Raw genomic sequence first — 57,671 nt, 5'->3', positions numbered from 1 at the left:
TGTGGCTGGAGAACAGGATGGTTTTGTGTTCTCTTTTCAGCTGCTGAATAAATTCACGGAAGATGTTGCTTGACGTAATATCTAGTCCTGTCGTCGGCTCGTCAAATAAAATGATATCCGGATCGTGAATCAGCGCCCTGGCAATGGCGACCTTCTGCCTCATTCCTTTTGAAAACCCGCCCACTCTTCGGTCCATATAATCACGCATGCCGAACCGTTTTGATAAATCCTCAATTCTCGCTTTGATTTCATGGCGGTTCAGCCCGTACAGCCGGCCAAAGTACTGTAAATTTTCTTTTGCCGTCATCCGGTCATAGAGTCCTGTTTCTCCTCCGAATAAGACACCGATTCGTTTCTTGACCTCGGCCGGCTGCTTGGCCGTGTCAAAGCCGTCCACTGTGATCGTGCCCTGTGTCGGTTCAAGCAGGGTCGCGACCATTCTCAGCAACGTTGTTTTGCCGGCTCCGTTTTCTCCGAGAATGCCGACGACTTCTCCTTTTTGAATTGTTAAGCTTACATCACGCACAGCTTTGACTACTTTTTTCTTATCTGTAAACCTGCGGCTGCAATCCGTCAGTGTAATCATGTCACAATCTCCCTTTTTGTTATTTCTAGTAATGACTATATACGAAAAGGTTGATTTGTTGGATAAAGTTGTCGCGAAGAGTTCTTTTTATGTCGCGAAATGGGATAAAATAAAGATGATTCTATCTAACTAGGGGAATGATAATGGTAAAAGTCGGACTAGTCGATGATTATCGAGTAGATTTAGAGAAGCTGGAAGCAATCGTGTCCAGAATGCAGGATGTCGAAATTGTCTTTGCCACCGATTCGGCTGAGGAAGCTTACAGCCGGGTGAAGAACGAGGACATCGATCTTCTGCTTGCCGATATTGAGATGCCTCACATGTCAGGCTACGAGCTGGCGGATTTAATCAGATCTCATTCGCTGGATGTGGATGTGATTTTCGTCACCGGCAATAGCGGCTATGCGGTTCACGCTTTTGATCTGAACGTCCACGACTATATTATGAAGCCGTACCACGCCGATCGTCTCAGCTCCTCCTTCGAACGTTATTTCAAAAAGAAAACGGAAACGAGCTTGAACGGGCGGATTTTGATTAAACAAAAATCTAAAATGCATGTGCTGCAAAAGAAGGATATTATTTTCGCCGAACGCACAGGACGGTCAACGACGATTGTGACAACATCTGAAGAAGTGCAAACATATCAAACATTGAACGATATTAAAGGCGATTTGTCGGAGAAGGATTTTCTTCGTTCGCACCGCTCCTTTATTATCAACATTCATTACATTAAACACTTTTCCGCTTATACGAAGCATTCGTTTACGGTTTCGTTTGAGGGAACATCTAAAAAAGCGATGATCACCAAGCAGCAGCTTGATTATTTTCAAAACTATTATTTTTGAGGAGCGCAGGTTGTGATGACTCTGTTTCAATGTCTTTATTTGTTTTTATTCAGTTTCATATTTTATAAGTCGGCGTCCATTCTTTCACACAGCACATCCGTTTCTTGGCTCGCCGCTGCTTTAGGGGCGGCGGCAGCGGTTTTATACATATGGAAAACGAAGCCTATGCAGGATCGCTGTCCCCTTCAGCTCTATTTATGTATCGCCGTGATTCACATTCTGTCGGCGGTGTTTTTGCTGATCGTCGCTTCTGGATTGGCGGTGCTGCTTGTAATGATGATATTCGCGGCAGGTGAATGGCTCCGCATCGGGCTGTGCCGCTCGCTGACAAAGCTTTATGAACAAATCGATCGGCTGACTCAGGCTGAACAGCACGCCAATCGAATGCTGATGGATGTCAGGAGCCGGAATCACGATACAATGAAGCATATCACAGCGCTCAGCTCGGCGCAGTCAGAGCCGGACACACAAACATACATAAACCATTGGGAAGACCAGTACAGTCAATATGACCGTTTTTTAAAAGGAGAGAATGCGTACCTTGCAGGAGTGCTGTATGACTTTCTGGAAAAAGCAAAAGCTTCGAATGTGAACGTTTCACTGCATTTGCATACGCCGCTTTCTTCCCTCCCTTTCTCTCCCGCTGATCAGGTCAGCCTGGCCGGCAACCTATTAGAAAATGCGCTCGACAGCGCCGCAGAGGCCCCTGAGAAAGCGGAGATCAAGCTGGAGACATCACTGCGAAGCGGGCTTTATGTGCTGATTTGTGAAAATACAACACCCGGCATGGAACCGAAAGTGCTCGATACACTGTTTCAGTCATTCGGCCATACGACGAAGAGCGGCACTCATGAAGGAATGGGCACTTATGTGATCCAAAAGCTGGTGAATCAAGCTTTTGGCAAGCTTGATTTTACATATCGCCATCCTGTCTTCCGATTAGAAATCAAAATTCCGTTCCAAAAATAAAAAACCTTGAAAAGCTTGGCTTTTCAAGGTTTTTTGTTTCGTCATTACGATGTTAATGATTGTGCAAAGCGATCGGCTTCATCCTGGAGCGTGCTTTCAATTTCTTTGTAGCGGCTTGAAATTGTTGATGCGCTTACGCCGTATTTTTTCGCTAGTTTAGCTTGGGAAACGGTAGCCCCGTTAAGAGAGATTGCATTCACATAATATTCAACTGCCGCCGCAAAAGCTTCCGGCTTTCTGATGACAGGTGACTTTTTCTCGCAAAACGATTTCCAAATGTCAATGACTGCCGGAATCAGTTCATGCGGATATTCATCTCCGCTCATGCCTTTTTCAATCGCCGCGGCTGTTTCTTTCTCCATGTCGTTTGCCCACTCAACGTTGCTTTCTTGAACAGCCTCCGCTTGCTGCGGCTGTTCATCTTTTTCAGCTAACAGCGCGAAAAGTACGTTGTTGAACTCCTGCTTCATGAAGTCCTCCGGCGTTTTGCCGTTTTTCACTGCAGCATCCGCATATGTCTTCACCTTGCTGATCAGCTCTTCCGTTCTCTTCACTGGGAAGATTGTGAACTGCATAAAGAATTCCGCTTTTTCGGCTGCATGGATCGGATAGCCGAGAATCAAGCTTCCTACTGGCGGGAGGTCTTGATTCGTGACGTCCATTTCCACATCGAATTGCTTTTTCGTAATGACATCTTCAAAATGAATGACTGCTTCTTTCATATCCTTCAGCAGCAATAAAGCAGGCGTCATGCTCTTCCAGGATTCAACGATCTCACGTGTTTTCGGGCGGGTGATCGAATCGCCTTTTCTCTGAAGGTACTCTTCAAAGATCGTTTTGTCACCAGCGAGCGGGTGGAAGAAGATTCCCCAGATTCCCAAATTAAATACACTGATGTCCTTTGTCTGCCTGTCCATAGTAGAAAGAAAATCATGCTGGTTGATAAAACCCGAAATGCTTTCTCTATGTACTGTGAAGGCATACTCCACTAAGTCTTCCTGAATTTGTTTTGCTTCTTTTGCCGCTAATTCTGTCGGGAAGTCGACAACTTTATTTCCGCAGCATTTTTTATATTTCTTACCGCTGCCGCATGGGCAAGGGGCATTTCTTTTCACTTTTCCCACAATAAACCCTCCGAATTCTGTTGTAACTTTTCTATTTTAACAAAAATAACTTCTGAGGGCTTGGTTTCGGGCTAAAAAAGAATTTGGTAATGTGACAGCCTGGTTCATGATGTAAATTTACCTATGACTTTTCCATCAACTTTTGTGATTTAAGACTTATAACCTATTCCCGCTTTAGGCCCTTCTTTTTTACAATCATTAGGTGTTTATCTAAAATTTTTAAGGAAGTGTTTATGTTGGAACTAGCTGGTTTTATGCTGCGCGCCTGCGCTCTTGTGCTTGACGTGATCATTGCGGCCGCAGTGATTTTAGCATCCGGATTTATGTTTGGCGACGGGTCCGCTGGCGTCATCGCTGCCGCCATATTGATGCTGCTTGTGTATCCTTTGCTGATGCCGCTGACAAATTGGAAGGGTACGCTGGGCAAAAAAATCATCGGGCTGCAAATTGTAAGAGACGAAACACACGAGAAAATCTCCCTCCCTCAGGCTATTGTCCGTTACATGATAGCGTGGGTGCATGTGTTTTCCCGCCTGATCTATTTAACAGCCGCATTTACGAAGAAAAAACAAGCCGTTCATGATATGGCTGCGAAAACAATTGTGCTGAAAGCAGAATAACCTTGAAGAATAGGATTCTTCAAGGTTATGTTTCTCATTAGTTCGTATTTTGTCCGCCGCCGTTCAGCCCTTCTTTAATCAGGCTGTTGACTTGGCTGCTGTACAGAAGGCCGATATGTCCGACACCATGAATTTGAACATTTTTAGCCCCGTCTAATTTTGATAAGTAATTCATAACAATCATATCAGCACTACTGTAAACGGATGTGTACAAGATCTTTTGGTTGGGATCTGTACCTGGAAGCGCCTTGCCTGTCACAAGACGATTCGCGCCGCCAAGTGTTACGACGTTTTCAATTTTATTACCGCCATCCAAATTTTTTATGTAGTAAAGCGTGTTAGCGCCGCCCATGCTGTGAGCGACAATATCCACTTTTTTCGCACCGGTTTCATCTAATACCTTTTGCACAAAACGCGATAATACTGGACCGTTGTTTAAGTTATTTCCTGTCTTGTCCCAAAAATCTACAGCATAAAGCTTGTCCCGTGACCAGCCCTGTGATACCAAATAAGTTTTAATACCGGCAAAGTTAAAAGAAGCTCCGCCAATTCCATGAACCATTACCACCGGATTATGTTCAGCGGCTTTCGCTGACGGCTGCATCGCAAACATGGATGTAACTGACAGCACAACAATTGTTACAAGTGCAATGATCTTACCTCTTAAAAGTTTCATAATTTCCTCCTTTTTTTGTAACAAATTCTTAAATTATAATACTTTGCCAAATTAATTAAGTAAAGGGTAAATTTGACTTATTTTTAAAGAAATTTTAAGGTTGAGAGAACATTTCAGGCTATTTTGATCCCGAAAACGCACGAAAAGAAGGCTTTTCCGCCTTCTTTTCTTTAATATTCATTAAAATAGTCTTGGATTTTCCTAGGATCATCTGTTTTGGTGAGCGCGAGCATTAACAATATCCGGGCTTTTTGCGGATTTAAGGAGTTTGATGCCAAAAGGTCGTTTTTCACATAGTCGCCGTTCGATGTGACGACACCATTTCCCGTACGGGTTGAGCGAACCACTGTGACGCCTTTTTTAACCGCTCTGACTGCCCCCTTTTCGGCTGCGTTAGATAAAGATCCGTTGCCTGATCCCGCGAAGACTATACCTTTTGCGCCAGCCTTTACAGCCGCATCAAACAGATAGCTTCCGTCATTTTGGTAGCCGTACAGAATGTCTACTTGCGGCAGTTTATCAAGGCTGGAAATGGAGAACTCCGAATCCTTTGTATGCTTGCGTGTGATTTCATTATGAAAATAAATGTCATCGGCAATCGTTCCGATGTATCCCATTTCTTCTGATTTAAAGGTATCTGTTGCGGTTGTGTTGGTTTTTGTAACATACCGTGCTGAAGCAATGCGGTCATTGAGAACGACGAGCGTCCCTTTCCCTTTTGCCTCTTGTGCGCCGGCCACTTTAACTGCGTTGTACAAGTTGGACGAGCCATCAGCACTGATGGCTGTGGACGGCCTCATCGAACCGACAACAACAATCGGTTTATCACTTTTTACAGTGAGATTCAGAAAATAAGCCGTTTCTTCTAATGTATCTGTTCCGTGGGTCACAACAATACCGTCGACATCTTTTGAAGAAAGCAGTTTGCTGACTCTTTTTCCGAGCTTCAGCAATGTTTTGTTATCAATGTTTGTGCTTCCGACATTAACCACTTGCTCGCCGCTGACATTCGCGATGTCCTTCATCTCTGGCACCGCTTCGATCAGAGACTCAACGCCAACGACACCTGCTTTATATTCAGTTGTAGAGGTTTTTGATTTATTGGCTCCGGCAATCGTACCTCCTGTCGCCAGTATTTTAATAGTTGGAAGGTCATTCTTTTTGGAAGCAGAAGCTGAAGAAACTTTTTGTGTCTGCGTTTTTTCTTTTGGAGATTCTTTTGCTTCAGGAGATTGTGAGCATCCGGTAAAAACAAGCAATAGTGCGGTAAAAAGGATCAGTAAGAGGAATCGTTGTGTTTTCATGTTTTTCTCTCCTTTGGAAGGTAACGTCTCTACGCCTTTTAATAATTGAATATTTCATTTATTCAGTCAAAATGTGCGTCAGGTTATCTCTCAGCTTTTTTATATACTTATTTTATTTTCTTATTCGAGTTTCTTTATCTTGACATTCGATGGGTGAATCATGATAATAGACCAGTCACTATATTTTATGATAGCAATTCAGTAAGGTGGGAATGTTATGAGCTATGGAGATGCTCGTGAGAAAATCCTTTCTGCAGCTACCCGGCTTTTTCAGCTGCAGGGGTATTACGGAACGGGACTGAACCAGATTATTAAAGAAAGCGGTGCACCTAAAGGCTCTCTTTACTACCACTTTCCCGGCGGTAAAGAACAGCTGGCAATTGAAGCCGTGAATGAAATGAAGGAATACATCCGCCAAAAAATCACAGACTGCCTGGACGTGAGCCCTGATCCCGCGGAAGGCATTCAAGCCTTTTTGAAGGAGCTCTCCTGTCAATTCTCATGCACAGAGGACATTGAAGGCCTGCCCGTCGGCTTGCTTGCAGCAGAGACATCATTGAAAAGCGAGTCTTTGCGAAAAGCCTGTGATGAAGCCTACAAAGCGTGGTCCCTTGTGTTTGAGGAAAAATTGCAGCTATCAGGTTACAGCGAGAACCATGCCAAGGAAGCAGGCATCGTCATTAACGCCATGATTGAAGGCGGCATTCTTTTATCATTAACAGCAAAAGACAGCACACCGCTTCTTCATATCTCCAGCCGCATTCCAGCTCTGTTGAAGAAATAAATAAAGAGACATACTACTACAAGCTGAATGAATACATTCAGATGAATGAGAGGAGAAATACATTTGGAAACAGCAGCTAAAGCATCTCAGCAATATAAAGTGATGCCCATTATGATATCTTTGCTGACGGCCGGTTTTATCGGCATGTTCAGTGAAACAGCGCTGAATATTGCGTTAACTGACCTTATGAAGGAGTTACACATTACAGCGGCAACCGTTCAATGGTTAACAACAGGCTATTTGCTTGTCCTCGGTATTCTTGTTCCTGTTTCAGGTCTGCTATTGCAGTGGTTTACAACAAGACAGCTTTTTACTGTGTCACTGATCTTTTCAATCATAGGCACCCTGATTGCGGCGCTTGCGCCTAGCTTTTCATTTTTATTAGCGGCGAGAATCGTTCAGGCACTTGGAACGGGACTCCTATTACCGCTCATGTTTAATACGATTTTGGTGATTTTTCCGCCTCATAAACGGGGAGCGGCTATGGGAACAATCGGACTTGTCATTATGTTTGCGCCGGCAATCGGCCCTACATTTTCCGGGTTGGTTCTTGAGCACCTTAACTGGCACTGGATTTTCTGGATCTCTCTCCCGTTCCTTGTGCTTGCGCTCATTTTCGGTATCCTGTACATGCAAAATGTGTCTGACATCACAAAACCGAAAATTGATGTCCTGTCTATTATTCTGTCGACGATCGGTTTCGGCGGCATTGTGTTTGGATTCAGCAACGCGGGTGAAGGTTCTGGCGGATGGTCCAGCCCGACTGTGATCGTTTCACTTATTGTCGGTGTTATCGCCCTTATTCTATTTTCAATCCGTCAGCTTACGATGAAGCAGCCGATGATGAACCTGCGTGCGTTCAGATACCCGATGTTTATTTTGGGTGTCATTATGGTCTTTATTTGCATGATGGTCATCCTGTCATCCATGCTGCTTCTGCCGATGTACTTACAAGGCGGCTTAGTCCTAACAGCATTTGCCTCAGGACTTATTCTCTTGCCGGGCGGTATTTTAAACGGATTTATGTCACCTGTCACAGGCCGTCTGTTTGATAAATACGGACCTAAGTGGCTTGTTATTCCGGGATTTTTGATTGTCACTATTGTTCTGTGGCTCTTCTCAAATCTCACGACAGCTTCCACAGCAGTGCTGATTATCGTGCTGCATACCTGCTTGATGATCGGGATCTCCATGATTATGATGCCTGCTCAGACAAACGGTTTAAACCAGCTTCCGCGTGAGTTTTATCCCGACGGCACTGCCATTATGAACACACTTCAGCAAATGGCGGGCGCGATCGGGACAGCGGTTGCGGTCAGCATCATGGCTGCCGGTCAGCATGACTACATGAGCAGCGTAAAAAATCCAGCCGATCCAGCAGTCATTCCGCAGGCGTTGACAGCAGGCGTTCAGCATGCGTTTGTCTTTGCGATGATTGTTGCGATTATCGGATTAATTGCCGCTTTCTTTTTGAAGCGAGTAAAGGTTGATCAATAAGAAAACCCCCTGATCTTGAGGTCAGGGGGTTTTTTATGCCTATATCGGACAACACACTCAAGCAAGACGCGAGCGGCGCCGAAGGAGGTGAACAACTATTTTTAGGTGATCGCTTTTAACGCGCGGATAAAATCGCAGCCAATTCATCAATCGCATAACGCAGTTCGCCCTTCGTATTGTAAAAGTGAGGAGCGAGACGGATGACATTGTCCCGCGGAGCGCAAATCACGTTTTTCTTTTTTAGTAACGCCGCCGTTTCCGATGCCCGTTCATCCCGAATGGAAACCATGCCCGGCTGCTGTCCTGATGGTGCCCCCTCAAGCTTCAGCCCTTTTTCAGCAGCATATTGACACGCATCGGCAATCACGGCTTTTATATGATCGCGGATACGGGACATTCCGATCTGATTCAACAGCGATAAAGCCGCAGCTGCTGCATACACGCTAATAAAAGCAGGGGTTCCTGTTTGAAAACGCCTCGCGCCTTCTGCATAAGACGACACCCCAAACCCGTTTTCCCGCCCGAACCAAGCAGATGCTTTTGGCTTCAGCTCATTCGCCAGCTCTTTCCTCACATAAAGAAACGCCATGCCCGGTATGCCGAGCATATACTTTCTGGTGCCTGCCGCCAGCATATCAATGCCCCATTCCTTCACATCAATGGGAATATGCCCTGCAGATTGATAAGCATCCACAAATAACATCGATCCCTTTCTCTTGGTGATGGCAGCGATGGCTTTTATATCCTGAATGCAGCCGTCACGGTAATGAACGTGCGGAACACAGGTCAGCACCGTCTCTTCCGTGATATATGTTTCATATTGTTCGAGCGGCAGCTCTCCGTCTATTGAAGGGATCACAGATACATTATAATCAGATTGCGCCTGCCAAATATGAGACACCGCCGGAAAATCCATCTCCGTATATACAACATGTTTCTTTTTAACAGCAGACAAGGATGATGCCACGGAAATCAGCGCATCAGAAACTGAAGGCACAATCGCAATCTCATCCGGCTCAGCACCTATCAGCCTCGCAAACTCGTTTCTGGCGCTCTCTGTCTTGTCAATCGCTTCATTCCAGTTCGTCCCCCTATGCAGCAAGCTGTCATGATAATCTTGTATCGCCTTTGACACCGGCTCTGCCAACGCGCTCTGTGAGCAGCTGGCAAGCATGATGCGGCTCTGCACGGTTGGGAACAGATGTCGGTACTGCTGCGGCAAAAGTTCCATTCTGATTCACTCCTTTTTATTATTTTGATGAAAAATCCAGAAATAAACAATAGAATAATAGAAAAGGAGATGGTAACCATGAGAAAAAAAGTGCTTTTCACAGGTTTTGATCCTTTTGATCAGGAAACTGTCAATCCATCGTGGGAAGCGGTGAAACAGCTGAATGGCTTTGAAACGGATCAGGTGATCATCGCTTCGGAACAAATTCCAACTGTGTTCAGAACCGCTCTCGACACTTTGCGGCAATCAATTCATAAGCATCAGCCGGACATCGTGATCTGCGTCGGGCAAGCCGGAGGCCGGATGCAGGTAACACCGGAACGGGTCGCGATCAATCTTGCAGACGCGCGTATCCCGGATAATGAAGGAAGCCAGCCGATTGATGAGGAGATTGTTCCCGGCGGGCCTGCTGCTTACTGGACAGGACTTCCGATTAAACGCATCACATCTCAAATGAAGGAAAACGGCATTCCGGCAGCTGTTTCCTATACGGCCGGCACATTTGTATGCAACTATCTGTTCTACGGGTTAATGGATCACATTCACCGTATGTCTCCGCACATTCACGGCGGGTTTATCCACATTCCGTACATTCCGGAGCAAACAATCGACAAAACAGCGCCGAGCCTCAGCCTGGACATGATCGTCAAAGCATTGAGGATCGCCGCTGTTACGGCCGCACAATATGATCAGGATACGAAGTCACCCGGCGGCGCGCTGCACTAAGCGGCGGCCGCTTCACTGGTCAGTCTCTTTTTGTATACAAACGCTGATAGTGTGACGCTCACTTCAAACAGGACAAGCAGCGGAATCATGACGAGAAAATCAGAGATAAAGTCTGGCGGGGTAATCAATATGGACACCACGATCAGCAGAAAATAGGACAGCTTTCTCGCTTTGGCCAGCCGGTATGGATTTAAGATGCCTAACCTCGTCAAAAACATCACCACGAGCGGCATTTCAAACAGAAAACCAAACGGCAGGCTCAAATTCACCATAAACCTGAAATAGCGGTCAGCGGTAAACATCGTTTCAAAGTGTCCGGCAGACAAATGGGTCAAAAAGCCGAGAACGATCGGAAACAACACAAAATACCCGAACGAGATGCCGGCCAGAAACAGGGCGAATAATCCCGGTATGTACATCAGTGTCACTTTTCGCTCCGTGTTTGTCAGCGCCGGCGCTACAAAACGCCAAAGCTGATAGGCGGCAACGGGGATGGAGGCGGCAATCGCACAAATGCCGGCAAGCATCATATATACCCAGAGAATTTCACTCGGTCCGAGAACAGCTAATTTTCCGTCAAAATCTCTGATCAGCCAATCATAAATGTCCTCCACAAACAAAAAAGCCGTAATTAAAAACAGAAGAAAAGCCGCAAGTGTGAAAATAATCCGACGGCGAAGCTCTTCTAAATGTCCGATCAGATGAGTTTCTTTTTTATCCATATAAAAAAGCCCTCCCTTTCATGAGAAAAAGAGGCAGACCATGCGTCTGCCTCATCAGCACTCAGCCTGCGTTTTTGTCCTGCTTGACCGCTGACAGCTCAGCTGATTTTTCTTCTTTTTCATCACCAGACACAAGTGATTTTGTGGCGCTTTTGAATTCCAGCAGAGTCCGACCGGCGGCTCGCCCGATTTCAGGAAGCTTTGAAGGGCCAAAGATAATGAGGGCGATGACAAAGATCAGAATCAAGCCGGGTATTCCAATATTTGAAAACATCATGTATCACTCCTTAATGCGTAATTTTTGCCCGCTTTTTGATCATTTGTTTTTCATGGGCTTTGTTGTGCTCAAAGAAACGATCCTCTTCGACTTCATTGGATTGTTTCACTCCGCCTTGAACCATTGTCGAGGATACCTTTCTCAATCCGGTTTGGTCTTTTTGATAGACGAATGAAGCCCGTGTGGAAATGGCTGCTCCCGGCTCTGTCACAAATGGCATTACCCGATAATCAGCTTTCCACTGGGAAGGCGTCACTGTACAGCGGACATATCCGCGGTAATCGTTAAAGAACTTGATATGTGGATTTTCCTTTAAAATTTGATCGGTATCCGCCCGCTTATCCGCTCCGTTTCCTCCGGATGTGATGGAGGTGCCGACAAATTCAGCCCCGAAAATTTTCGAGCTTGTTTTATTAAAATCGACATGCAGATTCGATGCCCAGCTTGCGTGTACATCTCCTGTCAGCACGACAACATTATTTAAATTTTTGCTTTTAATGTAATTGACGACCCGTTCGCGCTGAGCCGGATAACCGTCCCATGAATCCATGCTGTAGATCGGGCTTGAGCTTGTCCCGAAATTCCACTTTGCAAAGAAGATTTGCTGTGCCAGCACATTCCAATATGCAGTCGAGCTGTTCAAATTGTTGAAAAGCCACTGCTCCTGTTCTTTTCCTAACAGGGTCCGATTCGGATTGAGCGATTCATCAGATGGCGGCTTATTGCCATCGTTATTGGCTTGGTCATCTCTGTATTGGCGTGTATCCAGCACATTAAATGATGCCAGATTTCCGTACGTAAAGTGGCGGTACAGCTGCATATCCGGACCATTTGGCAGAGAGGAGATGCGGAGCGGCATATGCTCATAATAAGCCTGATACGCCGCCGCACGGCGCAGTACAAACGCATCAACCGACTGCCCTTTTTCCGGGATTTTATTGGCATAGTTATTTTCAACTTCATGGTCGTCCCACGTGACAACCCACGGAAACGCCGCATGCGCCGCTTTTAAATTAGCGTCTGAACGGTATTGGGCATGGCGGTTTCGATAGTCCTGCAGCGTAATGATTTCTGCGCTGTTGTGTGTACGGACATTGCCTGTTTTCGATACATATTCATTTGGCCCGTACTCATATATGTAATCACCAAGATGGAAGACAAGGTCCAGCTTTTCCTTCGCCATATGCTTGTAGGCTGTATAATAGCCATGCTCATATTGCTGGCAGGAAGCGAAGGCAAAGGTCATTTTCGGCACATTGGCACCAGGGGCGGGCAGTGTTTTTGTTTTTCCGACAGGACTTAGCTCATGTCCGGTTTTGAATCGGTAATAGTACACTTTGTTCGGCTCAAGCCCGTCCGCTTCCACGTGAACAGAATGAGCGAGGCTCGGTTTGGCCATTTCAGTGCCCTTTCTTACGATCTTGCGGAAGTGCTCATCCTTTGCCACTTCCCATTTGACAGGCACAGCCTGGTTCGGCATCCCCCCGCCGTTCAGCGGATCTGGCGCCAAACGCGTCCAGAGCACAACGCTGTCAGAAAGCGGATCTCCTGAAGCAACGCCGAGCGTAAACGGATAACTAGAGAACTTAGGTGCAGCATTTACTTCAAATGCTCCGACTGACTGAGCAATGGTTAACCCAAGAGAAAGCCCCGCAATTTTTCCAGCCCCCTGAATAAATTTGCGGCGGTCAAACGTATTGTTCTGAAAGCTTTCGTCTTTCAATTTCTTTACCCATTCGTCAAAACGACTGTCATATGCCATTCCAGATCCCCTCTCTTCTCATTGATCGCTTTCATTATAGGAAACTATTGTTAATTAGCTGTGAAGAAGTGTGAACGGTTTGTAAGCACTGAACATGGGAAACAGGACTTCCTTCACAGCCCTTTCGCCGAAACATGCCGATAGCTGGCAAAACGGCGTATTTTCTGCAAATCCTGTCGTTTGCAAGCCGCCCTTTTTACCTATTTTTCTTCACATGATCTTAAAAAAACAAAAACACCGAGCGATTTTGCATAATCACTCAGTGTTCGGGAAGGCTGTCTGTTATTTAGAAAACAATCTGCTGAAAAAGCCCTTTCTTTCCGGTTTTACAGCAGCAGGCTCTTGTTCTATTAAAATTCCTTTTTCCTTCACTTCTTTCAGCCAAAATGGAAATTCAGTAAGCAATGCATCATAAAGCTCATCATCAGAGATGCGTTCAATGTCTTCGATATGCAGGAAGTTTGCGTTATCAACAACACGTCCTTCTAGCGTATCCAGTTTATTAAGAAAATCGAAGTTGCCGTTACCGATGCCGACAAACTGCCAAAACACCGGTTTATCAGAGGCCGCTTCAATAATGGGTTTGATCGTTTTTTTACACCCGCCATCATTAATAAAAACGATAAAAGCGGGATATGAACTCGGTTCTTCCACAACATATTTATGTAACACATCCTTCATGACCGGCGGCTCATCATTTCTCCCGAATTTATGCAAGAGCTCATTATTTAAAATTTCGCGATCAACATAGCCTGAAAAATCGATTTCAGAGACTGGCTTTAACCGTGAGAATTCATTATCATAAACCCATACATCCAGCAGGCCGTTATCATCAAATTGATCAGCCACAGCCAAAATCCGCTCCACCACTTTTTGAACCGTCCCGTTTTTGTACAGCGTTCTCATTGAACCGGTAATATCCAGCACCAGTCCGACACGAGCCGTCACCTTGGTTAACTGCTTTTTCTCCAGTACGATTTTTATGCTCTTCTTTTGCAGGTCAATTGTCGCCATTTTGTCATCTCCTGTAGTTCTTTTCTACGATTATCTCACAGGAATATTTTCCAATAAAGAAAAAACACCGTTCAAATGCGAACGGCGTCCTGCCCCTAAAAAGTGTTATATACGTTTTCACATGTTTCGGCCGTCGGCTGATAAAAACAATGTGACTTGTATCTGGCTACAAACGGCTGGTTATACCAGGTTGACGGGCAGTTTCCTCCCGGCTTGAAATACCACAGGCTGAATTTTGCCGGCCAGAACCTCTCCCCGTTTATCGTCCGGCGCGCCAAGGCCCGCTCGCTTTCCCGAGGTCTTTGATAAAAGTATCCATGGGTCACCGCTTCAAACGCATGCGGCTGAAAAATCATCTGCCTGATGGTGCGGAGGCCTTTAAAATCAGAGCAATTGGCCCTCAGCCGATTAATCCCAACATTGCCGACAAGCAGCATCCCCTGCTTACCTTCACCTTCCGCTTCCGCTCTGAGCAGCCGTGCCATCAAGTTGACATCAGCACTTGTTGCTCTCACAACCGCCATCACGTCACCTCCCCTTTTCTCCTTTCATCATATTGCAATACCCAAAGAGTGATGACGGAGGGACAGGAGAAGTTTTAAAATTTATTCTCGGAATTGCTACAGAGGCCAAATATCAGTGCGATAAAAAACGGGCGGGTGAGCGTTAGGGAACTTGCGATAAAAGCCCTGGTTTCACGGACCGGCCAGTCCCCTGTTTGCAACCGCCGCCAATATGCTTTATGAAAAACACAAAATAATGTTTAACTTTCCGTATTTGAGGAATCATACATAACAAATCAGACAATAGAAGGAGGAACCTTATCATGACACATGTGAAAGCGCTCGCGATTAAAGGTATTATGACGATTATTGTTTTGTATTTGGTGCTGGGTCTTGGCTTTGGTTTCACGTTTGGTGATACGCTGCTGATGACAGTTGTGTTAGGGGTTATTTCTTATTTGCTTGGAGACCTTTATGTCTTGCCCCGGTGGAACAATATGATCGCCACTTTGGCTGATTTCGGTTTGGCATTTCTCGTGATTTGGCTGATGGGCATGCCGCTTTCTATGGGAATGACTGGCGGAGAAATTGCGCTGGCGGCTCTATTTGGAGCAATCGCCATGGCCATCGGGGAATATTGCTTCCATTTCTATATGATGAGCAAAGAAATTGGCAAAAAGCATTATCTTGAAACAAGAACAGATTCATAACAAAAGGCCGGTGCTGACAGCATCGGCCTTTTATAAAACGTCTTCCCGGTCTATGTTTCGGACAGACCAAATCGCTATCAAGATGCCGATCGCACCTAAAGAAAGCGGAATATAGATAATCGTTGCCAACGAAAACTCGGGGCTTTGCTGACTGATCAGAATCGTCAATATAACCGAAGAAATGATGGCAGCCGGAACAGAGCGTTTCCTCATCCCAAACCATAAAGGAATGAAACTCAAGCACGCAGCCGAAGCAGCATATATCGCCATACTGACGATTTCTTGTCCGATAGTCTGGACTGTTAACATCGCAGGTGTAAGTTGATAATATTGATTGATTTGCGCAAAGATGAATGCAAGCACAATTTCAGACACCATAATGGTGATAAACGTCAGTCCGCCTGTAATCAGCAGCTTGGCAGCAATCAGTTTTTTCCGGCTGATGGGATATGTAAACATGACAGTAATGGTTTTATTTTTGTACTCGCTGATAATCAATTTGGCAATCAGCACACTGGCAAAAACAACAAATACAGACCTTACAAACGTTCCAAGCAGAAATAACGTGGATACCGCATCAGTCATCACCTCTGGCTGCGTAAGTTTTTTTTCTTCTGAAGCAATTAAACACATAAATCCGAGGATGCATAGATTTGCAATAACGGCGCCTCTGTAATACCAGCCTAATTTTATTTTTTTCAATTCAAGTTTCATTACATTCAACATGTTGTCTCAACTCCGTATTCAGGCATCTTGTTTGTCTGCTTTCCTGACCGCCATGTATGAAAAAAACAAACCGACAGCCGCAAAAGATAATGGAAGATATACAATGGAAGAAAGGGACAGGCCCGGGCTTGTTGAACTCATCAGCATGACAATCACGACAGATGAAATGATGGTTGCCGGGACAGAGTGCTTACGCATCCCAAAAAAGATGGGAACTAAACTGGTTCCAGCGGCGCCAAAAGCGAAAACCGCCATTTTTACCGAATGCTGAGACATGACATCGGCGCTCAATTCTCCCGGAATGACATGGTAGATCGAGTTCAGCATATAGTAAGCGGTTGCTACGAACGCATTTGAGACCAAAATGGTGATAAACGTCAGCCCGCCTGAGATGCTAAGCTTGGCAGCGAGCAGTTCTTTCCGGCTGATCGGGTACGTGAACATCACTTGAATCGTTTTGTTTTTATATTCCGATATGACTAATTTGGCGATCAGCACGGCGCCAAAAACGATAAACACCGCTCTGACAAAAGTGCCAATGACGAGAAATGCATCATCCATGCTTTGGAACGATTCAGCGCCCTCCGCTTTTTCTGTGTAACTGACCAACCACATAAAGCCAAGGATAATCAGGTTGGCAATGATTACTCCTCTTACATACCATCCCATCTTCATCTTTCTTAATTCGATTCTGATCAATTTGAGCAACGATCCCGTCTCCTTTACGCACTGATGTGATTGCCATTGATCAGGCTGATGAAGTAGTCCTCCAGTGACGTATACTTTTTATTCATTGATTCGATGTCTATATCATTTAAAATCAGCGCTTTTGATATAGTACCCTGTGTTAATTGAGCGTCATAAATTCGGATGGTTTTGTCATTTAAGATTTTAAAGTTGGCAATGTGAAGTTCTTTCTCAAGCACAAAGCAGGCTTTTGTCTGATTCGTCGTAACGAGTTCAATGTATTCTGTGTTTTGTCCTCTGACATCTTCCATCGACACCTCTTCCAGCAGCCTGCCGTCACGAATGACGCCGATTGTGTCCGCAATTTGTTCGATTTCACTCAGCATATGGCTGGAGATTAGCAGTGTCATTCCATACTCCTTGCTTAATACTTGAAATAAGTTTCTGATCTTTTTAATGCCGACAGGATCAAGGCCGTTTACCGGCTCATCCAATATAAGCAGTTCAGGTTTGGTGAGGATGGCCCGCGCTATGCCGAGCCGCTGCTTCATTCCAAGCGAAAATGTTTTGACGGGTTTCTTGTTGATCTGTTTTAAATTCACCATATCGAGCACTTCTTGAATGGCTTTTTTATTGTGATATCCCATATATGCACAATGCAGCTCTAAATTTTCGATAGCCGTCAGATTTTCATAGAAAATCGGATATTCAATCATGCTGCCGATCTTGCCGAGCACCTCATATGACGTATGGGTAAAATGGTTTCCGAGGATATTGATTTCACCGCTTGTCGGTTTAACAAGACTTGTCAGCATTTTCATGATGGTTGTTTTCCCCGCTCCGTTCGGGCCAAGAAAGCCGTAAATTTCACCTTTTTTGATATGCATGCTGACATCTGATACGACTTCTTTGCCTTGAAACGTTTTGGTCAGTCCGGTTGTTTGCACAATGTAAGTCAACGTTGTTGCTCCTTTCCCCTTGTTCCTGTTTCCTATTGTAACGGCAGGCCCTGTCTTTTTTATTTCTTCATTCTTAAGAAATTCTTACGATTGTTAATAGGTCATTCGTTTTAATGTAATCGTAAACGCTGTCCGTTCATACGGGTTGCTATGAAGAGAGATGGAGCCCCCCATTTTTTCCACAAGCCTTTTCGTGATCGTTAAACCGAGACCGCTCCCTTGGAATGCTTTGTTTCTTGATTCTTCAAGTGTGTACAGCCTCTCAAATACCCGCTGCTGGTCTGTTTCACTGATTCCTTTTCCGCGGTCCCATACGGAGATGGCGATGCTTGTCTCATCATAAGAAAGTGATAATCCGATAACCTTGCCATCCGCGCCATATTGAATCGCGTTGGATAATACATTTTGCAGGATACGGTCCAGCGCCTCTTCATTTGCATGCGCGTATACCGGCGTATCCGGTATATCAATCTCCGTGTTAAAACCTTTTGCCTGAACGGCATCATAGTAATGCAGGATATTTCGTTTGCATACTTCGTTGATATGTATTTTTGAGATCGGGATTTGTTTATCCTCAGATTCCAATTTGGCTAAATCAAAAAAAGAGTGGATCATTTGGATGAGTTCATTTGTTTTTTGGTGGAGCTTCTCAAGCAGCCTTTCCCGCTCTTTGTCCGGCATATCCCGGTCACTTTGGATGGCTTCGATATAACCGAGAATGACCGTCAGAGGTGTTTTGAGATCGTGCGACATATTGGTCAGCATCCGTCTCATGGAATGCTCTGTTTTTGCAAACCGGGCGTTGATATGCTGATGACCCTCGGCAAGCAGATTGATGTTGACGAGCAGGTCCCTGAGCGCACGGTCATCTGTATGCAGTAAAACCTGATCGGCCGATTCATTGTCAAGCATGGCGCCAAGCTTTTCTGCCGTATACGTCAAATTCCTGTCCCGGTTCTTTTTCATCATATATTGAATGACATTTAGACACGCCAAAGCGATGACAGCGGAAATCGTTAATACTGTCATTCTAAAACTCTCCCCATTTATAGCCGATGCCCCATAATGTTTTGATATATTGAGGAGACGATGGATCATCTTCAATCTTTTCTCTCAGCCTTCTCATATGTACATTAATGATATTTTGGTCGCCAAAGTACTCCTCATTCCATACGGAACGATAGATTTGTTCTTTCGTAAATACCTTCTTAGGATTTGATGCAAATAGTGTCAGCAGCTGCCATTCAGTTGACGTCAGCTGAAGCGGTTCGCCGTTTTTCAGAACGGACACATTGTCTATATCGATCGTCAGCTGGTGAACACGAATCACCTGATGTTCAGCCGGTTCATTCGACGAATATTGCGTCGCCCTCCGTATCGCTGCTTTGACTCTGGCTGTCAATTCAATCATCGAAAACGGTTTGGCGATATAATCATCCGCCCCGAATCCCAACCCCAGTGCTTTATCAACATCTCCGTCTTTTGCTGAAATCATTAAAACAGGAACGTTGCTTTTTTCCCGGATGATTTTCAGAAAATCCATGCCGTTCAGCTTCGGGAGCATGATATCAAGCAGAATCAAATCGTATGAATCCTGCTGAAACAGCCGGATGCCTTCTTCACCGTCGAAGGCATGTACCATCTCAAAGCCTTCTTTTGTTAAATAATGATCCACCATTTCACTGATTGAATGGTCGTCCTCCACAAGCAATATGCGCTGCATCCTCTCACCTAACCTTTTTCATAGTCAAAAAAACACACATGTCATTACGCTTATTGTAATTGAAAAACATGTGTGTTTTACAAAATTTATTTTTTTTCCTGTTTTCAGCTTTTACCTGCAGCCGCTCAGCTCAGCTTTTCTCCTTTACTTGTTGATATGTTTTTGGATAAAATCCAAAAGCGTATTCCCTTGTGCAGTGAGAATGACCCCCTTCCCGCTGCATGCCGGACAAGGTTTGCCTTCTATTTCACCGGCTCTTTCACAATGCGGACAAGCAATCTCCAGATCATCAGTTGCGATTACCATTTGAATTCCTCCTTTCCCATTGATCAAACATGGACCACCAGCCTTCTTCCATCGGCCGTCACCTCCTTTAAGAAACACAAAAACCCCCATCCTATCAAAGGACGAGGGTCTCGCGGTACCACCTTTATTAACAGCTAAAAAGCCATTCGCTCATCAGTACAGAAAACGTCAGTTTCGATACTCCTCTCTTGGTAACGGGGAGAGAATCCCGGCATTGCCTACTATCTATTCAGCAAAGCAATTCAGAAGCCCATTCGGCATCAGGGGAGGATCGGTTCACACCTGCCACCGACTCTCTGAACCCCGCTCACTGATGCTTACTTGCTCTTCCTCACAATTGTTAATCCGTTCTTTCTTTTTTAAAATTTATAATACTCCGTCAATTCAAGGAAGTCAATTCTTAATCCAATTTAGATTGGCCAAGTGCTTCCAGAGCCATATTTATGTGCTCCTCCTGCTGTGTCTGAAGAGCGAACTTGGCAATTTCCAGCGGATACGCCGCCTGCATCTCTGAGATGTGATCCTGCATTTTTGACCATACACGGCCGCCTGCCTGATCATAGCATTCAAGCAAACGGGCTGTTTCTTTTTCTCCAAAAATCATGTGGTAAAAGACAAAATCCTTAGCTGGATCGGCGACTTTCGCTTCTGTCCAATCCAGAAGGCCTGTGATGTGTTCGGCTTGATCAATAAGGATATGCGCCGGATGGAGATCGCCGTGTATCAGCGCGGAAAAACCGGGCCAGTATGCATCATCATTGATCCACGTTTGCCATCTTTCCCAAAGCTGCTTAGATACGCCAAGCTTATTCTTTACATCATCCATAGATTGAGCTGTCATTTGCCTAAAATCTTCTGGCTTCACCACTTCTATTCCGGATAGGCCGGCAGATGTTTGATTCATGCCATGTAATTCTGCCAGTATTTCGGCAAGTGTATGAATAAAACCGTCTGGCGGCGGCTGATGATTCATATTCCATACATACTGTTTCTGTTCCAAATCGATCCAAGCAGCAGGCGTTCCGCTAAGCTTCGGGTAAGCGATCAATTCCGGCGTATGAATTTTCCAATCAGGCACATCAGCTGTAAGATTCGCGCGGAGAAAGGCAAGCGTTCTGCCTTCTGAAGCTGCTCTTCCAACTACATCGCTTCTCCGCGGTTTTCGCAGCACCCATGGCATACCTGAATCATCCTCAGCAAATACAACATGAAAATCCATTCCCGTTTCATTCAGTTGAGCGTTATCAGAGTGAACCGTCAAACCATGATTGCGCGCAAGTGCGACAATTTCAGTGATAAGCTGCCTTTCGATAGGGTTTGTCATCTCTTTTCCCCTTTCTCATATTCCGCCTGTCGTTAGAGAGAAGGGATGTTTTTAAGGAACAAAAAAAGAGGGCAGCATCGCCACCCTCTTTTCATGACCATATAAGGGTACATACATAGGCAGATTCATCCCGATTCCCCGCGTCCAGGCGAGAGTCGTTCATTATTGAATTCGTGTCAATCGGAATATAATGAATGCCATGTCAGAACCCCTCCGTTCATTGTACGTTGATTTTCATTTTACATCATATTCCAGTGTTAATCTACTATAAAAAATGAATCAAGTCACAGGCGCGGGATTAAACAAACACAAATCATTATGAAGGCCCCAATGGTCCGCCCATGTTTGTTTCCTGCCGCTCGCTACATCTAAGATCATCCGAAAAATCTCCCAGCCGACTTCTTCGATACTGGCCTCTCCGGTAGCGATTCGCCCGGCATTGATATCGATTAAATCCGCCCAATGCTCTGTTAATGAATGGCGTGTAGATACTTTCAGCACCGGCGCAGCAGCCAATCCATATGGTGTTCCTCTGCCTGTCGTAAAGACCTGCAGATTCATGCCTGCCGCCAGCTGAAGGGTTCCGCACACAAAGTCGCTTGCCGGCGTCGCTGCAAACAGCAACCCCTTTTTCTCTGCCTTTTCTCCAGGCCCGAGCACACCGGAAATGGGACTTGTGCCTGACTTTGCTACCGATCCTAACGCTTTTTCCACCACATTGGATAAACCGCCTTTTTTATTGCCAGGTGACGGATTGGCGCTTCTGTCTGCTTCCCCCCGCCGCAGATAGCTGTCATACCACTTCATCTCATCAATCAGCGAACGTCCGACCTCTTCGCTGACAGCCCGCGGCGTTAATAAGTGAATCGCATCCCGCACCTCTGTCACTTCAGAAAACAAGACCGTTGCGCCTGCCCGAACCAACAAATCAGACGCATATCCCACTGCCGGATTCGCCGTCACGCCGGAAAAGGCATCACTGCCGCCGCATTGCAAGCCAATTACCAGGTCAGAAACAGGGCAGGTTACACGGACTCTGCTGTTGAGTCTGATCAACCGCTCCTCCGCCATTTCCATGATCGAATGAATCATATTCGCAAAGCCTCGATGATCTTGAAGTGAAATGATATGATCTTTTTCCTCAGGTGCAATCCGTGCCGGGAGGAGCTTTTCACATCCTAATCCGACCACCATCACTTCCCCGCCGAAGTTCGGATGCTTTGCCAGATTTTGAATCGTGCGGATGGGAATAACAGCGTCTGGGGCATTGATGGCCACGCCGCATCCATATTGATGATGAAGCGGCACGACATCATCGACATTAGGATATTTAGGGAGAAGCTCTTCTTTTATCCGTTTTACCGCATAATCCAGCACACCGACGACACACTGAACACTTGTGGTGATACCGAGAATGTTTTTCGTCCCCACACTGCCGTCAGCATTTCGATATCCTTCAAACGTATAACCTTCAAGAGGCGACAGCGGTTCGGGCACTTTGTTTGCGAGAGGGAGATCATGGAGTTCCGGAGGGGCGGGCATTCTCACCAAGGCTTCCCTCACCCAGCTTCCGCGTTTGATCGGCTGATCTGCAAATCCGATCACTTCTCCATAACGCACAATGGCATCCCCCTGATTCAAATCGGTTAAGGCCACTTTATGGCCTTGAGGAACATCTTCTTCAAGCATCAGCCCGCATGGAAAAACAGTGCCCTTTGGCAGTCCTCCGTCATTGACGATAATCGCCGTGTTATCTGTAACATTCACTTTGATGTAAAGGGGAGCTTGGTTTTGCCTAAGGTTCATTGCCATAAGAAAATCACTCCTCATAACTTAGTAAGCGTTTTCTAAATCGGTTCAAGAACAGCCGCAGATCTTACGTTTCAACTGCGGCTGTTTCAACAATTATTGATCATCCATACCCTTCAAAATTTTGTCACGGACAAATTTCAAATGCTCATACATGTGGTAATGAGCCTGGTAAGGGTCTCTTTTGGCAAGAGCGTCATAGATTTTTTTGTGGTATTCGACCGTTACATCCCTCTCCCTATACGGAATCTGGCTGTCGATTTTCGCATGGGTGATCAGCAGGGATTGAATCATGCCTTCGACAACGGGATTATTGGCACTTAACGCTATAATTCGATGGAATTCTTTATCGGCTTCTCCATAATTGTTGTCAGTGCTGCTGGCGATGTCGTCGATTGTTTTCTGTAAACGCTCGAGCTCATCTTCATTTATTTTTTCTGCGGCGATCGTCACCAGCCCGAGCTCTAACGCCATCCGCGCTTCAATAATAGCCGGAAGATTATCTGTCGCCAAAGCAAGCATGACGGAAAAAGGCTGCATCCCAATTTTGTCGTTGAAATACGTGCCGCCGCGGGTTTTTCTCGTGATAACACCCAGCGTCTCTAGTGAGCTAAGCGCCTCGCGAAGCACCGGTCTGCTGACATGTAAGATATCCATTAGCTCCATTTCTGTGGGCAATTTGTCTCCGGCCTTTAATTGTCCGCTTGACAGTAAATGGACAATCCGTTCAATGACTTGCTTAGCTAATGTTTTCCGATTGACTGTATCCACCTTCAGATCTTCTAAACCTTCGTACACGAACAACTCTCCCTTCAGTTGTTCAATTGTAAGACAAAATATTCGTTATGACAATATTTAGAATAAAACTTATCGCACGAGACACGGGCGCTTGCGGTCAAACTCCCAATTGCTGATCAGAAACTGCATAGGGATTGCATCATTCCGTGCGCCTAACTTCATTTTTCGATAGAGATCATGCGCTTTTTCGACTTGTTCCATATCAATATTGATGCCAAGCCCAGGCTTATCAGGCACCTTCACACAGCCATCAACAATTTCTAAAGGCTGTTTGGTTAAACGCTGTCCGTCCTGCCAGATCCAATGGGTATCAATCGCCGTGATGCGTCCCGGAGCTGCGGCCGCGACATGGGTAAACATGGCAAGGGAGATATCAAAATGATTATTGGAGTGCGAGCCCCACGTCAGCCCCCAATCATGGCACATCTGCGCAACCCGCACCGACCCCTGCATCGTCCAGAAATGAGGATCAGCCAGCGGAATATCGACCGCGTGCAGCTGAAGCGCGTGCCCCATTTCCCGCCAGTCAGTCGCTATCATATTTGTCGCGGTCCGCAGGCCTGTCGCGCGGCGGAACTCAGCCATCACTTCACGTGCGGAATAACCATATTCCGCCCCGCACGGATCTTCTGCATATGCGAGCACATCATGCTTTCCTTTGCATAATGCAATGGCTTCCTCTAATGACCACGCCCCGTTCGGATCAAGGGTGATTCTTGCCTCTGGAAAACGTTTTGATAATGCAGTGACAGCTTCGATTTCATCCTCTCCTGACAGCACCCCGCCTTTCAGCTTGAAATCCTGAAAGCCGTAGCGCTCCTGTGCGGATTCGGCAAGACGTACAATGGCCTCAGGCGTCAGCGCTTCCTCATGGCGGAGGCGGAACCAATCGCAATCTGACTGCTGATTGCTTTGATACGGCAATGTCGTCCGCCTTCGGTCACCGATGTAAAATAGGTAACCGAGCATCTTGACCTCATCCCGCTGCTGTCCTTCGCCCAACAAGGCCGCGACTGGTTCCTGAAGAAACTTTCCAAGCAAATCTAACAAAGCCGCTTCCAGCGCCGTAACGGCATGGACTGTAGTGCGCAAATCAAACGTCTGGATTCCGCGGCCTCCCCTGTCCTGGTCCGCAAACTGCTTTCTGACTGTTTGCAAAATCGACTGGTACGCCCCGATCGATTTACCGACAACAAGCGGCTCTGCAAGCTCCAGCGTGCGGCGAATAGCTTCTCCGCCCGGCACCTCGCCCACACCCTGATTCCCGCTGCTGTTTGTTAAGACGACAAGATTCCGGGTAAAAAACGGGCTGTGGGCGCCACTTAAATTCAGCAGCATACTGTCATGCCCCGCGACTGGAATTACTCTCATTTCAGTAATTGATGGAATATTCGATCTTTTTTCTTTTTGAACCTGTTCTTGTATGGATGAACTCATGTTTTCTCCTCCTTATAAAGCGCTTTCATAAATATTAGACAGGCAATGATTGATCGGGGTCTTGCTGTTGTTTCTTTAATACGACCCGTTTGATCGGCCCGACCAGCAGCAAATAGCTGAGAACTGCTGCAATCGCATTAGCGCCGACAAAAACGAGCGCGCCATTAAAAGATCCTGTGGCATTCACGATGTAGCCGATAATAATCGGAGTCGTAATCGAGGCGATGTTTCCAAATGTATTGAACAAACCGCCGCTTAATCCCGCACACTCTTTTGGCGACGTGTCCGACACGACAGCCCAGCCCAATGCGCCAAAGCCTTTTCCGAAGAACGCGAGTGACATGATCACAACGACGAGCCATGCTGAATCTGTATAGTTGCAGATAATCATGCTGCAAGACAGCAGCATGCCGACAATGATCGGTCCTTTTCTCGCAAAGGTGAGAGAACGGCCTTTTTTCAGTAAAAAATCAGACACGATGCCTCCAAGCACGCCGCCCGCAAATCCGCACAGCGCCGGGAGGGAAGCCACAAACCCCGCTTCAAGAATGGACATTCCGCGGGCCTGAACCAAATATACCGGAAACCATGTGAGAAAAAAATAGGTGAGAGTTGTAATGCAGTATTGTGCGATGTACACGCCAATCAGCATGCGGTTGGTTAATAACTGTTTGATATACGGCCATTTTGATTCTTTTTCGTGCTTGCTTTGACTGTCATCCATTGAAATCAGCCCGCCGCCTTCTTCAATGTACGCAAGCTCGGCTTTGTTAACCTTCGGATGTTTTTTCGGTTCATATACCGTTTTTAACCAGATAAAAGCCAGAAGAATTCCCGCGGCCCCCATCACTACGAAGACGGAATGCCAGCCAAAAGAGTGGGTGAGCCAGCCCATTAAAGGAGAAAAAATGACAATTGCGAAGTATTGAGCTGAGTTAAAAAAGGCTGAAGCTGTACCGCGTTCGGAGCTTGGGAACCAGGAAGCAACCACTCTGCCGTTTCCGGGAAATGAAGGCGCCTCAGATAGCCCGACTAAAAAGCGCAGCGCAAACAGCAGGATAATTGCTGTGCCAGCGGAAAAAAAGCCAATCGCCCCTTGCAGCAGCGTGAAAAATGACCAGAAAAAGATGCTTAACGCAATAACCGTCTTTGAGCCAAACCGATCCAGCAGCCAGCCTCCGGGAAGCTGCCCGATGACATAAGCCCAGCCGAAAGCAGAAAACACATACCCCATAGCGACCGAGTCCAGTCCAAGGTCATGCTGGACGGAATCTCCCGTAATCGAAAGCGTCGCACGATCTGCGTAGTTAATAGACGTCACAAGAAACAGCATAAACACGATGAACCAGCGTACAGAGGTTTTTTTGCCCGCCGGCGAAACATTCGCATGGTCTTTTTTCATAATATCTTCTCCTTTGTCAAAGTAGAGAATCATATGCTGGCTGGTGATAAGGCTTGGAAAGAGACAAGCGCCTCTTTCCAGCACCTTTATTGCTTCACAAACACGGTTTTGATCGCCGTGAAAAAGTCCTTCGCAGCCTCACCCTGTTCGCGGGAGTGAGAGCTTGATTGCTTCATGCCGCCAAATGGTGCCTGAAGCTCAACCCCGGCGCTTTCTGCATTGACCCGAACAAGCCCGGCTTCAATCTCATCAACGAATGAAAGCATACGGCCGATGTTTTGCGTAAAAATAGATGCACTTAATCCGAACTTCACATCATTGGCGAGGTCTAAAGCCTCCCCCATCGTATCCACCTTTAACAGAGCGATGACCGGCCCGAAAATTTCCTCCTGGGCAATCGCCATGTCAGATGTCACGTTGTCAAAAATGGCAGGCTGCACATAATATCCGTTTTGATACTTTCCATCCTCCAGCTTTTCTCCTCCAATCAAAAGGGAAGCGCCTTCTTGTTTGCCTTTTTCAATATACGATAGGCAATTATCAAGCTGATTTTTACTTGCGATCGGTCCCATCCAGACGTTTTCGTTCAAGCTGTCTCCAATCGTAATCTCCTTTGTGCGCTGCACCAATTTTTCTTTAAAGCGGTCATAAATTCCGCTTTGGACAATGACACGGCTCGTTGCGGTGCACTTCTGGCCCGTTGAACGGAAAGCGCCTGTCACCACGGCTTCCGCTGCCGCTTCAAGATCAGCATCATCCGCTATGATCACCGGGTTTTTCCCGCCCATTTCAAGCTGATATTTGGCGCCTCTCGCTAAAGCGGCTTGCCCGATGATTTTCCCAACCTGATTCGATCCCGTGAACGTAATGGCATTGACCCCGTCATGTTCGGCAATGCCTTGGCCGACAACTGACCCTTGGCCAGTCACCAAATTGATGACTCCCGCCGGAAGCCCCGCTTCTTCAAAACAAGCGATGATCTTCGCACATGTAACGGCAGTTTCTGTTGCCGGTTTGATGACAACAGTATTGCCGTACACCAATGCCGGCGCCATTTTCCAAATCGGGATCGCGACCGGGAAGTTCCACGGCGAAATCACACCGACGACACCGAGCGGGACACGGGTTGTAAACATCAGTGCGTCTTTGTCAGTAGACGGGATGACATCGCCTGTTTTGCGCATGCCCTCGCCGGCGTAATAGCGAAGAATCGCAATGCCGCGAGCGGTTTCTCCTTTTGCTTCCGGCAGGGTTTTTCCCATTTCACGCGTCGCACATGCGGCGATGTCCTCTAAGCGCTGTTCCATAATATCGGCAGTTTTGTACAGCAATTGGCCCCGTTCTGCACCCGTCAGCTTTCTCCATCCCGTTTTTGCCTCATGGGCGGCGGCGACGGCCCGGTCCACATCATCAGCCGTTGAATTCTGCACATAGCCGACGATGTCGTTCACATCGGCAGGATTTTCCGACTTGATCATATCGCCTGATTGAGATTTGACCCACTCTCCATTAATAAAATTGAGATATGTGTTTTTTTCCGTGATTACAGTCATGCCCATTGCCCCTTTCAGGTTTTTATGTTCGTCAAACCGTCGCGGCCTTCTTCGGGAAACGATCCGCCGCTTGCTTTAAAATGGCTTCTAATTGCTGATAATGTTCTTTTTCAACCGGCCCGACAGGCGGTCTGGCTGTATTTCTCACATTCATCCCCATAATCTCCATGCCGGCTTTGATTAAGGATACCGCGTACCCTTTCCGCTGCTTCCGAATATCGTTGATCGGCAGAATGACATGCTGATAGAGTTCCTTCACTGCATCGTTGTTTCCGTTTTTCAAAGCTTCATAGAACATGCGGGAAATATGCGGAATATAATTCGAAATGGCTGAAGAATAAGAGTGGAAACCGATTGGCAGGTAGGACGGCATCGTCACTTCAGCCATCGGCATTCCGTTAAGCCATCCCAAGCGGTCACCGATTGTATAGGCGAGGTTGATATTCAAATCCATGTTCCCCACTCCGTCTTTCACACCAACAAGCTGTTCAAGCTCCGTCAGCCGCTTGATCTGTTCAAGAGAAAATACGGCGTTGTCGCGCTGATACAGAATGGCATTCAAGTCAGTGCTTTCAATAATCGTTTTGGCGTACTGATACAGCCCCTCCTGTTCGCCATGCACCAAATACGGAGGAAGGATCAAATAGCCGTCAGCGCCTTTTTTCTCCGATATGCGCGCCCAATCAAGCGCGGTGCTGAGATTGCCGCCCACGCCCGTATAGACCGGGACCTTTCCTCCCGCAGCCGAAACCGCGACTTCAACCATGTTTTCGTATTCTTTCTGGCTAAGGGATTGAAACTCCCCTGACCCACAGGCGATAAAAATCGCTTCCAGGCCTTCTTCCAGCAAAAACTCGATATTTTGAAACAGAGCTTCTTCCTCCAGCTTTCCTTGTGTATTAAAAGGCGCAACCGGAAAACCTAAAATCCCTTCAGGTGCTTTTCTTATACGGCTCATGTACAAAACCTCCTGTCATTTGTGTAAACAGCTCATATGAAAGCGCTTTAAAATTGTGTGGCTGCATATCCTCTCCTTCCCGTATATCCTTTTGTTTTATTGTAAGACAAATAAACAATAAGTCAATAACTTTATTTTCTGACTCTTCACAAAAAAGTCAGAAAGCCGCGTTTTCCGCATAAAAAAACAGCCGTTGGTATCCGGCTGTTTTTTCACATACTTCTTTCTTTCATCGTTTCGTTCAAAAGCTTCGCTTCTAAAAAAAATACGTGGATAAATTTTTTCATATTCACTCTGGCAGGGGCGAGGGGTTTCGCATCTTTGGATTGAATTTCTTTCATTTTTTGGCTGACGACCGGGAAATCAAAGAATTTTGATGCGTAGGTTTCGAATTTAGGGTTCGAAAAATCAGTTGTGCCCAATGAGGCAAAATGGTCCAGCGAATGAATGATGGCTCTGCGGATTCGCTGTTCCGAGGCTTTCATTTCACGATTGATTTCCGTTTGTGATGCCGCAGCTCCAAGCTTTCGTTCCGCTACTTGTGTGAAAATTTGTTTTAAAGAAGGGATATTTTTTTCGTAAGGCTCAGATTGTTCATGCTCAGCTAAATACTGAAGGACCGCCATCATATCATGAGCGCCGCCTTCACCCATCATGCCGAGCTCGGATAGCAAGAATGTTCCCGCTTCTTTTAAGCTGTTGTCATTTTTATACTGAGACCGTGCTTTTCGTTCGGTTCGGTTGACCAGCCGGCTTAAAGAGTTTTGGATATCTCCGATCGAGTTTTCAAGCTGGATCCGTTCCTTCACCTTTTGCAGAACAGTTACAATTTCAATACGGTTTATCGGTTTATGAATAAAATATTCAATGCCGAGAGAATACGCTTCTCCGACCATTTCTTTAGCTTCCACTTGTGAGATCATCACGATTTTCCCAGAATAATAGTCCTTGATTCGGCGTATGGTCTCAATTCCGTCCCGCCCGGGCATTAATAAATCGATTAACAAAATATCAATCTGCTTAAATTGCAATATATGCCCTTCCACTTGGCTTCCGTCTTCCGCTTCACCCGCAGCCTCTCCAAGATCCTCATCCTCTATGATCTGCCTTAAAATTGACCGTACCGCACGGTCATCATCAGCGATAAAAAAACGCATATTATCTGTTCATCCTTTCTGAATCAAATGCCTGGCAGGCAGCCTGATGGTAAAGACCACTCCTTGCTGCTGGTTGTGAAACTTGATGTTTCCCTCAAGCTCTGTCACGATTTCCTTGACGTAGGAAAGCCCAATTCCGGTTGAAGGCGTGCCAAACTCGTCATACGTTGAGGTAAAGCCCGGATCAAACACAATATCTCCTATTTTCTCCGAAATGCCGGGACCATTGTCTTCCACCTGAAATTCTATCATACTCTCATCTGGCTTTCGGAGCCTCAGGCTGACCGTTCCCTCATCCCCCATTGCCTCCACCGCGTTTGCCGTCAAATTATTAATGATAGAAAGAACGATAAATACATGATAATCATCGTGTTCCCCCTCTAATGAACAATGAAAATTGATCTGTTTGCCCAATGATTCAGCGTACTTTTCATTCATTCGAATAACAAGCCGGAAAAGATCCGAGGCATTCATATAATCTTTAAAACTTTCATTGGAAATCAGTTTCGAAAGCCCGGCATATATCCTCTGGTTGTCCTTTTTCACTTCATGAATTTCTCCTGCCAGCCTTAGAATCCTGCCGCCGAGCTGATCGTCCTTGCCCTTCACTTCCCGGTGGAGCTGATAGGATTCGTTTGTCACGTGCTCTGTCGTTTTCAGCGTCTTTTTTAAATGCACTGTTTCTTCATATAAATTCGACACAATCATCAGCATGTGCTCATTTTGCCGCCTTGTCTGCTTTTCTCTGGACTGCGTTTCATACAGCTTCATTACGTTAAAAAAGCTGATCACAATAAATGTATGAGAAATCGCAACGACCGCGATATCCGTTATTTTTTCAGGCGTCACCACTGTATGAAAAATAAGAAACTGAACAACCAGCTCGACGCTATCGGAAGCAATTTCAATCATAAATCCGTAAAAACCGAGCATAACCGGCCGATCACGATAGCGGTTCGCCCGCAATACATAAAACAGACATGCAAACGTCATGTAAAAGAAAAAGCCTGACGCTTGATCATACAGGATTGGAATCAGTCCAGCGTGTCTTCCGTCCCATAATTCCAATAAGACACGAAATACGAAAACCGATGTTCCAGTCAAAAACCCCGGCAATACAGCGGACACATGCCGCAGCAGCACTAAGAAAAAGAAAAAAGCCGGCGCGCCGAAGCTGATTCGGAACTCTTCATTGAGGGGATAAAATTTCAGTTCGCCTGCAAGCGGCACAGTAATCAGCATGAGCGCCAGTATATATGCGTCTTTCTCAAAAAAACGTTCCAGTTTAATTATGATCACATCCTCATTTTTATTTTGAGGAAAGGACAAAAAACCTGCAAATTTCTTTCGACCCAGTATGTAAGCTTTTTATAAAACCAACGGCTTATTTTCGAAAATTTTTTGTCGTATTTTGTATGATTCTGTAGTCTCTATTATACAGTTATGATACCTTTCCGCACTCATGAAAGCGTTTAACGCCTCGTCTGTCTTCGATTATACTCCGCCTCAGTCCCAAATAGCTCAAACAGATAGGAGGAATTTGATGAAAGAACTGATAAAAGAACGCCCGGAAGAAAAGAACCTGGCGTCGCAGCTGTATGAATGGGTAGAACATTACCGCCCCTTTGCCGCCAATGGACAAAGCGCAAATTATATCCCCGCGTTAGGAAATGTCAATGACTCACAGCTCGGCATTTGTATATTGGAGCCTAATGGAGCAATGATACATGCCGGCGATTGGAACGTCCCTTTTACCCTGCAAAGCATTTCAAAAGTCATCAGCTTTATCGCTGCGTGTATAAGCCGCGGCATTCCCTATGTGCTTGACCGTGTCGATGTCGAGCCGACAGGTGACGCCTTTAATTCAATCATCCGTCTCGAAATGCACAAGCCCGGAAAACCGTTTAACCCCATGATTAACGCGGGCGCCATTACAATTGCCTCGCTTCTTCCGGGAGAGACAGCCCGCGATAGGCTGGAGTATCTGTACTCTGTCATTGAAACAGTAATAGGGAAACGGCCCAGAATACATGAGGAAGTTTTCCGGTCTGAATGGGAAACGGCCCACCGCAACAGGGCACTGGCCTACTACTTAAAAGAGACAAACTTTTTAGAAGCCGATGTGGAAGAAACGCTCGAGGTGTACCTGAAGCAATGCGCCATGGAAGGCACGACAGAAGACATTGCATTGATCGGCCTTATCCTTGCTCATGACGGTTATCACCCGATTCACCGCCAGCAGGTGATCCCGAAAGATGTAGCAAAGCTCGCCAAGGCTTTAATGCTGACATGCGGCATGTACAACGCCTCCGGCAAATATGCGGCATTTGTCGGGGTGCCGGCCAAAAGCGGTGTCTCTGGCGGCATCATGGCGCTGGTTCCCCCAAGCGCCAGAAGAGAGCAGCCTTTCCAAAACGGATGCGGCATCGGCATTTACGGGCCTGCGATTGATGAATACGGCAACAGCCTGACTGGCGGCATGCTGCTGAAGCACATCGCACAGGAGTGGGAACTCAGCATTTTTTAAAATAAAAAACGAGGTGATTGTATGCAGCAATTCCTGGAACATATCGTCGGTTTCGCAAATGATTTTTTGTGGTCAAAGCTATTAATTGTATTGCTTCTTTCTCTGGGAATCTATTTTACGTTCAGGCTTAAATTTTTACAGGTTCGCATGCTGAAGGAAATGGTCAGGGTGTTAAAGGAAGGCGCTGCATCCCGCTCTAAAAACAGCATCTCTCCGTTTCAAGCGTTTTGTATCAGCATGGCAGCCCGTGTCGGCACCGGAAACATTACGGGTATTGCCATTGCGATTGCGCTGGGCGGGCCCGGTGCGATTTTCTGGATGTGGATTATTGCCATTATCGGGTCAGCGTCAAGCTTTGTCGAAAGTACACTGGCTCAAATTTATAAGGTGAAAGATGCAAACGGCTTCCGCGGCGGTCCTGCTTATTATATGGAAAAAGGACTGAACAAAAGATGGATGGGCGCCTTGTTCGCCGTTTTAATCACGCTGTCGTTCGGTATTGTCTTTAACTCGGTTCAATCAAATACGGTCAGTCTCGCGTTTGAAAACGCGTTCGGCACAAACCGCCTGACACTTGGACTCATTTTAATTGCTGTGTTTGGAACAATTATCTTTGGCGGAGTCAAACGCATCGCAAAACTGGCTGAATATATTGTTGTTGTTTTGGCTGTCCTGTATATCGGAGTCGCTTTTTTCGTGATTCTCACAAACATCACCCAGCTACCTGCCGTTTTTGCGCTAATTGTCAAAAACGCGTTTGGATTTGACCAGGCGGCCGGCGGCGCTTTGGGAGCGGCTTTAATGCAGGGTGTCAGACGGGGGATTTTTTCAAACGAAGCGGGAATGGGAAGCGCACCGAATGCCGCTGCCACCGCGACGACAAGCCATCCTGTAAAACAGGGGCTGATCCAGGCATTTGGTGTGCTGACTGATACGCTGGTCATTTGTACAAGCACGGCCTTTATCATCCTGTTTTCAGACGCCTATCATACCCCGGGACTGAGCGGAATCGCCTTAACTCAAGCCTCTCTCAGCTCCCATATCGGACCATGGGCATCAGGCTTTCTCGCCATCCTGATCCTCTTATTCGGATTCTGTGCCTTGATCGGCAACTATTATTACGGCGAAACCAATATCGGCTTTTTGAACAAAAGCAAAAAACTGATATTCGTCTATCGCATCGGCGTGCTTGCAATGATCGTGTTTGGCTGTGTGGCCAAGGTGCAGCTTGTATGGGATTTGGCCGATTTGTTTATGGGCTTGATGGTCGTCGTCAACTTAATCGCCATTTTCTTATTATCGAAGGTGGTTTTTGCGGCTCTCCAGGACTATACCCGGCAGAAAAAAGCGGGCAAAGACCCTGTTTTTTATAAAGATGTCATAAAAGATCATGAGCGGATTGAATGCTGGGAGCTTTCAGAAACTTCTGCTGATCCTCATAACAAACAAATATCGTAATCAGAAGGTGTTCAGATCAATGGAATCTGAACACCTTTTATCTTTCGGTTGATTGACAAACGTTAAGACGTCCTTTACCATTTTCATATCTTTTCAAAAAATCAGAAAGAAGGGTCCGAACAGCCTATGAATCCAATTCAGCATCTATTAGATACATACCCGCTTATCGTGTTAGACGGCGCGATGGCAACCGAGCTTGAACGCAAAGGCTGCGACTTGAATGACAGTCTCTGGTCGGCAAAAATCCTGATGGAGCAGCCGGAGCTGATCAAACAAGTTCATGCCGATTACTTCGCTGCAGGCGCCGACTGTGCGATCACCGCCAGCTATCAGTCTACGTTTGAAGGCTTTGCCGCACGCGGGCTCAGCGAAGCGGAAGCCCACCGGCTTATCCAGATGTCCGTCAGCATCGCGGCCGAAGCCCGTGATGAATTTTGGGCACAGAAAGAAAACCGTTTGAATCGGCCAAAACCGATCGTTGCGGCCTCTGTCGGCCCGTATGGCGCCTATCTTGCGGATGGCTCCGAGTATCGAGGAAACTACGGAATCTCTGAGGAAGAGCTGGCTGAATTTCACCGCCCCCGCATGAAAGCCCTGATTGACGCCGGTGCGGATGTTTTGGCATGTGAAACGATTCCTTGTCTCACTGAGGCAAAAGCAATTGTCCGCCTGCTGAAAGAATTTCCTGACACATATGCGTGGTTCAGCTTCAGCGCAAAAGACGGTCTGCATATCAGTGACGGAACCCCTGCCGCTGACTGTGCGTCATGGCTTGATCAGCACAGCCAAGCGGCGGCGGTTGGCATCAACTGCACTCCGCTTCAGCATATCCCTTCATTAATAGCTGAGCTAAAGAAGAACACATCTAAACCGATTATCGTCTATCCGAATTCAGGCGAACAGTATGATCCGATCACCAAAACGTGGAACGGCGCAGCATGCGGCGAGCCTTACGGACAAAGCGCGCGCATCTGGTTTGAAAACGGAGCAAAGCTGATCGGCGGCTGCTGCCGGACAAAACCGGAGGATATTAAAGAAATCGCCGGCTGGGCCCGGACTTTAAAAACCACTTGACTTATCGGAATAGTTTGTATATTCTAACTTAAAAGCCGGCTTGCCGGAATCTCGTGTCCCCCGCTGACATGAGATTTTTTATTAGGAAGACATCAAATCGCCGTATAGAAAGTTGGAAAAAGATGAAACCCGCTCACAACAAGAATGAGACAAACTTTCAGAGAAGTATGAAAAGCAGACACCTCTTTATGCTTTCATTAGGAGGCGTCATTGGAACCGGTCTGTTCTTAAGCTCAGGCTATACCATTCAGCAGGCAGGCCCTGCCGGAACCATACTTGCGTACTTAGTCGGCGCGGGAATTGTCTATTTGGTCATGCTGTGCCTTGGCGAATTGTCTGTAGCCATGCCAGTGACAGGCGCGTTTCATACCTATGCAGCAACATACATAGGACCGGGCACAGGTTTTACGGTCGCTTGGCTGTACTGGCTCACATGGGCCGTTGCATTGGGATCTGAATTCACAGCGGCAGGCCTGTTGATGCAGCGCTGGTTCCCCGATACGTCTGTTTGGATGTGGAGCGCCGTTTTTGCTTTGTTGATTTTCCTGCTGAACGCGTTTTCGGTCAAGTTTTTCGCTGAATCAGAGTTTTGGTTTTCCAGCATTAAAGTATTAGCCATCGTATTATTTATTCTTTTAGGCGGCTCCGCAATGTTCGGCATCATCCCGATCAAAGACGGGGGCGCCGCTCCGATGCTGTCAAACTTCACAGCGGAAGGCGGGCTCTTTCCGAATGGATTTGTCCCCATTTTCATGACCATGCTGTCTGTCAACTTTGCCTTCTCAGGAACTGAGCTGATCGGAATTGCCGCGGGAGAAAGCGTCGATCCCGACAAGACCATACCAAAAGCGATTAAAACAACGGTCTGGCGTCTCTCACTCTTCTTTATCGGAACCATTTTTGTACTCTCAGGGCTGATTCCGATTCAAGAAGCGGGCGTTATCAAAAGCCCATTCGTTGCAGTCTTTGACAGAGTCGGTGTACCGTACGCAGCTGACATCATGAACTTTGTCATTCTGACAGCCATCCTGTCGGCCGCTAATTCCGGACTTTACGCATCGTCCCGTATGCTTTGGTCACTGTCAAAAGAACAGACGCTTCACCCAACATTTGCAAAGCTGACATCAAAGGGAATTCCGTTAAACGCGCTGGTGTTCAGCATGATCGGCGGCATCCTGTCATTGCTGTCCAGCGTATTTGCGCCAGACACGGTGTACGTTATACTCGTGTCGATTTCCGGCTTTGCCGTCGTTGTCGTTTGGATGGGCATCGCCGCTTCTCAATTCATGTTCAGAAAACGTTATCTGGAAGCGGGAAACAAGGTCACGGATTTGAAATACCGAACGCCTTGGTACCCATTTGTGCCGATTGCCGCATTTCTTTTATGTCTGGCATCCGTAATTGGCATTGCCTTTGATCCGAATCAAAGAATCGCGTTATATTGCGGTGTGCCGTTTATGGCCATCTGCTATGCGGTGTATTACGCGAAAAACCGCAAAAGCCGTCCGGCCGCCGATATGACCCATTCAAAATAAAAGAACCTGCCCCAAGGCAGGTTCTTTTTCTATCCTCATACTTCCACTGTCCAATGAAACGGATCTTTCACTTTTCCAAGCTGAATGTCAGTTATCGTTTGATATAGCTTTTTTGAAATTTCTCCTATTTGCCTGTCGTTCACAATCACCGTTCTTCCATGGATATTGAGTTCGCCGACAGGCGTAACAACTGCAGCCGTACCTGTGCCGAATACCTCTGTCAATTCCCCTCGTGCGGAGGCTGCATAAATATCATCGATCGATATCTTTTCTTCCCGGACCGGAATGCCCCAGCTTCGGATCAGTTCAATAGCAGAAGCTCGTGTAATCCCGCTCAAAATGCTTCCGCTTAATGCAGGAGTCACAACCTCTCCATTTATGACGAAAAAGATATTCATGCTCCCTACCTCTTCCGCGTATTTCTTTTCAATGGCATCCAGCCACAGCACCTGATCATAGCCTAATTCATTCGCCTTCTGCTGCGCCTGAAGGCTAGCCGCGTAATTTCCTGACGTTTTGGCATTTCCGACTCCGCCATTGACTGCCCGCACAAACTCATCTTCCACATAGATGTTAATCGGCTGCAGCTGATCGCCATAGTAAGAGCCGACAGGCGAAAGCACGATCATAAATGTATAGTTTTTTGACGCCTTTACACCGAGACTCGGTTCGGTGGCAATAACAAACGGACGAATATACAGCGACGTTCCCTTTTCCCTTGGGACCCACTCTTTTTCCAGCTCGACCAATTGCGTCAGTGCCTCCAGCACCAGCTCTTCGTCTAGAGGAGGCATACTCATTCGCTGACATGATCTGTTCAGCCTTTTGATATTTTGCTCCGGCCTGAACAGCAGCACCCTGCCATCTTCAGTTCTGTATGCCTTCAAGCCTTCAAAGACAGCCTGGCCGTAATGAAAAACAGAAGAAGACGGATCGAGCATAATCGGTGCATAAGGAGTAAGTCTAGGATGATGCCAGCCCTTTTCCTCCTCATAATCCATCACAAACATATAATCTGTAAAATATTTGCCGAACCCTAAGGATGATGGGTCTGGTTTTTCCTTCTTTGATGTGATTTTCTCTCGTTCAATAAGCTTGTTCACTGATAAGCACACCTTTCCAAATGAATTTGTTTAAATTTTCTGTCAATTTTGAGCTGCAGATCGGTAATGCCATTCTTTTTTTACAGGCGGTTTTCCGTTCTTATTTGATATAAGAGGGCTCAATTATAAATGTCAGAATATTCTCTATCGTCTTCGGCTATTATACACTACATTTCGTGTAAGATGAAGGTGAAGTTAAAGAAAAAACAGCCAGAGATTTTTCCGGCTGTTTTCGTTAAACTGCTAAAAACAAAATGACAGCATGACAAATCAGCAGAATATAAACCGCGATCCCTAACTGCCAGTTGACCTTCCGCGCCATTGCAAAAACAATCATCAAGGCCGGCAAGATAGCTGTTCCAGCCAGCTTATTGACCGTCGAATCCGGGCTGTTCGTTGCATCATAATGAATCGGCATATCTGCCGGAAGAAATGGATAAAAGACCATAGAGAGTATGACAGCCGCAATGACAGACCCCCACACCACTTTTTCATTCATCAATAGAAACATAGAACCATTCCTCCTCATCACATTCCTAAAACAATAAACCGTTCTTTATCTCCCATTGCTTTACGATTGATATGACTGTTCTACGGTGAATTTCGTTCGGTCTCCTCTTGTAATAATTTGAGCATATTCTACTACTTCTTCATTTTTATCATAGGTGAGGGATTCCGATAAAAACGCAGGCGCTCCAACATTGGTTAACAGGTGTCCGCTGATCGTTTCATCCGTTAAAATCGGTTCTATCGATTCCGTACCCCTGCTGATTTCGATATTGTATTTTGTTCTTAATAATTCAAACAGAGATCCGGTGCACTCTTCCTGCACCAATCCCGGTGCCGCTTTCCAAGGTATATATGAGGTATGGTATTGCAAAGGTTCACCCTCGGCGTATCTGACTCTGACAAGCTTGTTGACAGGCTCATTCTCTTTCATTTTCAGCAGCTCGGCTATGGAATGGTCAGCAGGGATCACCACAAGTTCAAGCACTTTTGACTCAGAACGCAGCCCCCTCATTTGTTCTGCAAAACTCGTAATCTTATGCGGAATCGGCGTTTGGATTTTAGCTGCCGATACAAAAGTCCCTTTTCCCTGGATTCTCTGAATATATCCTTCAAGCTCAAGTTGCTGCAAAGCCAGCCTTACAGTTGTTCTGCTGACATCATATTGTTCGCAAAACTCACTCTCTGTCGGCAGCTGATCATTCGCCTGATATTTGCCCGACTTAATTAATTCAATGATTTTAAATTTGATAACAGAATATAAAGCTGCCATTTCATCCTCCCCATTCTGTATGTAAACCGATCTTTTTTGAATGAAACCATAATACCATCTGCTTTCCTATTTTGAAAGATTTGTATTATTTTTTGTAACAAATTTTCAGAAAATAACGTTGACAATTTTATAAAAACGGTGCTAAATTCGTAATGACAAATATCATACATTGATCATAACAAATATGATGCTTGTCTATTTCATTGAGGGGGTGTCAGATGAAGATCATCGTTGCTGATCATTATGAAGATCTCTGTAAGTTAAGCGCTGTCATTATTAAGGAATGTGTGCAGGCTAAGAAAGATGCCGTTCTCGGCCTAGCAACAGGAAGCACGCCGGTCGGCTTGTACAAGCAACTGATTTCAGACTATCAGGCAGGCGAAATTGATTTTTCAAAGGTTATAACATTTAATTTAGATGAATACGCGGGCCTCTCTCCATCTCATCCACAAAGTTATAACAAATTTATGCACGAGCATCTTTTTCAGCATATCAATGTTCAGCCTGACCATATTCATATCCCGCAAGGAGACAACCCGCAGCTTGAGGCTGAGTGCAAAGTGTATGAGGAGCTTATCCGCCAGGCGGGAGGCATTGATGTGCAAATCCTTGGCATCGGCTCGAATGGCCATATTGGTTTTAATGAACCCGGCTCTGATTTTGAGGAGCGGACACGAATCGTCAGGCTGTCTGAAAGTACGATACAGGCAAATGCCAGATTTTTCGGCGGCGATCCTGTCCTTGTGCCGAGACTTGCCGTTTCAATGGGCATCAAAACGATCATGGAATTCAGCAAACACATTGTGTTATTAGCAAATGGCGAGGAAAAAGCGGACGCGATCCAAAAAATGGCTGAAGGCCCTGTGACACCGGAGGTACCAGCCTCGATTCTTCAACAACACAATCACGTTACCGTTATCGCCGATCCAAAAGCAGCTCAAAAACTGAAGAACTTATCATACTTATCAAACAAATAGAAGGAGACTGTTATGTTTAAAAAGGCATTTCAAATTCTGCAACAGCTTGGCCGCGCTTTGATGACTCCGGTTGCCGTCCTCCCGGCAGCCGGTCTGCTGCTCCGTTTCGGTGACAAGGATTTACTGAACATTCCTATTATAAAGGATGCGGGCGGCGTTGTATTCGATAACCTGCCGCTGATTTTCGCCGTGGGTGTCGCGATTGGTTTAGCTGGCGGCGAAGGAGTGGCCGGACTTGCCGCTGTCATCGGATACTTGATTTTAACCGTCACCCTGGATAACATGGGAAAATTACTCGGCCTTCAGCCTCCTTATGAAGGGGCCGAGCATCTGATTGATATGGGTGTATTCGGCGGCATTATCATCGGGCTGCTTGCCGCATTTTTGTACAAGCGTTTTTCATCAATAGAGCTGCATCCCGTCCTTGGATTTTTCTCAGGAAAACGATTTGTCCCGATTATTACTTCGGTCAGCTCATTGGTCATCGGCGTTATTTTCTCATTTGTTTGGCCGCTAATTCAGAACGGAATAAACGCCGCCAGCAGCTTAATTGCCGATTCAACGGTCGGCCTGTTCTTTTATGCAACAATCTATCGCTTACTGATTCCTTTTGGACTGCATCATATTTTTTATACACCTTTCTATTTTATGATGGGGGAATACACAGATCCATCAACAGGCAATACCGTAACCGGCGACCTGACAAGGTTCTTCGCAGGAGACCCGACTGCGGGACGTTTTATGATGGGGGATTTCCCTTACATGATTTTCTGTCTGCCGGCAATCGCGCTTGCCATCATCCATACCGCGCGGCCCGAAAAAAAGAAAATGATTTCCGGCGTCATGATTTCAGCAGCGCTTACGTCTATGCTCACTGGAATTACCGAGCCAGTTGAATTTGCTTTCTTGTTCGTCGCGCCTGTGCTTTATTTAATAAACTCTATTCTTGCCGGTGTCATCTTTGTCGTGTGTGATCTACTCCATGTCCGTCACGGCTACACCTTCTCGGGCGGAGGAATTGACTATGTGCTGAATTACGGGCTTTCGACAAATGGCTGGGTCGTCATTCCTGTCGGGGTCGTCTTCGCCTTCATTTATTACTATTTGTTCCGTTATGCGATTTTGAAATGGAATCTGAAAACACCCGGCCGTGAAGCAGATGAAGGTGATCAAAGTGAAAGCAAATCTCCTGTTTCAAAAGACCAGCTCGCCTTCCACGTATTGCAGGCGCTGGGCGGCCAGCAAAATATCGCCAACCTCGACGCATGTATTACAAGGCTGCGTGTCACCGTTCATCAGCCAAGCCAAGTGAACAAGGACGAACTAAAACAGCTTGGGGCGGTAGGTGTGCTAGAAGTGAACAACAACTTCCAAGCGATTTTCGGCACAAAGTCAGATGCTTTAAAAGACGATATCAAAACAATTATGGCTGGAGGCATCCCGTCTACCGCCGCGACGCTTGATGCTGAAGCCCCGACCCAGCAGGAGCCTCCTGCCGAAGAGTCTTTTATCTATCCGGTACAAGGTGAAATACTCTCCCTATCCGACGTGCCTGACCCAGTGTTTTCAGAAAAAATGATGGGTGAGGGTTTTGCGATTGATCCTACAGAAGGAAAAGTCGTTGCCCCCGCTGACGGCGAGATTGTATCCATATTTCCGACAAAGCACGCCATTGGCTTTACAAGCGCTGGCGGCACGGAAATATTGATTCATGTCGGCATTGATACGGTGAAGCTGAACGGTAAAGGCTTTGAAGCTCATGTCACGAGCGGCCAAACCGTCAAACAAGGCGAACTGCTTCTAACCTTTGATTTGAATGACATTAAGCAGCATGCCGCTTCCGCCATAACGCCTATTATTTTCACAAATGTATCTGAGGAAGAGATGAACCGTATGAACATGAAGTAAAAAAGTCCCCCTGATGCGGGGGACTTTTTAGCCAACATAATGAAAGCGCTGTCAAAATAAATTTTTAAAAAAGGGGTTTGCATTTGATTCACGAATGGTATGAATAAGCCTCATCATATCATTCTAAAGGGGGATTCATTTGAAAAAATTTATCGCGTTTCAAATTTTAATCGCATTGGCTATCGGCGCTATGATCGGCCACTTTTTTCCTGATTTCGGAATGGCGCTCAGGCCTGTCGGTGACGGGTTTATCCGCCTGATTAAAATGATTGTCGTGCCGATTGTATTTTCTACCATTGTCATTGGAGCTGCTGGAAGCGGAAGTATGAAAAAGATGGGCAGCCTCGGCGTAAAGACCATAATCTGGTTTGAAGTGATCACCACTTTGGTGCTGGGCCTGGGACTTTTATTGGCAAATGTCTTAAAGCCAGGCGTCGGGCTGGACCTTTCTCACTTAGCGAAAAAAGATATTCATGAGCTTTCCGGCTATACAGAGAAAGTCGTGGATATCAAACAAATGATCCTCGATATTATCCCGACAAACATTATTGATGTCATGGCCAGAAATGATTTACTCGCTGTCATTTTCTTTGCGATTTTATTTGGTGTTGCCGCTGCTGGTATCGGCAAAGCCTCTGAACCAGTGATGAATTTTTTTGAATCAGTCGCTCAGATTATGTTTAAACTGACGCAAATCGTCATGGTGACCGCTCCTATCGGTGTGCTTGCCTTGATGGCCGCCTCTGTAGGCCAATATGGCATCGAACTCCTCCTCCCCATGTTTAAATTAGTCGGTACTGTTTTTCTTGGTCTGTTTCTGATCCTCTTTGTCCTCTTTCCGCTTGTTGGTCTCATTTTTCACTTTAAGTATTTTGAAGTGCTGAAAATGATATGGGATCTGTTTCTGATTGCGTTTTCCACAACCAGCACCGAAACCATTCTTCCTCAGCTTATGGATCGAATGGAGAAATACGGCTGTCCGAAACGGGTGGTATCATTTGTCGTTCCCTCCGGCTTATCGCTGAATTGTGACGGATCAAGCCTATACTTATCGGTTTCCTGTATTTTCTTGGCACAGGCCTTCAATGTAGACATGACGCTGTCACAGCAGCTTCTCATGATGCTTGTGCTTGTCATGACCAGCAAAGGCATCGCCGCTGTTCCGTCGGGCTCCCTTGTCGTTCTTTTGGCGACTGCAAACGCTGTGGGGCTGCCTGCTGAAGGCGTCGCCATTATTGCGGGCGTGGACCGCATCATGGATATGGCCCGAACAGGTGTGAATGTGCCGGGACACGCGGTCGCCTGCATCGTGGTTTCTAAATGGGAAAAGGCCTTCCGCCAAAAAGAATGGGCCGCCGCAAACGGACAAACAGAAAGCATGTAAAAAAAGAACACCTCTGCATGAGAGGTGTTCTTTCCATATTATTCAGCAGCAGCGTGCTCTTCTTTTTCAATCGCTGCAAGTCTGGCGCTAACTTCTTCCGCCGTCATATTGTGTTCTTGTGCATATAAGTTTCTTGGGTTCGTGCGGCATTCGTGGCTGCAGCTGCGCATATATTTGTACTCATTTTCCGGTGTACATATGATTTTCTTATTGCATGATGGATTTGCACAGTTGACATACCGTTCACACGGTTCACCCGTAAAGTAGTCTTTCCCGACAATGACATGCTCGACACGGTTGACCGGCACGCTGATTCTTTCATCGAATACGTAGCATTGGCCGTCCCAAAGCTTTCCTTGCACCTCAGGATCTTTTCCGTATGTGACGATTCCGCCGTCAAGCTGTGATACATCTTCAAAGCCTTGCTTCATCAGCCAGCCTGAGAATTTTTCACAGCGCACGCCTCCCGTGCAGTATGTCAAAATCTTTTTGCCTTCCAGCATCTCTTTATTTTCTTCGATCCACTCTGGCAATTCACGGAACGCCTCGATATCAGGACGGACAGCTCCTCTAAAATGGCCGAGATCATACTCATAATCATTACGCGCATCGAGGACGACTGTATCAGGATCCTGCATCTTTTCAAAGAATTCTTTAGGCTTCAAGTGCTTTCCTGTTGTTTCATTCGGGTCCACATCATCCTCAAGGCGAAGCGTCACAAGCTCTTTTTTATGACGGACGAACATTTTCTTGAACGCATGATTTTCTTCTTCATCAATCTTGAACACCATATCCGCAAATCGTGGATCAGCTTTCATCGCTTGCATATATTGTTCAGTCTGCTCAAACGTACCTGATACCGTACCGTTAATCCCTTCAGCTGATACAAGAATACGGCCTAACAAACCAAGCTCCTTACAAAAAGCCAGATGCTGCTCTCTAAACACCTCCGGCTCTTCAATCGGAACATATTTATAGTAAAGTAATACTCTGTATTGTTTTTCCATGATATAAACACCCTGTTCAATGATATAGTTAGTTGTTATGCACACTCTTACTATATCATACAGGAAAACATCTCAAAGATGAACACATCCGCCCAGACTGATAAAAATATCCAAACTCTTACAAACCCAGGCAGCGAGTGGGTTCGCGGAAAAACTATAGTATTTTCCATTCATTTACTAATAAAAATATCATGTATTTTTCAGATAACTACACTTATAATTCTTCCTCAAACGATAAATTAACAGGCTCATTTAAAAGCTCTCCCGGCATTTCAAGATTTGTTGAAGGAACGCTCTCGTCTACCTCTTCAAAAACAACATGATCCATCCACACGTGGCCTGGTCCCGATAGCTGAACGCCGAATGAAATGACAGCACTATTTTCAGGAACATCTAATACAATAGTGTAATGATTCCAATTGGTTGTTCCTGTTATTGGTCTGTTGCTCATATTATCAAATTGAAGAACATCTTCAGCCGCACTGTCCACCCGCATCCAAAGCGACGCGAAATGCTTTACGCCTTTTGTTTTGATAAAACACGATAAACGCAATCATTTCCCGAGATAACGGTCCGCCTTAAATTGCTGCATCATTGTCGCAAATTCCCCGACCTCCTGAACCATTGTTGACTTTAAATACCCCGACGCCTTGCCCTGATGCACATTTTCCCGATCAACCCCCATTTCAAATTGAAATGGATGACTGCCGCTTAATACCCAACCCCTCATTTTTTTCTCCATCCAAGATTCCTCCTTTTTTGCAGTAAAACGTTTCATAAATGTTCGGTATGCTCCCGGCGGCATGTGATACATTTTTTTAAAGGCCCGGGTAAACGCCTCTTGAGATTCAAACTGATAATGCAAGGCAATGTCGATAATGCGAACATCTGTATAAAGCAAAGCAGCTGCTGCATTCGCAAGACGTCTTAAACGAATATAAGAAACAACCGACATGCCAACTTCTTTTTGAAAAATCCGATGAAAATGAATTTTAGAAAAGCCTGAAACGTTTACAATATCCTTGCCAGATATCGGCTCATGCAAATGTGATTCAAGCCAATCAATGGTTTGCTGAACAGCTTTTTCATAATACATGGGACAATTTAATCTCCTTTCTGTTTCAGAATAAAAGATCCCGCCTTAAAAGTTTTGATTATGTTTGCGATATGTAAAAATCCCCTGTGTGTTTACACAGGGGATCTTCTTTCCTCACTTTATAATAACAGAAGGCGTTATATGCTCCAGCCAAATCACACCGTCATATTGTTCCTTCAATATCATTTGCTCCTCCATGAAACCCCAATACAGCGCTGTACGCGGCGTATACATCCATGAAGTTCCTTTGCTTTTTTTGGTATGAAGAAAATCAACAAAGACCGATGGATGGTTCGCAGCTTTCAGCAAGTCTTCGAGACTTCCAGCCGGCGGCGGACTTGTTACTGGATTAACGGTCTTATTATCGGAGCTATCCAGACTGGCTCCAGAGTACGCATAGATTCCAATGGTATAGGTCTGTTTTTTCAGCCGCTCAGGCAAATAATCACCCATGTTAGGTCCGTTTAGCTGTACCCAGTCCTTTATCATTTTGGTATTCTGTTTGCGAAGATGGTAATTGTGACCCCAGACAATGATCTTCTCTTTTGGATAAAGCGTTTCCGCAACCCACTGAAATTGTTCAGCCATCATGCGGTCTCTCATAAAGAATGAAAAATCCTCCACATTCTCCGGATACTCCAATAGCTTTTCTTTCATTTCTTCCAGCATGTATGTTTCCATTACGTCAATTCTCAGCTGAAGGGAATGCACAAAGATCTCATAAGCTTTCGGCTCTTTCGGAAGGTGCGCTTTTAGCGTTGAAGCATGTGTTTCAGCGAACTTGATCAGCTCCCGGTAGTTTTTCACAAGCGCTTCCTTCTTTTGCGTAAATTCTTCCAGCGTTTTGCTGTTTGACACTAAGCTGAAAAAATCATGTTCTGATTGGGAAAGCAGCTCGGCTTTTTCAGGGTCCACCGCCTTTACCCATTGATTCGCAGCACTGTTGAATGAATTCTTGAGGCTTTGAATATCAAATCCAGTGAGAATAAGCGGATCGCCTTTCTCTTTTTGCTCTTTCATATAATCAAACAGTTCAATCACATCTTCTGTGTGCCATACGGGGTAAATGGAATTTTTCATTATGCTCTTCGGGGTTAATTGATCCATGTGAAGGTAGGATGCATTTGCTTCGGGAAAGCCAGACTCAAAGGCCAGTACATCATATCCCAGTTCTTCGTGGAGGTATTTGATCATGCGAACCTTTGTTGCGTTCATCTCACCTGAGCCATGTGTGGTTTCTCCTAACTGAACGATTCGTTTTCCTTTCAGCACTTTCTTCAGAAATCGCAGATCTTTGTTTGAAGCATCGGAAGAATCCAGTGGATGGGCATTCCGTTCAATCCAGCGATCCCAATGTTTTTCTTCAGAAGCAGCACGGGCGGGCGCCGCAAAAGAAGAAAACGCCAGACAGACGATCAGCAGCGGCATGGTTATTTTTATTAACTTACGTTTCAAATCTATCTCCCCTTTTCTGTTAGGTTCTCTAGTAGTTACGAGATAGATATAGAAAAAGTTTCCTTTTCAGTTATAAAAGAAGCCGTTTTTTAAGAGTCTTTCATCGCCTGATGAAAATAAAATCGGTATGTATTTCTCAAAAACGTCTCAATTGGAAGCTGCACATCCGTTTGGTATTTGCTGATGATGAATGGAAACCGCTCCAATCCTTTGTGGCGCAAATCGTTCACTTGCTCTGCATTACTTGCCGCCTCTTGCAAAACTATTTCAACAATCGGCCAGCACGCTTCCTGCACCTTGTGAAGAGCCGCTCCATCTCCGGTTTGCTGATAATGTGTGATCCAGCTGACGATTTGTTTTTCCATCACTCTCACCTTTCTTCAAAAAAAGAGGCGCCGCTTTCATTTGCGAGCTCCTCTTCTTTACTCTCCATAACCTATCAATTGCCCGACTTGGACTTCTTGGCCTTCTGTTAAATCAGCGGAAGGCTGGAACGCGTCTTTTTCAAAGATCAAAATGACGGTTGAACCAAATGAAAAGTACCCCAGCTCCTCGCCGATCTTCAATTGATCACTTGTGCTGGTCTGCACGATTGAGTTAATATTCATCGCGCCGACAGGAATCATCAGCACGTTTCGATGGCCGCTATTCAACCCATAAACAACTCGGTAATTTTTCGACAGTACATCTTTTCCGTATTTTAACCCAAACTGATTCACCGGGTATGAACGGTTTCCGAGTTCTGCCAGCTTTTGATATGTGCAGCTGATCGGCGAATGAAAGCGGTGGTAATGCCGCGGGCTTAAATACAGCACAACGAAATATCCACCGTTGTATTGATGATCAGCACTTTTACAGCCGGTCAATTCAGCGAATGAATAGTCTTTTCCCTTTACCGTAAAGGTTTGATTATGATTGATTGTTCCTATCGTCTGAACCACACCGTCAACGGGGCTGACCACAGCATGCGCCTCATTTGAAACAGGGCGCCGCTCCAAATTAATATTCCGAATAAACAATTCGGAAAGCGAACCGTACTCAGCGGCCGTTCCGTCTACATCATTCCAGTTAATCTGAAAGTGTTTAGAGAAGAGCGGAATGACCGGCTTACTGATTTTCGATTCACAAAATCCTTTGATCAGGCAGGATGATAATCGATGGTTCGTCAGTTCTATCAATGATCGGTACAGAATCTTTACAGCCGTATTAAACATGAATAATCCCTATCACCCTTCCGATTGTAATAAAAACAAAGCACCACAAAAAGGCGCCGATCGCTGCATATGCAATATACGTTTTCAGCTCCATTTTGCCGATTCCCGAAAAGTAACACGTCACATGCCGGACGCCTGGAATAAAATAACCTAATATAAGAGAATACGGTCCGTATTTTTTCATCCATTTTTCTACTTTCAGCATTCTTTTTTCCTTCAAACCGACCCATTTGCCATACTTATCGATAAACGGACGCCCGGCCTTTCTGCCGATTAAGTAGCTGATCATCATGCCTAACAGGGCTCCGACAAAGCTGATAAAAATGGCAAGCTCATAATTCAGCACATCAATGTGCGTAAAATAACCGACGATTGTCATCATGACTTCGTCGGGTATCGGCAATCCTATAATCCCAAGAACAAGCATCAAAAAAATAGCGAGATAACCATAATCCGCTATCAGCTGCTGCACTAATTCCATCTTTCGGACTCCAGATTTTCTGCTTCTGCTGCGTGTTTTTTAAAATGAGGAAATTTCACTTTGCTCACCATGAGATAAGACAGTCCGCATGTGCCGAGCGCCAGCAGGATCGGGTTATTCACAAAGCATAAAATGACGAGACACATTGCCGCAAATGGAATCGGCATTCCGATAAACGTCGGAAGCTTGCTTTGTTCAACATTAAATTTAGAGAGCCGAAGCATTCCGCAAATACTGTAAGCCAGCGCGCATAGTATCCCGATAAAGGGCAGAGCATATAAAGCGACACTGTAGGCAAGCATGGATGGCGCCACACCAAATGTAACCAGATCCGCAAATGAATCCAGTTCTTTCCCCATATCAGATACAGCATTCAGCTTACGAGCAGCCATTCCATCGAAGAAATCGAGAAACATGCCGGTAAAAATGAAAATCACTGCTGAATGGATGTTGTGAAATATTAAAGAATGAACCGCCAAAAGCCCGCAAATAAAGTTTCCTATCGTAATCATACTGGGTATATAATTCACAGTGTAACCAAACCTCCAATTGAAAAAAACCTTATATCAACACGACGTTATATATCGAATCAGCGTTACAGGAAAAATCTCTCTATTAAACATGATAACATAGACTGCCAGAAAAAAAGCAGCACTCAAATTCTATTATTATACAACATTTGTTACCTTTTGAACAATGAATGCCAGTCTTTTCAATTTATGTACTCATTTCATTTTCGCCTAAAAATGACATTACACGTTTATTGACATAGTCCGGCTGCTCCAGAGGTAACAGGTGTCCCGCGTTCTTGACCATTTCCGTCTGAATCCCCGCGACTAATACAGAAGCTCTTTCTAAAGCCATTTGCTGATGGTACATCACTTCATGCTCGCCGAACATCAGCAGTATCGGAACCGTGATTGACTTTAACTCCGCGTCTGTGAACACGTAGGGAAAGCCATTTTCTTTCGGTGTCAGGCTTCTTTTCTCATCCTGCCACTTGACTCCAGCCTTGATCTGCTTTTGCAGCTTGGGATGAAGCTGATAGCGGCCGGCCGTCAGCCACTTGATGTAAGCATCAGCCCCGTTCGGCTCACTAAGGCCCGCGGCATATTTATAGACATCCGGATGAAATGATATAAACGCTTCAGCAGGACTGATGACCACTGCCCTCTCCACTCTTTCAGGCATATCAAGCAGAAAATTTACTGTATGAAGCCCGCCAAGGGAAAATCCGGCCAGATGTGCTGTCTTAAGTCCAAGTGAATCAAAAACATCTTTCAGCCAATGAACGCAATCAGCTCTCGTATTCAGAGAGGCTGATGGTATACTTTTATTTTTGTCTCCTATTATATCGACTGCATATGTACGATATTGACCGCTCCACTCGGCGATATTCGGATACCACATGACAGAGCTGAAGAGCCCTCCGTGAAGCAGTACAAGCGAAGGTGCGTCCTTTGGCCCACTTGCCATGATATGTGTTTTTCCGAAACGAGTAGAAACATAGAAAGCTTCCGAATCAATCGGCCACAAAGAAAGGCTTTCATCATAAGCCTGGTAAAAGCATGTACCGCCTTCAGCCGCGGCAAGCTGCATTGAATCCTGTTTCATCTTTTTCTTTTTCCTCCGACTTTCATTTATAAATAGAGAAAGGAGACTGCCCTTTCTTGTAAGAAAAAATACCCATTCTTATTATCTCATATAACAATTTTCCAGTATATAGTTTGATCGTATACGAAGATTAATAAAAAAAGACGCTCTTCCTAAACTTGAAGGAAAACCGTCTACTCTTTAAAGACTAATGGAATAACTTTATCTTTTTTGTCCTTTGTTAATGACACTTGATGCGTCACAGACGTTTCATTTTTCGTCAAAGCGATGGAATAGTCACCCTTTTTGCCGGTATCCCATGTGATGTCTCCGTTTTTGTCTGTTAAACCGAGAATCTCACCGATCTCTGTATTCGGCTCCTGATCTGATGCCGGCGCTTTGACAATTGTCACTTGAACGCCTTCCATCGGTAACCCGGCATCGTCTTCCACATGAAGGGTCACAGGGATCGTTGTTTCTTTCAAAGCAGAATCTGAATGCGCCTGAGAGCTGCATCCGCATAAAAATAAAATAGAAATGAAAACGGCCAGTTTGCCGTATTTATTGATTTGCCCAATATTGAATATTATTGAATACATCATTCGTCACCCTTGTTCCCAAGTTATATGACGATCCTCCGTTGGTATGAATTGCAATGGCCGTCTGCCCCGTATCACTATAATTGCGGTAAACAGGCGAGCCGCTTTGGCAGCCGTACGTATCAGTTGTATAGGTCAGCTTATACGTTTCCGCAGAGCGAATCGGCTTTGTATCAGACCACATGGTGCCGAAAGTCTTGTCACACGGATATCCTGTAACTGATGTAGAGAGGCCGACGGGGCTGCTGCTGTTTGTTGTTCTATACCCATACCAGCCAACCGTGTTGCCAGGAGAACCATTTAGTTTTATTGCACCGTAATCATAATTGGTATCTTTGCTTTCCGTCCATCCTTTAACGGAGTAAAACATCGTGCCGGAATAAGTGCCGTATGGATACGATGAACCATTGCGGCCCGGCGCAGCAGTTATCGAAGAAGCCCACCCGTGATCCTTGCTGTACACACAATGTCCGGCTGTTACCACAGTATTCGGGTTTACTAAAAAGCCTGTGCACCCATAAGTGCTTGAGGTATTGGGATATTTGATAGATAGCTGAACCGTTGCTCTGTAAGGAAATGACGTAGTGCCTGAGATTCTGACGCGTTCATCAGATCCGATTACACTTGAAGGCTTTAAGGATTTAATGTTTTTTTCTGATTCTATGAGTTCGTGTAATGTTTTGCTTGTTTTTCCGGTTCCTTCATAAGGATCAGAAACCAATTCCGCTTTCGACGTCTGGTTATTACTGACTTCAGCTTCCTTTCCCGTATTGGAGACAGAGGTTTGCGGGTTCTCCGCCGCTTCTGCCGGCGTTCCGAAAGATACCGCCGCTGCCGTTGCCAAACACAAAATCGTAAAACCTGCAAAACATTTTTTTCTGAATCTTGAGACTACTCTCATTTTAGTCATCCCCCTCCTTTTATGTCAACCAGCCTTTCGTTGGAAGACTTTTACATTATAATCAGGAATCCGATTCTTATGATAAAATTTTTGGATGTGATGATAAAAAAAGCGGGGCATGTATCAAGACAAGGCCCGCCCATTTCATTTCTATTGAATCGATAGTTGATCCAGCGCTTTCTTCGCGTTTTCTCGCGCTTTTTCAACGGTGTCAGCCGCAGAAAGCGCAACCGCCATACGGCGTCCGACCTTCGTTATCGGCTTTCCAAACACGCGCACTTGTGTCTTTGGCACTGCCAGCGCGTTTTCCAAACCTTCAACAGTGTAGTCCGCTGACTCTTCCGGTGCTTTGAGGGGCCGGCTGGCGCCTGGAGAAAGCTGTGTGATTTCTGTAATCGGAAAGCCGAGAATCGCCCGTACATGCAGCGCGAATTCTGACAAATTTTGCGTCACCAGCGTCACAAGACCTGTATCATGCGGTCGAGGAGACACCTCACTGAAATACACCTTGTCTTTCGCAAGGAAAAGCTCAACGCCAAACAGACCGTACCCGCCAAGCTCATCCGTAATGGCTTTCGCAATATGCTTCGCCTCTTCAATTTGCTGCTCTGTCATATGATGCGGCTGCCACGATTCGATATAGTCTCCATCCTTTTGCACATGGCCAATCGGCGCACAAAATACCGTTCCGTTCACTGCACGCACAGTTAAGAGTGTAATTTCTGATTCAAACGGGATAAACTCCTCGACGATCACGCGTCCGTTCTTCACGCGTCCGCCTTCCATCGCCGTCTCCCAGCAGCTCTCCAAATCCGCTTCAGAGCGGCAGACGCTTTGGCCTTTTCCCGAAGAACTCATCAACGGTTTGACGACACAAGGGAAGCCGATATGAGCTGCAGCCTGTCCAAATTCTTCATATGTATTCGCAAATTCATAGCCTGCCGTCGCAAGCCCGAGCGTTTCAGCCGCAAGCCGCCTGATGCCTTCCCGGTCCATCGTCAGCTTCGCAGCACGCGCATTTGGGATCACGTGAAACCCTTCCTCTTCAAGCTTCAGCAATTCATCCGTGGCGATCGCCTCAACCTCAGGCACAATCAAATCAGGTTTTTCTTTCTCAATAATGTGTCTGATCTGCTCACGATCCAGCATGTCAGTGACATAGCTTTTATGCGCCACCTGCATCGCCGGAGCATGCTCGTAGCTGTCTACCGCCACCGTCTCTACCCCAAGACGCTGGGCTTCAATCACAACCTCTTTCCCCAGTTCACCTGAGCCTAACAATAAAACCTTCTTTGATTGATACATCTTTGCCCCTCCTATCTGTTCAAAAACCATTATAACTGAAATATTCAAAAAATAAATTTCGCAATAAAAAAGCTAAAATAAGAAAACCCTTATTTTAGCTTATGATTCCAATACATTGATTGCCGCCACAACATCCGCTTCACGATAAGAACCCATTAAACATAACGATTCTTCCGGCTTGCACGCGTGAGCCGCAACAACTTTCTTCGCATGCTCTTGATTCTTATAGATGCCTAAATCACTCAGTTTCACCGGGAAGCCAAGCTGCTGATAAAACGGAATCAGTTCTTCAATTTCCTCATTTCTCTTCTCAAGCGCAAGCTGAATCAGTATGCCGTACGCCACCTTTTGTCCGTGCAGTACATGATGGGTTTCCGGTATAAAACTCAGACCGTTGTGAACCGCATGGGCACCCGCCATCCTGCCGAAGCGTCCGGCATAACCGCCTACAGTCCCCGCCAAAGTAATAATGGTTTCTGCTACAGCTGTGAAAGAAGCCGAGGCTTCCCCTTTCTCAAGGCTTTCAACAGCCTTAAGGCTTTCTTGCAGCAAAAGATCACGAATATAGACAGACTGCCTAAGCCCCGCTTGGACCATTAATGAAACAGGCTCCTTCGTATTTCTGATAATCGCTTCCGCTTCATACCACTTCGCAAGCGTGTCGCCAATTCCGCTTTTAACATACTCAATCGGAGAAGAAAGCAGCAATAACGGATCAACGAGTGTCAAATAGCTGGAACGTTTATGATAATCGACTCGGATAAAGTTGCCTTCTTGATCATAGATCACACTCAGCGGCGTGCTTGCCGCGCAAGTTCCCGGGATTGTCGGAACAGTTATGACTTCAATATCCAAACGATCTGCGACAGCTTTTGCGGTGTCTAACACTGTTCCGCCGCCAATCCCAATAATGAGATCAGCAGATGCCGCTTGTTCCGCAATCTCCCTTATTGCTTCAGGCGAGCTGTACCCTTTATGATGAATTACTCTCCACTCCGGCGGAATCGCAGCATACGTTTGAAATGCCTCATACGACTTAATGCCCGTTACAACAACAGGATGCTTCCATTCCTCCACAAGTACCGGCAGCTCTTTTACCATTCCTTGTTTGCATATGTATTGATTCGGACCGCTTCGGACAATATCTTCTGGCTGCACCTCTCATCTCTCCTCCGTTTTTTCATCAATCATCTCACTCTCCTTCAAATGATGTCAATTCGCTTTCCCCGCAAACCACCCGCCAACTAGCAGCAAACTTAGGAAAAGATACTGATACCGTAGCATTAATAACAGGTTCAATAGCAGGGATTTATTATAAGATGTGGAATCCCTGAAGAATGGTTAGAAAAAAGTATTCGTAAACAAGATATCGATAAGTTAATAAAAAAATTTCTACGAGTATTGTGAAAATAAAGCTATTATTGAGGAGTATGAAATCTCTAAAAATCTTAAAATAGATAATGCCATTAGTTGGAATAGGATAAGAAAAATACAATACTCTATATATTGTTAAAGCAGACCAGTAACGGTCTGCTTACTCCTTTTCCTACAGCAACATCGTACAAGAAATCCCCAAAAATCATGCTACACTTAACCCAAGACCACCACACCGACAGGAGGCATCCCATGCAAAACGAAACCCGAACACTGCACCTTGACCCGCACCTTAATATAGAAGCCTACCGCTTCAAGGGGATTATGCAAAAATTCCCGAATCACTTTCACGATTATTATGTGATTGGTTTTATTGAAAAAGGGCAGCGGTACCTGGCCTGTCAAAATCAAGAATATATCATCAATCCAGGTGATCTTCTTCTCTTTAACCCCCGTGACACGCACAGCTGTGAGCAGATTGACGGGCGCACGCTCGATTATCGGTGTATCAATGTGATGCCGGATGTCATGGAGAGGGCGGTGGAAGAGATTACTGGCGCCGGGCATCTCCCTTATTTCTCCCATCATGTGTTATTCCGCCATGAGCTGACATCCAGTCTGCAGGAATTGCACATTCTGATTTCCAAGGAAAAGCAGGCTTTGCGCAAGGAGGAGCTGTTTCTTCATTTACTGGAAGAGCTGATCCGCCGTTATTCAGACGTTACGTTCCTCAACAGCATTCCTGAACCATCCGACGAAGTCAAAATGGTTTGCGGATTTCTAGAAGAACATTATGCCGAGAACGTCACGCTGAATGATTTGAGTGAACTAACAGGCTGGAGCAAATATCATTTATTGCGTTCATTTACAAAACAAAAAGGAATTACGCCTAATAGCTACCTGGAGACAATCCGTATTAATCAAGCAAAAAAACTCCTTGAACAAGGGGTTAGACCGATTGATGCTGCATTTCAGACAGGATTCAGCGATCAGAGCCATATGACGAAGTTTTTCAAACGTCAGGTGGGGCTGACGCCGAAGCAATACATGAAGATTTTCGAAAGGGAGTTTCAAAAATGATCATTCAACGAGAAACTGCCGGCCATACAGCGGCAATTGTGACCATTTTGATTTGGGGTACGACCTTTGTTTCGACAAAAGTTCTGCTGGCTGACTTTACTCCGATGGAAATATTATTTTATCGGTTTTTGATCGGCTTTATTGCTCTGATCCTTGTACGTCCTAAAATGATTCCGTTCAAAAGCTGGCGGCAGGAGCTGTTGTTCGCCGGAGCAGGTTTATTTGGCGTGTCCTTATACTTTCTATTAGAAAATATAGCGCTCACGTATACATACGCATCCAATGTTGGCATGATTGTGTCCATTATTCCGATGATCACTGCGGTTCTGGCTCATTTTCTGCTTGAAGGGGAAAAACTGCAGCTGACTTTTTTCATCGGATTCGCTGCAGCGCTGATTGGGCTTTTATTGATTACTTTCAACGGTAATGTCGTGCTTCACCTGAAGCCGCTCGGAGACATCTTAGCCGCCGCAGCCGCTCTCGTGTTTGGATTTTATTCGATATTTATGAAGAAATTAAGCGCTCACCGTTATCACATCATCGAGCTGACACAAAGAGTATTTTTGTACGGTTTGCTGTTTATGATTCCCGCTTTATTCTTGTTTGACTTCCATCTTGACCCGAGCCGCTTTACAACCGCTTCAAATGTACTCAACATGCTTTACCTCGGCATCGGCGCTTCCGCCTTATGCTTTGCCACATGGAATTACTCGGTCGGCGTGCTCGGCGCCGTGAAATCCAGCGCTTATATTTACATGGTGCCGGTTATCACAATCATCTCTTCCATCTTGATTCTGCAGGAAAAAATGACATGGATTGCTCTTCTGGGAGGGGCGCTTACACTGTTAGGACTTTACATTTCAGAGCTGAAACCGAAAGCGAAGCTGATGGAGAACGGATGTAATATGGATGCTTAACGGTGCAAACACAAACATCTCTAGTCAGTACGTAATGGTTATTTGGAGGTTTATGTAAATCTAACTGCTCAATCGTTAAATATTGTAGTTAAAATCTATACGCCTGATATTCCAGTAGGTGACAGTACTACAACTGGACTTACGACTACGATTACGATTAAAATAAAATAGAAGTATTTTACTTTATCAGATACTGAGGAAGTATACCCGACAGACTGGGAATCTACTCTTTCTATAACATTTGGAGCAGCTGCTGTATTAGGAGTTGCTGTCTTGATAACAGCTATACCTGAAACCTTAGCAGTAGGAGGAGCCGTAGCTTTTATAAGTGCGTTTTTAGCTTTATTCCCTTCTGCAAATAAATAATATATCAGCACTACATGGGTCTATATCATTTCTCATGTAGTGCTTTACTTTTAAGGAGGATACTGGATGACACTAAATCAACAAACATTTAAAGAAACCGTAAAAACAGCCGGAACAATTACACAGTACAAGGAAAATGATAAAGAAATCCTGGCTTTTCTAAACAAACAGGATTCTATCATGCTGAATCAGCTAAAAGTATTCTTTAGCGAGCCCCAGCTGACTCTTATACATAGTATAAAAACAGTAATCTACGGCACATTAGTTACTCTATTTTTATATTTTACAACGAATGAATTACCACATGAATGGAGTTTATTTGCCAGACTATTTTTTGTTATTGTCGGTTTTATTTGGCTAGCCTCTTGTTTTAAAAACGCAAAAGCCATTCAAATCTCCCAAAACTTCAAACAAAAATCCGTAAACACCCGCATTGTCGGTATGATCGACTTCGTATTAGAACAAAAATACAAAAAAAGCATCTCTGAATAATCCTAGCCAGAGATGCTTTTCTCACTTACACCTTCTCCGTCACAGCCGCACTATCACGCGTGACCGCCGCGGGCTCCCTCAGCATCACGTTCATCACACTCGCCAGCACAAGCATCCCAATCGACAAATAAAAAGCCAGTGTATACTCACCCGTTACCGTATAGATGACGCCGGGCACATATGCTCCGAGGGCAGAGCCAATTTGATGGGCAAGCGACAGCCAGCCGATCATGAGGCCGATCGAGTAGTTTTGAAAGTATTGGGTCGCGAGCATTTGAGTCGGCGCTACCGTGGCGAAGTCCACTAATCCAAACAGAATCGCAAAAGCTAAAAGCAAGTAGGGTTCGTGGCTGTAAA

The 57,671-nt window shown here is 45.6% G+C and carries 59 protein-coding genes, 3 pseudogenes and 1 other annotated feature (2 of these 63 cut by a window edge); of the genes and pseudogenes, 20 read left to right on the top strand and 42 right to left on the bottom strand.

Going from position 1 to position 57,671, the window contains the following annotated elements:
• Positions 1–586, bottom strand: the 5' portion of a protein-coding gene (natA, locus tag LJF29_RS16275) for a sodium ABC transporter ATP-binding protein NatA (RefSeq protein WP_010332911.1). 155 nt of this gene lie to the left of the window's left edge; the window shows 586 of its 741 coding nt (coding positions 1–586); its start codon is at positions 584–586; the stop codon falls past the left edge of the window.
• 143 nt (positions 587–729) lie between these two features.
• Between natA and LJF29_RS16270 the strand changes: the two genes are divergently transcribed.
• The gene (locus LJF29_RS16270; protein ID WP_229149643.1) at positions 730–1,431 is read left to right on the top strand and encodes a LytR/AlgR family response regulator transcription factor; all 702 of its coding nucleotides are present in this window, start codon (positions 730–732) and stop codon (positions 1,429–1,431) included.
• 12 nt (positions 1,432–1,443) lie between these two features.
• Positions 1,444–2,400 (top strand): sensor histidine kinase, encoded by a 957-nt coding sequence (locus LJF29_RS16265; protein WP_229149642.1) that lies wholly within the window; start codon positions 1,444–1,446, stop codon positions 2,398–2,400.
• A 44-nt stretch (positions 2,401–2,444) separates the two neighbouring features.
• Here LJF29_RS16265 and LJF29_RS16260 read toward each other — a convergent pair whose 3' ends face one another.
• A complete protein-coding gene (locus tag LJF29_RS16260; protein WP_229149641.1) occupies positions 2,445–3,524 on the bottom strand; it encodes a helix-turn-helix domain-containing protein in 1,080 nt (359 codons plus the stop codon).
• Between the two features lie 236 nt (positions 3,525–3,760).
• Here LJF29_RS16260 and LJF29_RS16255 point away from each other — a divergent pair, with 236 nt between their 5' ends.
• Positions 3,761–4,144, top strand: a complete 384-nt coding sequence (locus LJF29_RS16255; protein ID WP_229149640.1) for an RDD family protein — start codon at positions 3,761–3,763, stop codon at positions 4,142–4,144.
• A gap of 37 nt (positions 4,145–4,181) precedes the next feature.
• On the opposite strand, the gene LJF29_RS16250 is transcribed toward LJF29_RS16255, so the two are convergent.
• Together LJF29_RS16250 and LJF29_RS16245 are read right to left on the bottom strand one after the other, a co-directional pair.
• On the bottom strand, positions 4,182–4,820 hold the full coding sequence (locus LJF29_RS16250) for an esterase/lipase family protein (protein ID WP_229149638.1): 639 nt from the start codon (positions 4,818–4,820) through the stop codon (positions 4,182–4,184).
• A gap of 170 nt (positions 4,821–4,990) precedes the next feature.
• A complete protein-coding gene (locus LJF29_RS16245) occupies positions 4,991–6,124 on the bottom strand; it encodes a type II asparaginase (protein ID WP_229149637.1) in 1,134 nt (377 codons plus the stop codon).
• Positions 6,125–6,341: 217 nt separating this feature from the next.
• Here LJF29_RS16245 and LJF29_RS16240 point away from each other — a divergent pair, with 217 nt between their 5' ends.
• Together LJF29_RS16240 and lmr(B) are read left to right on the top strand one after the other, a co-directional pair.
• Positions 6,342–6,908, top strand: coding sequence for a TetR/AcrR family transcriptional regulator (locus LJF29_RS16240; protein WP_229149636.1), 567 nt, complete (start codon positions 6,342–6,344; stop codon positions 6,906–6,908).
• A 57-nt stretch (positions 6,909–6,965) separates the two neighbouring features.
• Positions 6,966–8,405 carry a lincomycin efflux MFS transporter Lmr(B) gene (gene lmr(B), locus LJF29_RS16235; protein WP_081720880.1) on the top strand — a complete coding sequence of 480 codons (1,440 nt, stop codon included), beginning with the start codon at positions 6,966–6,968 and terminating at the stop codon, positions 8,403–8,405.
• A 115-nt stretch (positions 8,406–8,520) separates the two neighbouring features.
• Here the strand turns inward: lmr(B) and LJF29_RS16230 are convergent, their stop codons facing one another.
• Positions 8,521–9,636, bottom strand: coding sequence for an aminotransferase class V-fold PLP-dependent enzyme (locus LJF29_RS16230; protein WP_229149635.1), 1,116 nt, complete (start codon positions 9,634–9,636; stop codon positions 8,521–8,523).
• A gap of 78 nt (positions 9,637–9,714) precedes the next feature.
• Here LJF29_RS16230 and pcp point away from each other — a divergent pair, with 78 nt between their 5' ends.
• Positions 9,715–10,362: a pyroglutamyl-peptidase I gene (pcp, locus tag LJF29_RS16225; RefSeq protein ID WP_168746858.1), complete on the top strand. Its 648-nt coding sequence runs from the start codon at positions 9,715–9,717 to the stop codon at positions 10,360–10,362.
• Here the strand turns inward: pcp and tatC are convergent.
• The 6 genes from tatC to LJF29_RS16200 form a co-directional block, all read right to left on the bottom strand.
• On the bottom strand, positions 10,359–11,084 hold the full coding sequence (gene tatC / locus LJF29_RS16220; RefSeq protein ID WP_010332900.1) for a twin-arginine translocase subunit TatC: 726 nt from the start codon (positions 11,082–11,084) through the stop codon (positions 10,359–10,361). The two genes, pcp and tatC, sit on opposite strands and share 4 nt — an antisense overlap.
• A 61-nt stretch (positions 11,085–11,145) precedes the next feature.
• Positions 11,146–11,358, bottom strand: coding sequence for a sec-independent protein translocase protein TatAD (tatAD, locus tag LJF29_RS16215; RefSeq protein WP_010332899.1), 213 nt, complete (start codon positions 11,356–11,358; stop codon positions 11,146–11,148).
• A gap of 13 nt (positions 11,359–11,371) precedes the next feature.
• Positions 11,372–13,123 (bottom strand): alkaline phosphatase PhoD, encoded by a 1,752-nt coding sequence (phoD, locus tag LJF29_RS16210; RefSeq protein ID WP_229149634.1) that lies wholly within the window; start codon positions 13,121–13,123, stop codon positions 11,372–11,374.
• 54 nt (positions 13,124–13,177) lie between these two features.
• Positions 13,178–13,327 carry a hypothetical protein gene (locus LJF29_RS21260; RefSeq protein ID WP_324255127.1) on the bottom strand — a complete coding sequence of 50 codons (150 nt, stop codon included), beginning with the start codon at positions 13,325–13,327 and terminating at the stop codon, positions 13,178–13,180.
• A 78-nt stretch (positions 13,328–13,405) separates the two neighbouring features.
• Positions 13,406–14,137 carry a vWA domain-containing protein gene (locus LJF29_RS16205; protein ID WP_010332897.1) on the bottom strand — a complete coding sequence of 244 codons (732 nt, stop codon included), beginning with the start codon at positions 14,135–14,137 and terminating at the stop codon, positions 13,406–13,408.
• A gap of 95 nt (positions 14,138–14,232) precedes the next feature.
• A complete protein-coding gene (locus LJF29_RS16200; RefSeq protein WP_010332896.1) occupies positions 14,233–14,661 on the bottom strand; it encodes a cell wall hydrolase in 429 nt (142 codons plus the stop codon).
• 302 nt (positions 14,662–14,963) lie between these two features.
• On the opposite strand from LJF29_RS16200, the gene LJF29_RS16195 reads away from it, so the two are divergent.
• Together LJF29_RS16195 and LJF29_RS21340 are read left to right on the top strand one after the other, a co-directional pair.
• Positions 14,964–15,350, top strand: a complete 387-nt coding sequence (locus tag LJF29_RS16195; RefSeq protein WP_010332895.1) for a YndM family protein — start codon at positions 14,964–14,966, stop codon at positions 15,348–15,350.
• Positions 15,322–15,383, top strand: a pseudogene (locus LJF29_RS21340) (hypothetical protein); the annotation flags it as partial. The gene LJF29_RS16195 and the pseudogene LJF29_RS21340, both read left to right, overlap by 29 nt.
• On the opposite strand, the gene LJF29_RS16190 reads toward LJF29_RS21340, so the two are convergent.
• From LJF29_RS16190 to LJF29_RS16120, 15 genes are all read right to left on the bottom strand, one after another.
• Positions 15,381–16,076 (bottom strand): ABC transporter permease, encoded by a 696-nt coding sequence (locus tag LJF29_RS16190; RefSeq protein ID WP_229149630.1) that lies wholly within the window; start codon positions 16,074–16,076, stop codon positions 15,381–15,383. The pseudogene LJF29_RS21340 and the gene LJF29_RS16190 overlap by 3 nt on opposite strands.
• Before the next feature lie 18 nt (positions 16,077–16,094).
• Positions 16,095–16,784, bottom strand: coding sequence for an ABC transporter permease (locus LJF29_RS16185; protein ID WP_267496087.1), 690 nt, complete (start codon positions 16,782–16,784; stop codon positions 16,095–16,097).
• Between the two features lie 14 nt (positions 16,785–16,798).
• The gene (locus LJF29_RS16180; protein ID WP_229149629.1) at positions 16,799–17,722 is read right to left on the bottom strand and encodes an ABC transporter ATP-binding protein; all 924 of its coding nucleotides are present in this window, start codon (positions 17,720–17,722) and stop codon (positions 16,799–16,801) included.
• Between the two features lie 93 nt (positions 17,723–17,815).
• Positions 17,816–18,751, bottom strand: a complete 936-nt coding sequence (locus LJF29_RS16175) for a HAMP domain-containing histidine kinase (RefSeq protein ID WP_229149627.1) — start codon at positions 18,749–18,751, stop codon at positions 17,816–17,818.
• Between the two features lies 1 nt (position 18,752).
• Positions 18,753–19,433, bottom strand: a complete 681-nt coding sequence (locus tag LJF29_RS16170) for a response regulator transcription factor (protein WP_229149731.1) — start codon at positions 19,431–19,433, stop codon at positions 18,753–18,755.
• Between the two features lie 156 nt (positions 19,434–19,589).
• On the bottom strand, positions 19,590–19,751 hold the full coding sequence (locus LJF29_RS16165; RefSeq protein ID WP_168746852.1) for a tryptophan RNA-binding attenuation protein: 162 nt from the start codon (positions 19,749–19,751) through the stop codon (positions 19,590–19,592).
• A gap of 94 nt (positions 19,752–19,845) precedes the next feature.
• Positions 19,846–20,095 (bottom strand) — a binding site (T-box leader).
• 56 nt (positions 20,096–20,151) lie between these two features.
• Positions 20,152–21,075: a macrolide 2'-phosphotransferase MphK gene (mphK, locus tag LJF29_RS16160; protein ID WP_229149626.1), complete on the bottom strand. Its 924-nt coding sequence runs from the start codon at positions 21,073–21,075 to the stop codon at positions 20,152–20,154.
• Between the two features lie 279 nt (positions 21,076–21,354).
• Entirely contained in the window at positions 21,355–22,887 is a 1,533-nt protein-coding gene (garD, locus tag LJF29_RS16155) for a galactarate dehydratase (protein ID WP_229149624.1), read from the bottom strand.
• A gap of 93 nt (positions 22,888–22,980) precedes the next feature.
• Positions 22,981–23,682, bottom strand: a complete 702-nt coding sequence (locus LJF29_RS16150) for a FadR/GntR family transcriptional regulator (protein ID WP_010332886.1) — start codon at positions 23,680–23,682, stop codon at positions 22,981–22,983.
• A gap of 69 nt (positions 23,683–23,751) precedes the next feature.
• Complete coding sequence (gene gudD / locus LJF29_RS16145; protein ID WP_229149622.1) at positions 23,752–25,119, bottom strand: glucarate dehydratase; 1,368 nt, start codon at positions 25,117–25,119, stop codon at positions 23,752–23,754.
• Between the two features lie 34 nt (positions 25,120–25,153).
• On the bottom strand, positions 25,154–26,521 hold the full coding sequence (gene gudP, locus LJF29_RS16140) for a glucarate transporter GudP (RefSeq protein ID WP_229149620.1): 1,368 nt from the start codon (positions 26,519–26,521) through the stop codon (positions 25,154–25,156).
• Between the two features lie 86 nt (positions 26,522–26,607).
• Positions 26,608–28,074 carry an alpha-ketoglutaric semialdehyde dehydrogenase GucD gene (gucD, locus tag LJF29_RS16135; protein ID WP_229149617.1) on the bottom strand — a complete coding sequence of 489 codons (1,467 nt, stop codon included), beginning with the start codon at positions 28,072–28,074 and terminating at the stop codon, positions 26,608–26,610.
• Positions 28,075–28,105: 31 nt separating this feature from the next.
• Positions 28,106–29,032 (bottom strand): 5-dehydro-4-deoxyglucarate dehydratase, encoded by a 927-nt coding sequence (gene kdgD / locus LJF29_RS16130; protein WP_059292043.1) that lies wholly within the window; start codon positions 29,030–29,032, stop codon positions 28,106–28,108.
• A gap of 212 nt (positions 29,033–29,244) precedes the next feature.
• Entirely contained in the window at positions 29,245–30,189 is a 945-nt protein-coding gene (locus LJF29_RS16125) for a DNA-binding domain-containing protein (RefSeq protein WP_010332880.1), read from the bottom strand.
• Positions 30,190–30,198: 9 nt separating this feature from the next.
• Positions 30,199–31,431: an ATP-binding protein gene (locus LJF29_RS16120; RefSeq protein ID WP_229149730.1), complete on the bottom strand. Its 1,233-nt coding sequence runs from the start codon at positions 31,429–31,431 to the stop codon at positions 30,199–30,201.
• Positions 31,432–31,732: 301 nt separating this feature from the next.
• Here LJF29_RS16120 and LJF29_RS16115 point away from each other — a divergent pair, with 301 nt between their 5' ends.
• From LJF29_RS16115 to mmuP, 4 genes are all read left to right on the top strand, one after another.
• Entirely contained in the window at positions 31,733–32,716 is a 984-nt protein-coding gene (locus tag LJF29_RS16115; RefSeq protein ID WP_229149616.1) for a glutaminase, read from the top strand.
• 21 nt (positions 32,717–32,737) lie between these two features.
• Positions 32,738–34,174, top strand: a complete 1,437-nt coding sequence (locus tag LJF29_RS16110) for an alanine/glycine:cation symporter family protein (protein ID WP_024120080.1) — start codon at positions 32,738–32,740, stop codon at positions 34,172–34,174.
• A gap of 126 nt (positions 34,175–34,300) precedes the next feature.
• Entirely contained in the window at positions 34,301–35,248 is a 948-nt protein-coding gene (mmuM, locus tag LJF29_RS16105; protein ID WP_229149615.1) for a homocysteine S-methyltransferase, read from the top strand.
• 122 nt (positions 35,249–35,370) lie between these two features.
• Entirely contained in the window at positions 35,371–36,783 is a 1,413-nt protein-coding gene (gene mmuP, locus LJF29_RS16100; protein ID WP_010332876.1) for an S-methylmethionine permease, read from the top strand.
• 35 nt (positions 36,784–36,818) lie between these two features.
• On the opposite strand, the gene LJF29_RS16095 is transcribed toward mmuP, so the two are convergent.
• The 3 genes from LJF29_RS16095 to gamR all read right to left on the bottom strand — a co-directional run bounded on the left by LJF29_RS16095 (position 36,819) and on the right by gamR (position 39,165).
• Positions 36,819–37,886, bottom strand: coding sequence for a branched-chain amino acid aminotransferase (locus LJF29_RS16095; protein ID WP_168746842.1), 1,068 nt, complete (start codon positions 37,884–37,886; stop codon positions 36,819–36,821).
• Positions 37,887–38,121: 235 nt separating this feature from the next.
• The gene (locus LJF29_RS16090) at positions 38,122–38,397 is read right to left on the bottom strand and encodes a DUF1648 domain-containing protein (protein ID WP_229149614.1); all 276 of its coding nucleotides are present in this window, start codon (positions 38,395–38,397) and stop codon (positions 38,122–38,124) included.
• A gap of 60 nt (positions 38,398–38,457) precedes the next feature.
• A complete protein-coding gene (gene gamR, locus LJF29_RS16085; RefSeq protein WP_010332873.1) occupies positions 38,458–39,165 on the bottom strand; it encodes a transcriptional regulator GamR in 708 nt (235 codons plus the stop codon).
• A gap of 218 nt (positions 39,166–39,383) precedes the next feature.
• Here gamR and nagB point away from each other — a divergent pair, with 218 nt between their 5' ends.
• From nagB to gltP, 3 genes are all read left to right on the top strand, one after another.
• Positions 39,384–40,142, top strand: a complete 759-nt coding sequence (gene nagB, locus LJF29_RS16080; protein ID WP_229149612.1) for a glucosamine-6-phosphate deaminase — start codon at positions 39,384–39,386, stop codon at positions 40,140–40,142.
• 12 nt (positions 40,143–40,154) lie between these two features.
• Positions 40,155–42,050 carry a glucose-specific PTS transporter subunit IIBC gene (gene ptsG / locus LJF29_RS16075; RefSeq protein ID WP_229149610.1) on the top strand — a complete coding sequence of 632 codons (1,896 nt, stop codon included), beginning with the start codon at positions 40,155–40,157 and terminating at the stop codon, positions 42,048–42,050.
• A gap of 139 nt (positions 42,051–42,189) precedes the next feature.
• Positions 42,190–43,434, top strand: a complete 1,245-nt coding sequence (gene gltP / locus LJF29_RS16070) for a glutamate-aspartate/proton symporter GltP (protein WP_229149608.1) — start codon at positions 42,190–42,192, stop codon at positions 43,432–43,434.
• A gap of 38 nt (positions 43,435–43,472) precedes the next feature.
• Here gltP and LJF29_RS16065 read toward each other — a convergent pair whose 3' ends face one another.
• The 12 genes and pseudogenes from LJF29_RS16065 to LJF29_RS16010 all read right to left on the bottom strand — a co-directional run bounded on the left by LJF29_RS16065 (position 43,473) and on the right by LJF29_RS16010 (position 54,243).
• A complete protein-coding gene (locus tag LJF29_RS16065) occupies positions 43,473–44,441 on the bottom strand; it encodes a rhodanese-related sulfurtransferase (protein WP_010332869.1) in 969 nt (322 codons plus the stop codon).
• Between the two features lie 214 nt (positions 44,442–44,655).
• A pseudogene (locus LJF29_RS16060) lies at positions 44,656–45,537 on the bottom strand (helix-turn-helix domain-containing protein).
• 114 nt (positions 45,538–45,651) lie between these two features.
• The gene (locus LJF29_RS16055; protein WP_420709707.1) at positions 45,652–46,965 is read right to left on the bottom strand and encodes an erythromycin esterase family protein; all 1,314 of its coding nucleotides are present in this window, start codon (positions 46,963–46,965) and stop codon (positions 45,652–45,654) included.
• 116 nt (positions 46,966–47,081) lie between these two features.
• Positions 47,082–47,357 (bottom strand): hypothetical protein, encoded by a 276-nt coding sequence (locus LJF29_RS16050; RefSeq protein WP_229149605.1) that lies wholly within the window; start codon positions 47,355–47,357, stop codon positions 47,082–47,084.
• A 57-nt stretch (positions 47,358–47,414) separates the two neighbouring features.
• A complete protein-coding gene (locus tag LJF29_RS16045) occupies positions 47,415–48,206 on the bottom strand; it encodes a phosphatidylserine decarboxylase (RefSeq protein WP_229149604.1) in 792 nt (263 codons plus the stop codon).
• Complete coding sequence (locus LJF29_RS16040) at positions 48,199–48,687, bottom strand: DedA family protein (RefSeq protein ID WP_229149602.1); 489 nt, start codon at positions 48,685–48,687, stop codon at positions 48,199–48,201. The genes LJF29_RS16045 and LJF29_RS16040 overlap by 8 nt, the downstream gene beginning before the upstream one ends.
• The gene (pssA, locus tag LJF29_RS16035) at positions 48,678–49,217 is read right to left on the bottom strand and encodes a CDP-diacylglycerol--serine O-phosphatidyltransferase (protein ID WP_010332863.1); all 540 of its coding nucleotides are present in this window, start codon (positions 49,215–49,217) and stop codon (positions 48,678–48,680) included. Before pssA ends, LJF29_RS16040 begins: the two co-directional genes overlap by 10 nt.
• A gap of 187 nt (positions 49,218–49,404) precedes the next feature.
• A complete protein-coding gene (locus LJF29_RS16030; RefSeq protein ID WP_229149600.1) occupies positions 49,405–50,301 on the bottom strand; it encodes an alpha/beta fold hydrolase in 897 nt (298 codons plus the stop codon).
• Positions 50,302–50,474: 173 nt separating this feature from the next.
• On the bottom strand, positions 50,475–50,879 hold the full coding sequence (locus LJF29_RS16025; protein WP_229149598.1) for a DUF2606 family protein: 405 nt from the start codon (positions 50,877–50,879) through the stop codon (positions 50,475–50,477).
• Positions 50,842–51,780, bottom strand: a complete 939-nt coding sequence (locus LJF29_RS16020) for a trypsin-like serine peptidase (RefSeq protein WP_229149597.1) — start codon at positions 51,778–51,780, stop codon at positions 50,842–50,844. Before LJF29_RS16020 ends, LJF29_RS16025 begins: the two co-directional genes overlap by 38 nt.
• Before the next feature lie 150 nt (positions 51,781–51,930).
• A complete protein-coding gene (purT, locus tag LJF29_RS16015; protein ID WP_229149595.1) occupies positions 51,931–53,085 on the bottom strand; it encodes a phosphoribosylglycinamide formyltransferase 2 in 1,155 nt (384 codons plus the stop codon).
• A gap of 99 nt (positions 53,086–53,184) precedes the next feature.
• Positions 53,185–54,243, bottom strand: coding sequence for an iron-containing alcohol dehydrogenase family protein (locus tag LJF29_RS16010; RefSeq protein WP_229149594.1), 1,059 nt, complete (start codon positions 54,241–54,243; stop codon positions 53,185–53,187).
• Here LJF29_RS16010 and LJF29_RS16005 point away from each other — a divergent pair.
• The 5 genes and pseudogenes from LJF29_RS16005 to LJF29_RS15985 all read left to right on the top strand — a co-directional run bounded on the left by LJF29_RS16005 (position 54,153) and on the right by LJF29_RS15985 (position 57,314).
• Complete coding sequence (locus LJF29_RS16005; RefSeq protein ID WP_324255126.1) at positions 54,153–54,419, top strand: ADP-ribosylglycohydrolase family protein; 267 nt, start codon at positions 54,153–54,155, stop codon at positions 54,417–54,419. The genes LJF29_RS16010 and LJF29_RS16005 overlap by 91 nt on opposite strands.
• A 292-nt stretch (positions 54,420–54,711) precedes the next feature.
• Complete coding sequence (locus LJF29_RS16000) at positions 54,712–55,539, top strand: AraC family ligand binding domain-containing protein (RefSeq protein ID WP_229149592.1); 828 nt, start codon at positions 54,712–54,714, stop codon at positions 55,537–55,539.
• On the top strand, positions 55,536–56,456 hold the full coding sequence (locus tag LJF29_RS15995) for a DMT family transporter (protein WP_229149590.1): 921 nt from the start codon (positions 55,536–55,538) through the stop codon (positions 56,454–56,456). Before LJF29_RS16000 ends, LJF29_RS15995 begins: the two co-directional genes overlap by 4 nt.
• A 24-nt stretch (positions 56,457–56,480) precedes the next feature.
• Positions 56,481–56,822 (top strand): annotated as a pseudogene (locus tag LJF29_RS15990) (hypothetical protein); the annotation flags it as partial.
• 66 nt (positions 56,823–56,888) lie between these two features.
• Complete coding sequence (locus LJF29_RS15985; protein ID WP_229149589.1) at positions 56,889–57,314, top strand: hypothetical protein; 426 nt, start codon at positions 56,889–56,891, stop codon at positions 57,312–57,314.
• A 25-nt stretch (positions 57,315–57,339) separates the two neighbouring features.
• Here the strand turns inward: LJF29_RS15985 and LJF29_RS15980 are convergent, their stop codons facing one another.
• Positions 57,340–57,671, bottom strand: the final stretch of a protein-coding gene (locus tag LJF29_RS15980) for an MFS transporter (protein WP_229149727.1). It continues 922 nt past the right edge of the window; only the last 332 of its 1,254 coding nucleotides appear in the window; its start codon lies off the right edge, out of view — the gene reads right to left on this strand; it ends in the stop codon at positions 57,340–57,342.

Origin of the sequence: Bacillus sp. LBG-1-113 (assembly GCF_020708615.1) — a bacterium.
Classification (GTDB): Bacteria; Bacillota; Bacilli; order Bacillales; family Bacillaceae; genus Bacillus; species Bacillus mojavensis.
The sequence above is the reverse complement of the archived record's forward strand: the minus strand, read 5'-3'. Positions and strand labels throughout refer to the sequence as shown.

What these genes read in the sequence shown, in the direction of transcription:
- LJF29_RS16270 (WP_229149643.1), top strand. Translation starts at nt 730, where the DNA reads ATGGTAAAAGTCGGACTAGTCGATGATTATCGAGTAGATTTAGAGAAG.
- LJF29_RS16250 (WP_229149638.1), bottom strand. Translation starts at nt 4,820, where the DNA reads ATGAAACTTTTAAGAGGTAAGATCATTGCACTTGTAACAATTGTTGTG.
- LJF29_RS16245 (WP_229149637.1), bottom strand. Translation starts at nt 6,124, where the DNA reads ATGAAAACACAACGATTCCTCTTACTGATCCTTTTTACCGCACTATTG.
- LJF29_RS16240 (WP_229149636.1), top strand. Translation starts at nt 6,342, where the DNA reads ATGAGCTATGGAGATGCTCGTGAGAAAATCCTTTCTGCAGCTACCCGG.
- LJF29_RS16230 (WP_229149635.1), bottom strand. Translation starts at nt 9,636, where the DNA reads ATGGAACTTTTGCCGCAGCAGTACCGACATCTGTTCCCAACCGTGCAG.
- pcp (WP_168746858.1), top strand. Translation starts at nt 9,715, where the DNA reads ATGAGAAAAAAAGTGCTTTTCACAGGTTTTGATCCTTTTGATCAGGAA.
- tatC (WP_010332900.1), bottom strand. Translation starts at nt 11,084, where the DNA reads ATGGATAAAAAAGAAACTCATCTGATCGGACATTTAGAAGAGCTTCGC.
- tatAD (WP_010332899.1), bottom strand. Translation starts at nt 11,358, where the DNA reads ATGTTTTCAAATATTGGAATACCCGGCTTGATTCTGATCTTTGTCATC.
- phoD (WP_229149634.1), bottom strand. Translation starts at nt 13,123, where the DNA reads ATGGCATATGACAGTCGTTTTGACGAATGGGTAAAGAAATTGAAAGAC.
- LJF29_RS16205 (WP_010332897.1), bottom strand. Translation starts at nt 14,137, where the DNA reads ATGGCGACAATTGACCTGCAAAAGAAGAGCATAAAAATCGTACTGGAG.
- LJF29_RS16200 (WP_010332896.1), bottom strand. Translation starts at nt 14,661, where the DNA reads ATGGCGGTTGTGAGAGCAACAAGTGCTGATGTCAACTTGATGGCACGG.
- LJF29_RS16195 (WP_010332895.1), top strand. Translation starts at nt 14,964, where the DNA reads ATGACACATGTGAAAGCGCTCGCGATTAAAGGTATTATGACGATTATT.
- LJF29_RS16190 (WP_229149630.1), bottom strand. Translation starts at nt 16,076, where the DNA reads ATGTTGAATGTAATGAAACTTGAATTGAAAAAAATAAAATTAGGCTGG.
- LJF29_RS16175 (WP_229149627.1), bottom strand. Translation starts at nt 18,751, where the DNA reads ATGACAGTATTAACGATTTCCGCTGTCATCGCTTTGGCGTGTCTAAAT.
- LJF29_RS16165 (WP_168746852.1), bottom strand. Translation starts at nt 19,751, where the DNA reads ATGGTAATCGCAACTGATGATCTGGAGATTGCTTGTCCGCATTGTGAA.
- mphK (WP_229149626.1), bottom strand. Translation starts at nt 21,075, where the DNA reads ATGACAAACCCTATCGAAAGGCAGCTTATCACTGAAATTGTCGCACTT.
- garD (WP_229149624.1), bottom strand. Translation starts at nt 22,887, where the DNA reads ATGGCAATGAACCTTAGGCAAAACCAAGCTCCCCTTTACATCAAAGTG.
- gudD (WP_229149622.1), bottom strand. Translation starts at nt 25,119, where the DNA reads ATGAGTTCATCCATACAAGAACAGGTTCAAAAAGAAAAAAGATCGAAT.
- gudP (WP_229149620.1), bottom strand. Translation starts at nt 26,521, where the DNA reads ATGAAAAAAGACCATGCGAATGTTTCGCCGGCGGGCAAAAAAACCTCT.
- gucD (WP_229149617.1), bottom strand. Translation starts at nt 28,074, where the DNA reads ATGACTGTAATCACGGAAAAAAACACATATCTCAATTTTATTAATGGA.
- kdgD (WP_059292043.1), bottom strand. Translation starts at nt 29,032, where the DNA reads ATGAGCCGTATAAGAAAAGCACCTGAAGGGATTTTAGGTTTTCCGGTT.
- LJF29_RS16125 (WP_010332880.1), bottom strand. Translation starts at nt 30,189, where the DNA reads ATGCGTTTTTTTATCGCTGATGATGACCGTGCGGTACGGTCAATTTTA.
- LJF29_RS16120 (WP_229149730.1), bottom strand. Translation starts at nt 31,431, where the DNA reads ATGCTGATTACTGTGCCGCTTGCAGGCGAACTGAAATTTTATCCCCTC.
- LJF29_RS16115 (WP_229149616.1), top strand. Translation starts at nt 31,733, where the DNA reads ATGAAAGAACTGATAAAAGAACGCCCGGAAGAAAAGAACCTGGCGTCG.
- LJF29_RS16110 (WP_024120080.1), top strand. Translation starts at nt 32,738, where the DNA reads ATGCAGCAATTCCTGGAACATATCGTCGGTTTCGCAAATGATTTTTTG.
- mmuM (WP_229149615.1), top strand. Translation starts at nt 34,301, where the DNA reads ATGAATCCAATTCAGCATCTATTAGATACATACCCGCTTATCGTGTTA.
- mmuP (WP_010332876.1), top strand. Translation starts at nt 35,371, where the DNA reads ATGAAACCCGCTCACAACAAGAATGAGACAAACTTTCAGAGAAGTATG.
- LJF29_RS16090 (WP_229149614.1), bottom strand. Translation starts at nt 38,397, where the DNA reads ATGTTTCTATTGATGAATGAAAAAGTGGTGTGGGGGTCTGTCATTGCG.
- gamR (WP_010332873.1), bottom strand. Translation starts at nt 39,165, where the DNA reads ATGGCAGCTTTATATTCTGTTATCAAATTTAAAATCATTGAATTAATT.
- nagB (WP_229149612.1), top strand. Translation starts at nt 39,384, where the DNA reads ATGAAGATCATCGTTGCTGATCATTATGAAGATCTCTGTAAGTTAAGC.
- ptsG (WP_229149610.1), top strand. Translation starts at nt 40,155, where the DNA reads ATGTTTAAAAAGGCATTTCAAATTCTGCAACAGCTTGGCCGCGCTTTG.
- LJF29_RS16065 (WP_010332869.1), bottom strand. Translation starts at nt 44,441, where the DNA reads ATGGAAAAACAATACAGAGTATTACTTTACTATAAATATGTTCCGATT.
- LJF29_RS16055 (WP_420709707.1), bottom strand. Translation starts at nt 46,965, where the DNA reads ATGCCGCTGCTGATCGTCTGTCTGGCGTTTTCTTCTTTTGCGGCGCCC.
- LJF29_RS16050 (WP_229149605.1), bottom strand. Translation starts at nt 47,357, where the DNA reads ATGGAAAAACAAATCGTCAGCTGGATCACACATTATCAGCAAACCGGA.
- LJF29_RS16045 (WP_229149604.1), bottom strand. Translation starts at nt 48,206, where the DNA reads ATGTTTAATACGGCTGTAAAGATTCTGTACCGATCATTGATAGAACTG.
- LJF29_RS16040 (WP_229149602.1), bottom strand. Translation starts at nt 48,687, where the DNA reads ATGGAATTAGTGCAGCAGCTGATAGCGGATTATGGTTATCTCGCTATT.
- LJF29_RS16030 (WP_229149600.1), bottom strand. Translation starts at nt 50,301, where the DNA reads ATGAAACAGGATTCAATGCAGCTTGCCGCGGCTGAAGGCGGTACATGC.
- LJF29_RS16025 (WP_229149598.1), bottom strand. Translation starts at nt 50,879, where the DNA reads ATGTATTCAATAATATTCAATATTGGGCAAATCAATAAATACGGCAAA.
- LJF29_RS16020 (WP_229149597.1), bottom strand. Translation starts at nt 51,780, where the DNA reads ATGAGAGTAGTCTCAAGATTCAGAAAAAAATGTTTTGCAGGTTTTACG.
- purT (WP_229149595.1), bottom strand. Translation starts at nt 53,085, where the DNA reads ATGTATCAATCAAAGAAGGTTTTATTGTTAGGCTCAGGTGAACTGGGG.
- LJF29_RS16000 (WP_229149592.1), top strand. Translation starts at nt 54,712, where the DNA reads ATGCAAAACGAAACCCGAACACTGCACCTTGACCCGCACCTTAATATA.
- LJF29_RS15995 (WP_229149590.1), top strand. Translation starts at nt 55,536, where the DNA reads ATGATCATTCAACGAGAAACTGCCGGCCATACAGCGGCAATTGTGACC.
- LJF29_RS15985 (WP_229149589.1), top strand. Translation starts at nt 56,889, where the DNA reads ATGACACTAAATCAACAAACATTTAAAGAAACCGTAAAAACAGCCGGA.